Origin of the sequence: Haloarcula mannanilytica (assembly GCF_005406125.1) — an archaeon.
GTDB lineage: Archaea > Halobacteriota > Halobacteria > Halobacteriales > Haloarculaceae > Haloarcula > Haloarcula mannanilytica.
Map to the genome: position 1 here is coordinate 109,732 of NZ_BIXZ01000003.1, position 56,682 is coordinate 166,413.

The following is a 56,682-nucleotide window of genomic DNA, read 5'->3' on the forward strand; positions in this document are numbered from 1 at the left end:
GGGCGGTTCCGTGACGCGCTCGTGCCCGGCTTCGGGGAGCAGATAGCCCGCGAGTCCGTACATTGCGATGTCCAGCAGGCTAACGAGCAGTCCGACGACGCCGCCGACGACAGCGGCCACACCGACCCCGATGAGAAGCACCAGCAGCACTGCCTGCAGTCGGACCCCGCCGCTCTGGAGTGTCGGCACGAGCGCCACTGCGAACAGTCCCAGCAGGAACGCGACGCCCGCGACACTCCCGGCAGCGGTCCCGTGGAGCGCGAGCGTGCTGACTCCGGCCGAATCGAGCGACACCCGGCCGTGAACCCAGCGGACCGCGAGAACGAACAGCGCCCAGAGATAACAGAAGACGGCGACACCGACGAGCGTGTTCAGTCCGGCGAGCAGGTCGGCGAGGCCGCCGCTCGCGTGGGCGGCGAGGACGCCGAGTAGGACGAACAGGGCGGTGTCGAACGTCGCGAGCGTCCACGTCACGAGCGAGACCGGTCGCGTCTCGACCCGTTCCGCGTCGCGCGTTGGCTCGGTCATTGTCTCGCTTTCGGTCATCCGCTCATGCCGGTCTTCAGCCATGTGCGAGGACCTCCGCGAGGATGACGATACCCAGGAGGACGGCCGCCGTCGCGCCGTAGGCCCGCGAAAGCGTTCGCCGCAGAGCGGGGGACAGGTCGACGGACGTGCCTTCGCGGTCGCTGGCCTGCACGAGGAGGAGCGTGCGCACGACCGATCCGCCGACGAGGGCAACGACGATGAGAAGTTTCACGAGCAGGGTCTGTCCCCAGTCGGTTCCGGGACCCGGTGGCCCGAGCGCGCCGAGGTTGCCGACGCCGGTGAACACGAGCACACCGACGCCGCCCCAGAACAGCCACTCGAACTGTTTTGCGGGCGCGAGCGAGGCGATAGCGCCGCTCCGATAGCTGTACCAAAGAACGGTCGTGCCGCCGACGAGGACCGCCATCGCAAGCACGTGGAGGGTCCGAATCGGGAGGGCTGCCATAGCTGTCGGTTCACCGGCAGGCCGCAAAGAATACCGGGGTCAGTCCGACCGGTCGAGTGTCACGACGCCCTCGCCAGTCGCCACGTTGTACCGCGTTTCGGGGTCGACAGTCAGGCTGACGACGCCGCTTTCGAGGGTATCGGGCCGCTCGAACCTGGCAACCGTCGACCGGGCGGTGAAGTCGTCGGTGTAGACGCAGGGCTGCGTGTAACAGCCGAACGCGTGGACGCCCGCCGCTGTCTCCTCGATGCGTTTCAGGTGGGGGAGAACCGAACCGGACCCCCAGCCGGTCTGGACGACGAGGACGGCGTGGCTCCCGAAGTCGGTGTCGGCGGCGAGGCGGTAGGCGTCCCCACTGTCCTCGAACCGCTCGATGTCGTCGGCGCTCGTCAGTAGCGCCGCGTAGAGCTGGTCGTCGTTGTTGTCCGGGGCGAACTCCAGCCCCTCGTCGGCAAGCGTCCCCCGCGTCGACACTTGCTCGAACGACAGCGACGGCTCGGCCGACATGTTCGCACAGAGATACAGCGGGTCGCGGTCCCCCTCCCCGGAGTCGTCGATATTGCATTCGATATCCTCGATTTCGTACGGCGGCGAATCGACCCGCTCCAGGTCGTCGGGCAGCCCGCCCGGCGTATCTGTCGGCGTTTTGTCGTCAGTGGCCGTCTCCGTCTCCCCGTCGTTCGTCTCGATGTCGGGGTCGGTTCCGGGCGACGGGTGCGTGCGTGTTTCCGTGCCGCCGTCGCCGCTGCCGGTCCCGCCCGGTGCAAGACAGCCGCTCAGGGCTCCCATCGCCACGCCACCGACCAGTCCCAGGGTCGCTCGTCGCGTTCGTCTCATACGACCACCTTCCCGCGGTGTGGGTGTATCCCTTCTGTTCGTTCAAAACGACATTGTAGTTGTCGCGGGCGTCGCGGCCGACGGGTCCCGGCCAGCGGGATGTGTCCGCCGATAGACCCTTGCGGGGCGAGCGGCTACGAACGACCAGTATCGGTCCCAGCCCATCATGATCCCACCGCTTGTCCGCCGCTGTCCGGCGTGCCGACACGTGGCTTGGAGCCGTCGGTTCACCGCTATCGACGACGGCGAGAGCGGGTCACGCGTCGAATGTCCTGCCTGCGGACATCAGTTCTCGACGACCGACGCGCCCTGGCTGCAGTAAATCGGCCTGTCAAAGCCCGCGGCCGCCTACACTACGTCGCCACGGACCGTCGCCCCTTCCTGCTGTGCCCGGTACTGCTTGACCGCGTCGGCGGCGTCGCCGGCCTCCGTCTCGTCCATGCCGAGCATCGACAGCGACTGGGTCAGCGTCGGGAAGACGAACTCGTTGTCCCGGAGCTTCTGGAACGCGTCGGGCGACCGCTCGCCGTCGAGCCACAGGCAGGCCCCGCGCGGGTCCAGTATCTGCTCGTAGTCGTTTCGCATCTTGGCCCCTTTGAGCCGCTGGGTGACGTTGTCCTCGAAGGAGGCATTGCACACCTCCAGGTGGACCGGTTCGTCGTCCTTCAAGAGATGGGCGGCCAGGCATTTCTCTGGCGCGGCGTGCCCGTTAGCGTTCGCGCGGATGTACTCGGGGTACTCGTCGGCCCACGCTGCGCGGACGGTCTTGCCGACGCCGTCGACCCCGTGACTGCGCTGGAACTCCTCGGCCCGCTCCGGGGCGTCCTTGAACAGGATGTCCTTGGTGACGTACACGTCCAGCCGTTCGACCGGGTCCAGTCCGAGCGCGGCGTCGCCGTACACCCACACTTCGCGGACCGGGACCGGCATCGTCTCTTCCTCGACCGTCGCGACGATCTCCTCGACCCGCTCGACTGCCTCCGGACGGTCCATACTCATTGCCCGCTCTATCAGTCGAGCGGCCTAAACGCTGACTCTCCGCGCACGCGATGCAGTGAGTATCAACTCCGGACGTGGTCCGCCGCGACTTTGCTCCCTTTGACACAGGCGACGGTCCCCAGTCCGGGCCACGTGGTGTCGCCGGCGAGGTAGAACCCCTCGATACCCACGTCCTGTGGCACAGCGCCCTGGTTCGCGTTCGCCGGCGTCTGCTTGTACCCCCCGACTGCCCCGCGGGGTCGGTTCGTGAACTGTTCGTAGGTGACCGGCGTCGCCACCTCGGAGACGACCGGGTCAGTCCCGAGTTCGGGATAGACGGTCCGGCCGCCCGCAAGTAGTTGCTCGCGAGCGGCCCCTTTCTGTTCCTCGTAGGCTGCCCTGTCCAGGTCTTGCCACGGTTCGACTGCACAGTGAGTGGACAGCATGACCGCCCGGTGCCCTGCTGGTGCGCTCACGTCGTCACCCGGTGCGGAGACGGAAACGAACATATTGTTCCCGTTGCCCAGTGGCTCATCGTAGGCCTGCAGAATCTGGTGGTGGGTCCGCTCATGGCCCTCCACCTCGGTGTCGGGCACGCCGAGAAACAGCACGAGCGCGCTCCCCTCGTGGGCTCGCAGCATCGAACAGTAGTCGTCGAGCCTGTCGCCGACGACCGTCGACGCGAGGTCTCTGGTAACGGGGACCGGGACAGTGCTGACGACCTGCTCGGCGTGGACTGGTCCCGCCGCGGAATTCACCCGGAACTCGCCGTGGCTGCCGGTCACCCCGGTGACGGTGCGGCCCGTCTCGACCCGTCCACTGATATCGGTGTACTGGTCGACGAAGGAGTCCCAGAAGCCGTACATTCCACCGGTCGCTCGGCCCAGCCCCGTCCGGTGGATTGTCATGCCGAGGACGGCGTTCAACAGCGGTGCTTCGTTCAGCGAGGCGTGGACCGTATCCTCGACGAGCATCGAGACGACTGCACGCAGCGCGCGGTCGTCGTACACGTCGTGGGCGCGCATCGCGTCGGCCATCGTCCAGCGGAGATACCTGGCTAGCGGAAGGTCCCGGAGACCGACCGCGCGGGCGTTCCGAACGATATCGCCCACGCCCTGTATCGGCATTTTGATGTCTTTTCTAGTGAGTCGCCAGAGCCGCGTCGAGAGGTCGTCGATGAAGTCGTAGAACGCCAGATGCTGCTTGTCGTCGCCGAGTTTCGCCCGCCGCTCGGCATCCCAGTCGGTGTGGTCGCGGTACAGCGTCACCGTCCGGTCCGGCAGACAGACATCGTAGGCGTCCTGTATCGCTATCGCTGGCGGCTCGAAACCGACGGCCGACAGCAACTGGCCGCCGACACCGCCGGGCACGAAATCGACGAGCGTCGTCGCGCCGACATCGAACCGGAACCCCGCCCGCTCGTAGTAGCCGGCACAGCCGCCGACGTTGTGGTGCTGTTCGAGCACGACCGTCGAGTAGCCGTCCGCCTGCAGACGCGCGGCCGTGCTCATGCCCGCGACGCCACCGCCGATGACGGCCACGTCTGCGGACTCAGTCTCCATGACTGCCCGTCCACGGGACTGTTCCACCTTCGACTGACGCGAGAGGGCCGACGCACTTGATTGCGGTTGGTTGGACCAAAACCATTGATTCAGATACAGGAAGGCCGGGCTAAATGGTTCCCCCTCCAGAAGCCGAACGCTGATTTACCAGTGTTGTCTCTGGACCGACATGCCCGACCTCCAGATGCAGTTCCGGGACCTCGCCACGTGGGCCGAGGACTCCTCCCCGCTGTACGCCCATCTCTGCCGGGAAGCCGCCGACGACGACACCGTCCTCGACCTCGCGTCAGCGGCCCCCGAGGGTCGCCAGGCTCCGCACCTCCTGCTCGCCGCGGTCCACTACCTCCTCGACGGGGACCCTGACCACCGGTTGGCCCAGTACTACCCGAGCACCGTCGCGGACCCGCGAGAACCGGACGACGAGTGCTTCTCGGCCTTCCGCGAGTTCAGCCTCGACCACGCCGACGACATCCGGCCGCTCCTGCGGACCCGGCGCACGCAGACGAATGCGGTGCGGCGCAGCGCGGTCCTCTATCCGGCCATCGCGCAGGTGTCCCGCGCCGTTGACGGGCCGCTCGCGCTGGTGGAACTTGGCCCCAGCGCCGGCCTGAATCTCCTGTTCGACCGCTACCGCTACGATTACGACGGCCGCGTAGTCGGCGACAGCGGCTCGCCGGTCACCATCGAGAGCAGCGTCCAGGGCGGCGACCCGCCGCTGCCGGAGACACCGCCCGCGATTCGCTCTCGGGTCGGTATCGACCGCAATCCGCTGGACGTAACAGACGACGGCGACCGTGGCTGGCTCCGCGCGCTCATCTGGCCGGAACACGAGGAGCGTCGCGCCGTGCTGGACGGTGCGCTGTCAATCGCTCGGGACGACCCGCCGCGGTTGATCGAGGGCGATATGCTCGATGCCTTGCCGGCGGTGATCGATGGTATCCCGGACGACGTGCCGGTCTGCGTTTTCAATACGCTCGTGCTGTATCAGGTTCCCGAGCAACTGAGCGAAGCGTTATCAGCGTTCCTCGAAGACCAGATGACCGAGCGGCCGCTACACTGGCTCACTGGGCGGCGGGACCTCTCTGGCGGCGAGTCGGTCGGGCTGGACTGGAAACGCCGGACCGGTGAAGACATCGAGACCACACACCTCGTCGATTACGAGCCACACGGTGCGTGGCTGTCGTGGCGGCCCTGACTACGGCCGAACTATCGACGGTGCAACTCGATGCCGTCTCCGACAGTCACCATGACTTGCTGTCCCGGAGCCGAGACGAAACCCCTTCACCACTGCGGCCACGACTACTCGTCACGATGGAGTGCGACAAATGCGGCGAGAACGCGGTGTTACACGCGGCCTATTCCGGGCTGCACCTCTGTGAGTCCCATCTCTGCCGAGCGGTCACGAAACGGGTCCGTCGTCGCATCCGCGAGGACGGCCTCGTCTCTGACGACGCCACCGTCGAGGACCCAGAGACATGGGTCATCGGACTTTCGGGCGGGAAAGACAGCGTCGTCCTCACGCAGATTCTCTACGACACGTTCGCCGAAGATCCCCGCATCGAACTGGTTGCGCTTTCTATTCACGAGGGCATCGAGGGCTACCGCGACGCGAGCCTGGAGGCCTGCGAGGAACTGACCGACGACCTGGGCATCGAACACGTCACCGTCTCCTACGCCGACGAGTTCGGCGTCCAGATGGACGACGTGGTCGAGGACGACCCCGAGGGAATGGCCGCCTGCGCCTACTGCGGTGTGTTCCGACGCGACCTTCTCTCGAAGTACGCGGAGGAACTCGACGCCGACAAACTGCTGACCGGCCACAACCTCGACGACGAGGCCGAGACGGCGCTGATGAACTTCCTCGAAGGCGACATCTCACAGATCGCCAAGCACTTCGAAGCGTCGCTCGGCCCGTTCGATTCGGCTGCCGACGCGGCCACGGAGCGAACGCGAGACGCCCAGGACCACCACATCCCCCGGGCCAAGCCGCTCCGCGATATTCCAGAAAAAGAGGTCGCGCTGTATGCCCGCTTCAAGGACCTCCCGGCACACATCACCGAATGTCCCCACGCCGAGGAGGCCTACCGCGGCGAGATACAGGAACTCATGCTCGGTCTGGAAGAGAACCACCCCGGGACGCGCCACTCGATCATGGCCGGCTACGAGAAACTCGCAGCGCTGGCCGCCGACACCTACGGCGGCGAGAACGGCGACACGGACTACGGCGAGTGTGACAACTGTGGCGCGCCGACGGCGCGGGACCTCTGCCGGAAGTGCAATCTGCTGGACGCGCTGGAAGCGGTCTGACCGAACTCTCGCTTGTCAGACACTGCCGAGTAAAAGCGCCGCTCACGACTGAGAAACCGAAAGAAGAACCGCAGACGCCGCTACTTGTCCGTTCGGATAACGTCGAGTCCGTTGTTCTTCTCGCGTTGGTCCTGTCCGCCGTCGGTTTCGCTGTAGCCGGCGTTGCGACCGCTGCTGTTCTGGTTCCCGCCGTTCGGGGCGGGGCTGTCGAAGCTTTCGACGTTGTCCGAGGCGTCGAAGGACGTGTCGTCGCCGACTTCCTGAATCGCCTCGCGGGACTTGTTGGCCTGCTTCTGGGTCGTCGGACCGAGTACCTGAGCGGACTGGACACCGGTCATGATGGCCATGACCCGCACCTTGCCCTTGTACTCTTCCTGAATCCGTGCGCCCCAGATGACGTTGGCGTCGGCCTCGAGTCGCTCGGTGATGTTCTGTGCGATGCCCTCGGCCTCCTTCAGCGTGAGGTCCGGACCACCGGTGATGTGGACCAGGCCACCGCTCGCGCCGCGGTAGTCCACGTCGAGCAGTGGGTGGTTCATCGCGTCCTTGACGACCTCCTCGGTCTTGTTCTTGTCCTGGGTCTCACCCACGAGCATCACCGCGACGCCGCCCTGGTTCATGATGGATGTCATGTCGGCGTAGTCGAGGTTGATGAGGCTCGGCTGGGTGATGGTCTCGGAGATGCCCTTGACGGTCTCAGCGATGATCTGGTCCATCACGGAGAACGCCTTGCCGATTGGCAGGTTCGGGACGTAATCGAGCAGGCGGTTGTTGTCCAGCACGATGATGGAGTCCGCTTCGTTGCGGAGCTTCTCCAGGCCTTCCTCGGCCTTGACCGTGCGGGCCCGCTCGACGTTGAACGGCGTCGACACCATGCCGACGACGATTGCGCCCTGTTCCTTGGCGATCTTCGAGACGACGGGGGCCGCGCCGGTCCCGGTGCCGCCACCCATGCCGGCGGTGACGAACACGAGGTCAGCGTCGCCCAGTACTTCCTTGATGGTGCCCTGTGCCATCTCCGTGGCGCGCTCGCCCATGGATGGGTCGCCACCGGCCCCGAGGCCGTTGGTGAGGGACTTGCCGACCAGAATTTTCGTGTCGGCTTCGATCATCTTGAGGTGCTGTTTGTCCGTGTTGATGGCCACGGTGTCAGCGCCCTCGACGCCGATGTTGTACAGGCGGTTGACCGTGTTGTTGCCGGCGCCACCACAGCCGACGATGACGATGCGCGGGTCGCCGAACCCGTCGACATCCTCGTCGGACATTTTCTGTTGCTCCTGCTCGTCGCGTTCGAGGGCCTCGTTGACGATATCCTGCATCGTTACACCTTGGCCCAGGACCGCTTCTTTTCGGAGGTTTGCTCGGAGCCTTCCTCGGCGAGCATCTCCCGAACCGCCGAGCGAATCGCTTCGCTCCGATTGGGGTACTCGCCCGTCTCGACCATCTGTTCGACCTCTTCGATCTGCTGCTTCGGAATCCGTAGTGTCACACGCTCCATGTTTGGTAGTTTCCCCTTGGGTAAGACGGCCTGGACGGGGACCGTTTACCGCCCGCCCGAGTGTTTACACAGCGAAACCGCAGTACGAGAGCGCCATCCCCTCGCGTTCGACGCTGTGTAAGACGACCGTCTTACGCAGACTAAACCACTGACCCTGATGTATTAAAACTTACGGGCGGTGTCATACATCCGCCCGTTTACGCGGTTAGAGCGTGTCTGTTGTGCGTAAACGACACTTTAGGTTTGGTCAAGCACGTCAGCCGCGGGGGTTCGTCTCCCACAACTGGGGCAGAACCCCCAGTCCGACCGGAGCTCATCACCGCAGTCACAGAACACCCGACGGGAAGATTTTTCGCCGCAATTCGGACAGTAAACGTGGTCAGAACCCAAGTTCTCACCACATTGCGCGCACGTCTTACGTTCCTCTCCGTCGGCTCGGTCCCGCGTTTCCGGCTCTGTCTTACGCCCGGTCGTGTTAGGCGTCTGATCTTCTCTGTATGACTGTTCGCTCTCGGCATCCGCCGTTCTGTCAGCACTGCGCCGTCGTTCGGTTTCGGCGTTTTCTGTCCCCGCGCTTTCGCCGTCTAACGAGATGTTTACGTTGACATCCTGGGGTTGTGGGTGGGGACGGTAGTCCCGCAGCCTGTCGCCGATGATGCTGTCGACACGTTCTTCGATGAGTTCGTCGATTGTGTCGGCGTCGGTAACGGACTCCGACGACGCCGACGGTGACTCCGATGTTGACGATGATGCGTCTCCGAGATACTCCCGGAGCGCTTCGCGCATGACCTCGCTCTTTGAGGCGTCGAACGCCTCAAGTTGCTCGATGAGGTCGTCGTCAGCACGGAACGTTATTTTACTCATCGGGCTCGGTGAAGCTATTATACATGATGGTATTTTAATCTTCCCGCGTTGTCTGACGCCCGTCAGCTACCGACACGTCGGTAAACCACCTCTCCCATGGAGTACACTCACGAATTGCCACGGTTCGTCGAACGCAGCACGGGTCAGACGTGTCCGACACCGGGCCGGTGTGCTACTCCGCGTCGTGTGACCGACCGCCGTACCCTCTGCGAATAACAATCCTTAAGTCTGGACGGCGGGGTACTTCCGGGTGTCGACCGCCCTTAGCTCAGACTGGTAGAGCAGTCGACTGTAGATCGACTTGTCCCCCGTTCAAATCGGGGAGGGCGGACTCCTTCTGACGCCGACTGCGAACGAAGTGAGCCAGCGGCGTCTGTCGAGTAACCCACTGCCCGATTTGAGCCTGGAAGTCGCAGCGGCCGAGCAAGGCGAGGCCGACCGTCTTCCTCTGTTCAAATCGGGGAGGGTGGACTTGGTTTGCAGCCGGTCTGGTGTGGCTGTGAACTGGCTCGGTGCAGTTGCTGTGCTGTCGAATGCAAGTGTCGAGTGTGTTCTCCGGTCGGTGAACTACACCTCGAAACACAGTCAATGCAGCACTAGAACCGCTCGCTCATCGCCGCCAGTCCGGCGTCCACGTCGACGGCCGCGCCCTGCTCACCGAGCGCGTTGCCCAGCGCCGCGAGCAGGTAGCTGACGTTCTTGCGACGAGCGGAGTGGCCCATGCAGCCGATGCGCCAGATGTCGCCTTCGAGCGCGCCCAGCCCGCTAGCGATTTCGAGGTCGTACTCGTCTAGCAGGTGCTGGATGACAGCGCCGTCGTCGACGCCGTCGGGCACGCGGACGGTGTTCAGGCTCGGGAGCCAGAAGTCCTCGGGGGCGTTCATTTCCAGGCCCATTCCCTCGACGCCGGCTTTCAGCGCGCCAGCGACGCGCAGGTGGCGGTCCCAGCGCTCTTCGATGCCTTCCTCGGCGACGAGCCGCAGCGCCTCACGGAGCGCGTACACGTTCGTAATCGGAGCCGTGTGATGGTAGGCGCGCTCCTCGCCCCAGTACCCCTCCAGCAGTGAGATGTCCAAGTACCACGAGCGGGCCTCGGACTCACGGTTGAGGACCTTGTCCATCGCGTTGTCATTGAGCGTGAGCGGGCTCGCGCCCGGCGGACAGGAGAGGCACTTCTGGGGGCCGGAGTAGGCCACGTCGATGTCCCACTCGTCGACGCGGAGTTCGACGCCGCCAAGCGAGGTGACGGTGTCGGCGATGACCAGCGCGTCGTTCGCGTGGGCGATGTCCGTCAGTTCGGGCACCGACGGCTGGAGCACGCCGGTGCTAGTCTCGGCGTGGACGAACCCGAACACGTCCGGGCTGTGTTCGTCGAAGGCGGCTTCGACCGCTGCTGGGTCGAGCGGCTGGCCCCATGGCGCGTCGACGGTGACCACGTCGCCGCCCGCTCGCTCGGCCATACTCGCCATCCGGTCGCCGAAGTAGCCGTTCGTCGGGACCAGCATCGTATCGCCCGGTTCGACGACGTTCCCGATGGCTGCCTCCATCGCTGCGGAGCCGGTGCCAGAAACCGGAATCGTCCACTTGTTGTCCGTCTGGAACGTGTACCGGAGGAGGTCCTGTACCTCCTCCATGATTTCGATGAATGAGGGGTCGAGATGGCCGACCAGCGGCGTGCTCATCGCCTTGAGCACGCGCGGGTGTACGTCGCTCGGGCCGGGTCCCATCAGCGTTCGGTCCGGTGGTGTCAGCTCCCCAACAGCGGGTGGTTCATCCATATCAGGTCTTACCTGGAGACTGGGGTTTAAACTCCGCGGTCAGGGCGCTCCGTCGATTCGAGAGGCCAGCCATCTTCGCCGGGACGGCATCTCTTTTCACTCAAAAACATAAATAAAGTACCACTTCTACGTTGCTGGTCTCCGACCAACACCACCCCCACCCATAATCACAACCGCACGACTGCGACGGCATGAAGCGCGTGAACGATCTGCCCTGTTTTTATTATCGTACTGCTAAGGCGGCATGTGGTCGTCGATGGGATTGTTCGATAACGCTGTGTCCCCTGGGGAGGAACCGAGACGCCGGTACACCTGTCTGGTGTGTCGGGCGTCGTTCGACGTTCAGTACCACTCGTGTCCGGACTGTGGTGCGTACGACATCCGCCGGACGAAGTGGCTCACGTAGCCCCCGGCGTCCACGTTGGCACGTCCACCGGACTGCCTGCTATCGGGCTACACTGCCCTTTTTTGTTCAGGTTGTTGTCGCGTACCACAGCCACCAAGTGGCCGCCGGCAGTACGGTCGTCCGTGAACCGACGACAGCTAGGGACGACGGGGTATGACGTGACAGATGTTGGACTGGGAACCTGGAACATCGGCGGTGACTGGGGCGATGTCTCCGAGGAGGAGGGCCGCGAGACGGTCCGGACCGCGCTCGATGCGGGCGTCGACTTCATCGACACCGCCGACGTGTACGGCGACGGCTTCAGCGAGCAGCGCATCGCCGAAGTGCTCGACGAACGGGAGGTCCGCGACGAGGTGACTGTCGCGACGAAGGCCGGCCGCCGGCTCGACCCACATACCGCCGAGCGCTACAACTACGACAATCTCTCCGAACACGTCGACCGCTCCCGGGAGTACCTCGGGGTCGACACGCTCGAACTGCTGCAACTGCACTGCCCGCCGACCGACGCCTACTACCAGCCGGAGACGTTCGACGCCCTCGCGCGGCTGAAAGACGAGGGGAAGGTCGACCACTGCGGCGTCAGCGTCGAACGCGTCGAGGAAGCGCTGAAAGCCATCGAGTACCCGGAGGTCGAGACGGTCCAGATAATCTTCAACATGTTCCGCCAGCGACCCGCGGAGCGGTTCTTCGAGGAAGCAAAGCGCCGGGACATCGGCGTCATCGTCCGCGTCCCGCTGGCCTCCGGACTCCTGACCGGCAAGCTCTCCCGGGACATGGAGTTCCCCGAGAACGACCACCGGAACTTCAACATCGAGGGCGAGGCCTTCGACCGCGGCGAAACCTTCGCCGGCCTCCCGGTCGATGCAGGCTTCGACGCCGTCGAGGAACTCCGCGGGCACGTCCCCGAGCGGATGACGATGGCCCAGATGGCGCTGCGCTGGATTCTGGACCACGACGCGGTGTCGACTGTCATCCCCGGCTCTACCAACCCGGACCACGTTCAGGCGAACGCAGCAGTCAGCGAGATGGACTCGCTCTCGAACCAGGTCCACGGTGCGGTGCGTGACATCTACGAGGAGTACGTCTTCGACAGTGTCCACCATCGCTGGTAGTCGCCACGCCACGAACAGGTCTGTCTACAGACACTTTGTAACAGCGGTCGAGCACGACTGAAGCGGTGAACTCAGTCTCAGAATTTCGCTGGGAACACAGACGATGTACCTGGATTTAGATACGCAAACCGACTATTCGGTCGGCGGAAAACATATGAATACAGATAGTTTTCGGGTATTGTCGTATCAGAATATATAAACGAGTCAGACAGTTGGCGGATGCTGTGGCAGACACCGGAATCGCCTGTCGGTCGGCGAGGGACACCGGTCCCGTGCCTGCCATCGCAGGCGGGCGTTCTATTCCCGTGGCTCCTGATGCATGGACTGTGAATCTCGTTCAGCTATCAGGTATCGTCTGCACTACTGGCGTGTGGCTCCAACGATGAGTGGTGTCGCAACCGGGCGCGAGATCGTCCAGACGGTCCGGGAGGAGAACGTCCCGTTCATGGCGGCCAGTATCGCCTACTACGCGATTGCCTCTATCGTTCCGCTGCTTGCGCTCTCGCTCGCCGTGCTCTCCGCGTTCGGGGGGACCGCCACGCTACTGGACCTCCTTCGGACGGTGCTGGGCGAGAACGGGCAGGCGATTCTGACGGAACTGATCGAGAACACGCGCGGCCACGGAGCCACCGGAACCCTGAGTCTGTTGTTCGTGGTCTGGAGCGGTAGCAAGGTGTTCCGCGGCCTCACCATCGCCTTCACCGAGGTGTACGGCGAGGTCACTGATATCTCGTTGCCGGCCCAGTTCGCCCGCAGCGTAGCCGTGATGGGCGTACTCTTCGGCGCTGTCATCCTGCTGTCGGCCACTAGCGTCGCACTCACGTACGTTCAGTTGCAGATTCCGTATCCGACGCTGGTCGGCAACCTCACCGCGTTTGTCGCCCTCGTCGTCGCGTTCGGTCCGATCTACTACGTGCTGCCGCCGGTCGATATCTCACTCTCGCACGTCGTGCCGGGCACGCTGGTAGCTGCAGCGGGCTGGATCACCATTCAGGTCGGGTTCTTCTACTACTCGGGCGCTGCCGGTCGGTACGCGGCCTACGGCTACCTCGGGGCACTGCTCCTGTTCGTGACGGCGCTGTATCTGGCTGCGACTGTGTTGCTACTCGGTGTCGTCGTCAACGCGACGCTGGACTGGTAGGGTGGGCCGGCCCGTTCACCTCGGGTCTTGCACTGGCAGGCAGTAGCTTCCTGCTGGTCCCACCAGTCTATCCAGTCGCTATATGAGTAAGTCAACATCACTGCGGCCCCGGGTCGCCGGGCGTCTGCAGTCCAGCGCGGAAGCGGCGATCAAACGACCGGTCAAGGAGGCTGTCCGGGAGGCGCTTGCGGACACAGCCCAGAACGAGGCCGGCAATGCCGACCCCGCGACGGACGCGCTCGGGGCTGAGTCGCGGCGCATCGAAGTGGACACCTCAGATGTCGGCGACGCTGACGAGTCGGGGTCGTCCACTGGGGACCCCACACAGCCAGAGTCGGGTTCGCGGGTCCGGCGTCGGCTCAAATCTCGTCGAACGCTGGCGCTCGGGCTGGTCGCGCTCGGTGCCTACCTCACCCGTCGCCGCCGGTCCTCGACGAAAGACGACTAACGCCGCCGGCGATGCCACAGCATCGCTGTCAGTCGAACTCGTCGAAGTCGACGAACAGTACGTCCTCGACGAGGGCGTCGGTCGCGCGTCTGAGTCGCTCGGAGGCCGCCTGATGCGTGATGTCGAGGTCGTCGGCGAGTTCCTCCAAACTCACTTCTCGGGGCACCTTGAAGTAGCCCCGTTCGGAGGCCTCGGCGAGGATTTCGTACTGGGCGGATGTGAGCCCGTAGCGGCCCGCCGGATCTTCGTCGAGTTCCCGTATTGACGAGACCTCGAACGCGAGATTGTGGTCCTCACAGAAGTCATGCGTCCGGGAGAACAGCGACCGGCGCGGATACAGCACGCGCAGTTTCCAGGTGGTCCCTTGGCCCACTGCATCGAGAATCGTCGCCTCCGAGTTGGTGAGCATCTGGACGATGAGGTCGACGTGGTCGATCCACTCCATCCTGAACAGCCACTCGTCCTCAAAGTCGCCCAGCAGTTCGACGTTGTCGACGGTCGGGTCCGCTTCGAGCGTCTGCTCGATGTCCTCGCGCTGGCTCCCCCGAACCCACAGCATCGGCATGAGTGCGTCGTTACCGCTCGTGACGATCCGCTCGATTTCGAACTGCAACTCCGGTAACTGCTCCAGCGAGTGGTTGAGCGCGAGGTCGCTGGCGGGCACCGTTCCGGAGACGATGGTGGGCATGGATACCCGAACTGCGAGCGGCATGCTAGTATGTCTTTCCGTTGACTAATCCGGGTCCGGAGGCACGCGACTGTCTCGATCTCCCCGTCGGCTGCGTATGCAAGCACGTCTGTGATGCCCGTACCGGCAGTAGCGACGGCTGCAATGTCTACGATCCAACTGACCGACGACGATGTCGGCAAGACAGTCGTTACGAGTACTGGTGACGAGGTCGGTATCGTCAGCAGGTACAGATACGGCACCGCCTACGTCGACCCGGACCCCGGGCTGAAAACGACGCTCCTGACGAAACTCGGCTGGGAGGACACCGACGACGAGGACGGCTACCCGCTGCAGACTGACGCCGTCGACACCATTACCGAAGAGCAGATTCGGCTTAGCTCGGACCTGTAAGTGACGGAGGTCAGGAGTCGGGGTATCGCAGTGCAACTGTTTTCTCGTGTCCGCTACCGAACAGCGAGTCGGTGACGACCGCTCACCGCTCGGCCGTTATCTGTCCGTCGTCACTTGACCATCGACTCACAGGCCTCAGCGCACTCCGACAGGACCTCGGCACAGGTGCGACAGTGGTCGTGGTCGTGCTGTCGACATTCTTCGGCGCACTCCCGACAGACCGTCGCACAGAGTCCGGCCATCGCCTCTCGGTGTTCGGAGCCTCGGGCCAGGAGCTTGCAGTGGAGGGAGGCGATGTCCGTCACGTCGCGGCAGTGGCGAACACACTCGGTCATACCGTCCAGTCCCGCACACTCGTCGGCGCACCACTCGCATACTTCGACTGCGCGGCGACACAGTTCCAGACACTCGCGTTCACGCTCGCTCAGATGCGATGCGTCAGTGAGGGGTTGTGACATTGCAGTGTCTGCTACCGCCTGTTCGCCCACGAGACTGTAGCTTGCATGCGAAGGTTGGCCGTCAGCTATGGGCAGGGCAGTCTCACAGCCGGCCCCGGACAGTCGATGCATCTCAGCGGGATGGAAACGAGAACTGGGTACTGCGAACGGACCCGTCGAGGACCAGTGCCGGGTGGGCAAACCCGGCGTGGCACCGTCCCGTACAGGGGAGCAGGGGACGGTGGGTGTCGGGAGAGTACGAGCACGGAACGTGCTCGCATACGCCTCTCTGTGCTATCCGATGTTTGTTATACAGCCCTTTATCAGGAGATACTCGACGGTCTGTTCGACAGGAGGCGACTACCGAACGTCGGCCACACCGGCGCGGAGTCGTCGTCACTGACCGCTGCAACCGACGGTACGCCCGTCGCCAATCAGTCGTACTCCCCGTTTACAACGGACTAGCCAGCCGCTACTGGGTTGTCTCTGGACCGAAACGGGCCACGACGTTCTCCTCGCCCGGGCGGCGTCGACCTATGACGGGTGCGCCGCAGTGGGCTTACTCCTCTGTCACCAGTTTCGGACCCGGCTTCCAGGTGTTCCCTTCGAGGACAACGAGGTCGTACCGTTCGAGTACCTGGAGTGTATCGACGACCGCCTGGGCGTCGAAAGAGACGGCCATATCTTCGGGCAGCTGCTGGGCGATTGCGCTGCGTGTCCCACCGTCCATCCGGACGACGGTGTCGAGCAACTGTTCGAGGTCGTCAAGCAGCGAGACGAGGGAGGTCGAACCCTCGTCCTCTGTCGCCAGCTTCGACATTACTTCGTCGTAATTCCCCGAAATCTCCATCGATACGGTCACGGCCTCGTCTTCGATGTCTTCTTCGTCACCCATACCAGCGAATGTGTGCACACTTGTAGAAATATGTTTCCATATTCCGAATGACGAGTGTATCTGGCGGCCGTTTCTCTGCAAAATAGTAACTGATGGACGTTTGTGGCTGAGACTATCCCAAATCACATTCTAGAATTTTCTACCCATATTCTCGTAGTTGGGAAAACAAGTCATAATATGATATCATATTCGGGAATTTTATAGGCAAAATTCAGACTTAAGTTATTGGATATCCAAAATTTAACTATACAAGTAGATACATACGCCTACTATCCAACGGAACGGTTCAGAACCACAGACCGAACTCGCTCGTCTATCGGTACTATGGATTTCTGGAGGCCAACACCCTGACTGGCCACATAACAGCAGTACGGCCATTATCTCTCTCGGCGCTAAATTGCCCGAGATGACCGGCCTCGGCGGGCAAACGCTTACTTTCGCTCCGACCGCATATCTGCCATGATCGATTATCTTGGTCTCGAAGCGGACCTCGGCGAGGAAGAGCGGATGGTCCGTGACACCGCCCGGGAGTTCGTCGAGAATGAGGTCGCGCCGGACGTGGGACAGCACTGGATCGACGGAACGTTTCCGATGGACCTCATCACCGAGATGGGCGAACTCGGCTTCTACGCCCCGAACCTCGACGGGTACGGGCTGCCGGGCCTCAGCGAGACGGCCTACGGTCTCCTGATGCAGGAACTGGAGGCCGGCGACAGCGGCCTGCGCTCGATGGCCAGCGTCCAGGGCGCGCTCGTCATGTACCCGATCCACGCCTACGGCAGCGACGCTCAGAAAGCGGAGTGGCTGCCGGCGCTGGGCGGCGGGGAGCGGGTGGGCTGTTTCGGCCTGACGGAGCCCGAACACGGGTCTGATCCCGCGGCGATGGAGACGACGGCCGAGCGCGACGCTGACGGCTACGTTCTGAACGGCTCGAAGACCTGGATCACGAACGCGCCGATCAGCGACCTCGCGCTGGTGTGGGCGAAGGACACGTCCGCCGACGGCGACCCCGTCCGTGGATTCCTCGTGGAGACCGACCGCGACGGCGTCACGACGAACGAAATCGACGAGAAGCTCTCACTGCGCGCGTCGATTACGGGCGAAATCAGCTTGCAGAACGCCCGTGTCCCCGCTGAGAACGTCCTCCCGGGCGTCGAGGGCATGAAGGGGCCGCTGTCCTGTCTCACGCAGGCCCGCTACGGCATCGCCTGGGGGACCGTCGGCGCTGCGATGGACTGCTTCGAGACCGCGCTGGAGTACGCCACCGACCGCGAGCAGTTCGGAAAGCCCATCGCCGGCTTCCAGCTTCAACAGGAGAAACTCGCGGAGATGGCGACCCAGATCTCGCTCGGGCAGTTGCTCGCCCACCGGCTCGCGGAACTGAAAGAACGGGGCGACCTCCGCCCGGAGCAAGTTTCGATGGCAAAGCGCAACAACGCGCGGATGGCCCGCGAGCAGTCGCGAGTGGCCCGCGAGATGCTCGGCGGCAACGGCATCACGGCCGACTACTCCCCGATGCGGCACCTGACGAACCTCGAAACTGTTTACACCTACGAAGGCACCGACGACATCCACTCGCTCATCATCGGCCACGACCTGACCGGTATCCCGGCGTTCGAGTAGTCCCCTCCGTCGGCGTGTTCGGGAGTTTGTGCGGGCGATATCTCCGAACCGAGCCGAACTTCTATTACACAGCAGACTCACGGAAAACCATGACAAAACTTAGCACTGAGGATGTCGAACAGCTTAGAGCCCAGTTCGACCGCCAACTCGAAACCGGCCTACACCACGGCGCACAGTTGGCGGTGTACGTCGACGGCGATCTGGTCGTCGATTTCGCCGGTGGTGTGACAGGCCCCGACGGCGATGCGACGACGCCCGAGACGCGCCACCTCGTCTTCTCCTGTACGAAGCCGTTCGCCGGCGCGGGCCTGCACCAGCTGGTCGAGCAGGGCGAGCTTGACTACGACGATCCCGTCATCGAGCACTGGCCCGAATTTGCCGACGAGGGCAGCGAAAAGGCCGGAATCACGGTCCGGCAGGTGCTCTGCCACACCGCCGGCATTCCCTTCGGTGAGTTCGACGACCAGCCCGAGCAGTGGGGCGATTGGGACGCCGTCGTCGCGGCGATGGAAGATATCGAACCGACGTTCGAGCCCGGAACGACGCCGGCCTATCACACCATCAACTACGGCTGGCTCGTTGGCGAACTCATCCGCAGATGTAGCGGCCAGCCGGTGGAAGAGTACGTCGCCGAGAACGTGTTCGAACCGCTCGGCATGGACCGAACGGGGATCGGCTTGCGGGACGACGAACCCAACGACGTGGCGACCCTGGCCGGCTTCGAGGAGTTCGACCGCTGCCGCGACGTGGATGAGGGACTCGAAGACCCCGCCGCAGCGTACGCCGCCGCGTTCAATCAGGACGCCATCCAGCGGGCGGTGATTCCCGCCGCCAACGGCATCAGCACGGCCCGGGACATGGCCCGGTTCTACGCCTGTCTCGCCAACGGCGGGTCGTTGGACGGGACGCGGCTGCTGGAAGCCGAAACCGTCGACGAGGTGACCACGACTCACGCCGAAACCGACGACGACGGTACGCTGTCGCGGCCGGCCCGCTACGGCCTGGGCGTCTGGACCGGCGGGCTGGCCGCCGACATGTTCGGGGCCGCCAGCCGCGAGCGCATGTTCGGCCACGCGGGCCTCGGGAGCTGTTTCGGCTGGGGCGACCCCGAACTGAACGTCGGGTTTGCGCTTGTCACGAACGGCATCCGCGAGGAGTCGTTCGAACACCCGGCTCGCATCGGCCAGCTCTCAGACGCTGTCCGGCTGCTGTTACAAGAGTAAAGGCGGATTTCCTTTGCAGTAGTTCGATTGTCACCGACACCAGCGACCCCGGTTTTTGTATGGCTCGGCACCCAGCTTCCGGTATGAACTTCCCCGACCGAGGCGACGTGGACCACCTCATCGACCCACAGCCGCTCCCGGGATTCGCTCGCGTCCGGTACGAGCCGGAGACGGCGGCCGTCGACGACCCGGCGGCCGCGGCACGGGCCGAACTCGACCGGCTCGACTTCGATGGGCTGGAACCGGGCGCAACCGTCGCCGTCGCCCTCGGCAGCCGCGGCATCCACCGCATCGACGACATCGCCGGAGCCGTCGTCGAGGCGGTCCGCGAGCGGGGCTTCGAACCGATAATCGTCCCGGCGATGGGGAGCCACGGCGGCGCGACGCCTGCGGGCCAGCGCGAGGTTCTGGAGAGTCTTGGCATCACGGAGGCACGGCTCGACGCTGAGATTGACGCTCGGATGGACACCGACCGGGTCGACACCGTCACCGTCGGCAACACCCAACTCCCGGTCCACGTCTCGACGGCAGCGCAGGAGGCCGACGCCGTGGTCGTGGTCAATCGGGTGAAGCCCCACACTAACTACAGCGGACCCATTGAGAGCGGGCTGACGAAGATGACCGTCGTCGGGCTCGGCAAGCAAAACGGTGCAAAGGCGTTCCACTCGACGGCCATCGCGGAGGGCTACGTCGAGACGCTCGAAGCCGCGCTCCCGGTCGTTGAGACGGCGCTGCCGCTGGTGGGCGGCATCGCGCTGGTCGAGAACTTCCACGAGGAGACCGCCCACGTCGAAGCGGTTGCGGCGGGGTCGTTCACCGACCGCGAGCCAGCGCTGCTGGAGCGGGCCTACGACGAGATGGCGACCCTTCCGGTCGACGACATCGACCTGTTGGTCGTCGACGAACTCGGCAAGGACATCTCGGGTGCAGGGATGGACACCAACGTTATCGGTCGCTACCGTGTCCTCAACGCCCCGGACCCCGATGAGCCGGCGATCAAACTGCTGTACGCTCGCGGGCTCACTGCGGCGACGACGGGCAACGGCAACGGCATCGGGTTGGCAGACATCACCCGCCGGGCCGCCGTCGACCAGCTGGACTTGCAGAAGACGTACGCGAACGCGCTCACAAGCGGGTCGACGGCGAAGGCGAAGCTCCCGCTCGTCGCGCCGGACGACGAGTTCGCCATCCGGGCGGCGCTATCCGCGCTCGGCGGCTACGACCCCGACACCGTCCGCATCGTCTGGATACGGAACACACAGGACCTGTCTACGTTGCACGTCTCCGAACCGCTTGTCGACGACCTGCCGACTGCCACCACCGTCACCGACCGGGTGTCGCTCTCCTTCGACGACGGCACGGCGTCGTTGGCCCGCGACTGAGACGGAGCGGAGTCGCCGGCCAGGGTTCGCTCGCGCCCGTCACACCGACCGTGAGCCCGTCGTCGCGTCCGATAGCCGCTCGGCGACGACCTCGATGGGGTGGGGCGGGATGTCGTCGACGCCGTCGCGGTCACCCAACTGCGAGCGGCAGGACCCGCCCGGCGCGACGACGCGGTCGCCGTCGCTCTCATCGACCTTGTCGAACAACAGGCGGCCGATAGTTTTCGAGAGGTCGTAGTGCTCGTCGTGGTAGCCGAAGCTTCCGGCCATGCCACAGCACGTCGAGTCAAGCGGGTCGACCTCGTAGCCGACCCGTCGCATCACGCCGACGGCGTGGTGGTCCTTGTTGGTCCCCTTCTGGTTGCAGTGGCCGTGGTAGCTGACCGACCCGGCAGTCCCGAGCGACCGGTCCTCGACCGGCAGCGCGTCGTCGAGCCGGAACGTGTCCAGATACTCCAGCACGCCGTAGGCGCTGTCGGCTACCCGCGACACCTCGGGGCCGTCGAGCAAGTCGCGGTACTCGTCCTGGAACATCACCGCGTCGGAGGGCTCGACGAACACGACATCCCAGCCGTCCGCGACGCGGTCCGAGAGCCGGGTCGCGTTCGTTTCGGCCCGCTCGCGCGCCAGGTCCAGCATGCCGGAGGAATACGCCGCCCGCCCGGACGGCGCGGTGTCGTCCGGAATGGCGACGTGGACGCCAGCGGCTTCGAGCGTTTCGACGGCGGCCTTGCCGGCGGCCGGATACGAGTAGTTCGTGTACGTGTCGGGGAACAGCAGGACCTTTCGGTCCGCTTCGGCCCGCGAGACGGCCGAGCCGCCGCGGTCGTCGAACCAGTCCCGGAGCGTCTCCCGCCGGAAGGTCGGGAGTTCCCGCTCCGGCGCGATGCCGAACACCTTCTGCATGACGAGGCGCGCGCCCGGAAGCTCTGTCGCCCAGTTCGAAATCGGGGCCAGTGCCGACCCGATTTTCGAGGCGGTGTCGATGTTAGCGAACAGACGCTCCCGGCGGCTCGTGCCCTCCTTCTCGTGGTGCTGGTGTTTCAGTTCGGTCTTGAGCTTCGCCATGTCGACGCCGGTCGGGCAGTCGCTCTTGCAGCCCTTGCAGCCGACACAGAGGTCGAGCACTTCCTCCTGGAAGCGCTCGGAGTGAATTTCGTCTTCGTCCAGGTCGCCACTGATGGCCGACCGGAGGAGGTTCGCCCGGCCCCGGGTCGCCTGCACCTCTTCGTTCGAGGCGCGGTAGGTGGGACACATCACGTCCCCGTCGGTCTGGCGGCAGGTGCCACAGCCGTTACACAGTTCGACGAGGTGTGAGAAGCCGCCCTCGTCTTCGAAATCGAGGGTCGTCTGGGGCTCCAGGGACTGGTAGTCGGGGCCATAGCGGAGGTTCTCACGCATGTCCGCGCCGATGCCCCGGTCGGCGTCGGGACCGATGTCCTCCGGGCCGTCGCGGTAGACGACGTTACCCGGGTGGAGCCACCACTGCGGGTCGAAGGCCGTCTTGACCTCTTTGAACGCGTTCCAGAGGGCGTCGCCGTACATTTTGGGGTTGAACTCCGTCCGGGCCATTCCGTCGCCGTGTTCGCCCGAAAAGGACCCGTTGTGTTCCAGTACGAGGTCGGTCACGTCGTCGGCGATGGAGTGCATGTCCTCGATGCCGGACTCCTCCTTCAGGTTGAGAATCGGGCGGATGTGCAGCGTCCCGGAGCCGGCGTGGGCGAAGTACGCGGCGGAGGTGTCGTGGTCGGCCAGTATCTCCTCGAACTTCTCGACGTACTCGGCCAGTTCGGCGGGCGGGACCGTCGCGTCCTCGATGAACGGGTACGGCTTGGGGTCGCCGTCCATGGACATCAGGAGCGGAATCGCCGCCTTGCGGAGCTTCCAGAGGTCGTCCTGGTCCGCCTCGGTGTAGGCCTCGACCACGTCGAAGGCCGCGCCCTCGTCCACGAACCGCTCTGTAGTCCGCGCGATGGCCGCCTCGAAGTCGTCGTGGAGTTCCGAGTCGTATTCGAGCATCAACGCGGCCGCCGCCCGGTCGGGAATCGGGCCGACGTACTCGGCGTAGCCGTCGGAGCCGGCTGCCAGCCTGAACACCTCGTCGTCCATCAGCTCCACGGCGCTAACGTCGTAGTCGAGCGCGACTGGGACGGCTTGCATCGCGTCGGCGAGCGTGTCAAAGCAGTACAGCGCCAGCGCGGTCTCTTCCGGGACCGTCACCAGCGAGAGTTCGGCTTCGACGATGACGCCCAGGGTCCCCTCGCTGCCGACGAACAGTTTTGCGAGATTCATCACCTGCTCCCCGTCGTCGTTCTCGTAAACGACGCGGTCGAGGTTGTACCCCGACACCCGGCGCTTGAGGTCCGGATACCGCGCCTCGATCTCCTCGGCGTTCTCCTCGATGATTTCGCGGACCGTCTGATAGATCTCGGCTTCGCGGTCATCCTTGCTCACGATGTCGTCCCACTCCGGCGAGTCGATGACCACCTCGCGGGCGTGGATGAGCGAACCGTCCGACAGGACGGCCTTCACGGCGTCAGTGTAGGCGTCGGTGATGCCGTACCGAACCGAGTGTGCGCCGGTGGAGTTGTTCCCGATACCGCCGCCGACCGACGCCCGGTTCGACGACGCCGGGTCCGGGGCGAATTTGAGCCCATAATCGGCCAGCGCGTCGTCGAGGTCGTCCTGCACCACGCCGGGCTGGATGTGTGCCGATTTCTCGTCCGGCCGAACGTCGAGAATTCCGTCCATGTGCCGGGACATATCCAAGACGACACAGCCCGGCCCGACGGCCTGTCCAGCGAGTGACGACCCGGTTCCGCGGGGCATTATCGGGACGCCGTGGTCCGTCGCCACCTCGACGGCCGCCTGCACGTCGTCGACATCGGTCGGGTACACGACTCCTGCCGGTTCGGCGCGGTAGATACTCCCGTCTGTCGCGTACAGAATCCGGGCGTACTCGTCGAACTCGACCCCACCCGAGACCCGTGACCGAAGCTCCGTCGCGAGGTCCCGATACGCATCCACGTCCGGTCGGTCGAGGTCCAGTTCCGCTGCTGACCAGGTATCCTCGACGTTTTCGATGGCCATACAGGTATTCAGGAGTAATAATCATTAAAATCTGTGCATGCGGTCACAGTTTTCCGCTACGGCCCACCAGTTATTTGCCGCGGGGCGTCGGAAGCGGTGTATGGGCAGTGCAAGCGTACTCCACATGTGTCTGAACGTCGCTGACGCGGCGGAATCGATCGCGTTCTACGAACAATTTGGCTTCGAGAAGTCCTGGCAGTTCACCACGCCGGACGGCGAGACGACGAACTACTACGTGGCCGACGACGACGGCGTCGAACTGCAACTCTCGGAAACAGAGGGGGAGACGAACTTCGAGATGGGCAGTGGCTGGGACCACCTCGCGCTCGGCGTGGACGATGTCGACGCAACGGTCGAACGCATCGACCACCACGGCGTCGTCAAGGAGCCAGGACCCCAACCCGAGGCCGGCGCGTACACGGCCTTCGTCGCGGACCCCGACGGTCACCACGTCGAACTCATCGAACCGCTCGAAGACTGAAAAATTCGAAGCCTGCAGCGCTCAAAAACTGAACCGCGCCCACGGCGTTTCGAATGACGAAATGCTGACGACGGTCGTCAGTTCCCGACGGCCGTGGCGCGCTCGACGATGTCAGCGCCGTACATCTCCTCTAGTTCCTCATGCTGGTCCGGACGGTGCTCGTACACGTCCTGGAACAGCGTGATGGGCGTCTGGGCGGCCTGATAGGTTGCCTCGTCCCACATCCGGTCCTTGCTGATGTCCACCTCGACACCGTCGATGACCAGCGTGGCAGCCTGGGTCATCGCGATGGCACCCTTGCCGGCCTCCTTGGCGGCCTCGAACTCCTCCATGGAGTCGACGATGTCGTTCATGCTGGGGATGTACGCGGTGCGGTCGAGCAGTTCCTCGGTGAGTTCCTCCTCGTCGAGTTCCAGTCGCTCACCGCCCGCCTGCAGGACGTATCCGCCGTCGCCATCCGTTTCAAGTGAGAGGTCGTCGCCGTCGTACACCTGCTTGCCGTCCCGTGCTTCGAGTTCGACTTCCTGCCCGCCGACCTCGAGCAGCCAGCTGCCGGTCTTCGGCGGGAGCGGAGCCGTGTTCGCCTCCACGACCTGGCCCGGCGTCAGCGACCAGATGCCGGTCATCCCCTTCGCGCGGTTGTCCTTCATCCGCTCGCGGTAGCCCTCGACATCGCGGATGTCGTCGTAGGGACCGTCGACGGCGATGAGGCCCGCAGCGCTGGCCCCGCGGGAGGTGTTGTGCCGCAGTTCGGGCCACGGCGGGAGTTCGCCGGTGGGCGTCATCGCGCGCATGTCTTTCGTGTAGTCGACCTCACCGTCGACGAGCAGGAACATGCGTTCGAGGTTGTTCGAGGGCTTGCCCATCTCCTCGCGCAGGTCGCCCATCGCCAGTTCGGCCTCGCCGCTCTCGACGATGACCGACATCGAGAGGCTCCCTTCTTCGAGGCCGTGCTCGTGCTCGATGATGGTGAAGAACTCGTCGGCCTTCTTCCAGTCGTCGATGTCGCCCACCTCCGGGATGACGAAGCCGTCGATGTGGTCGACTGCGCCGTTGTCGGGGTCGGCGATCTCGAGCATCTGCTGGAACCCCTGGTAGCGGGTCGACGGCGACTCGCGGTGCCAGACGACCCGCGGGTGGATTTCGCCGGGGAACTCGGCACCCTGTTCGGCGACGACTTCGATGATGTTCTGGACGCCCTCCTCGCGCATGTTCGGCGCCGTCGCGTCCTCGTTGTCCGGGACCCAGACATCCGGGGCCTGCAGGCCGCGGAGTTGGCCCGCGCTCCGAAGCATCTTCGCGGAGTCGTCCTCCCCGTCGACGGCTGTCGGAGAGGTAAAGAACGTTCTGACGAACTCGCGGTCGTAGTGTCGCGTCACACTCATAACTCACCTCAGAAATCCCGACGGAACCGCTTAAATCTACCGTCCGTCAACATCCCAAACACCGGTCTGGACCGTCGTCCTACCGTTTCTCAGTGGGTTCGAAAATACGAAATTCTATCGATTTGTTACCTTTCACCGTTCGACTGCGCAGTCGATCCAGCGGTCGACGGTACGCAACCGATACGTCGATTCTTGCGACTGCCGGTCGCCACGCTGGGCAGCACTGACGATCCCGGTCGCAGGTTCCCGAGCCACCAAGCCCGTTTTCCGTTTCGTATTTTCGAACGCCTGCGTCGGTCTGTGATCATCGAACGGCAGTTCAGGGGTCCGTTCGCTCCCGGTAAGTACCACAGAGCGGTTGTCACAGCCGATACGGCAATTTTATTCGAGCGGCAGTGGAACTGGTATCCAATGACACGGGCGAAAACGAACTCGGTGCGGGCGACACAGACCTCGCTGACAGTGCTTTCGGAGATCAAAACGCTCGGCGGGAGCGCCACGCTGGCCGAACTGGCCGATTCGCTGGAGCCGACCAAGAGCACGATATACAAGCACCTCGTCACGCTGGAAGACGAGGGGCTAGTGGTAGAACAGGACGGCGAGTACCGCATCGGGCTCCGCTGGCTGGAGTTCGGCGGGATCGCACAGCGATACGACGGCATCTACGAAGTGGCAAAGCCCGAAGTCAGACGGATGGCCGTCGAGACCGGCGAACTGGCGAACTTGATGATCGAGGAGCAGGGCTACGGCATCTATATCCACACCACCAGCGGCGACCAGGCGGTCGCGCTCGATACGCGCCTCGGGAAGCGCATCCATCTCCACAAAACGGCTATCGGCAAGGCGCTGCTATCGAGTTTCGACGACAACCGGGTCGAGGAAATAATCGAGACTCGCGGGCTTCCCGCCGAGACGGAGAACACGATCACCGACCGCGAGGCACTGTTCGCGGAACTGGAGACGATTCGGGAGCGCGGCGTCGCCGACGACACGGAGGAACGGGTCGACGGCACCGGCTGTGTGGGCGTTCCCATCGACACCGGTGACCGCCGCGAGGCTGCCATCAGCATCACCGCACCGATCAACCGACTCCAGTCACCGGGCCGCAAAGCCCAGCTCATCGACACGGTCCAGCAGGCCGCTAACGTCATCGAAGTCAATCTGGTCCACGGGTGACAGAATAGATCGCTGTATTCGTGGATTCGATGACACTAACGACGGGCGACCGTTCGAATCTCAGTAGAATCTAATACCAGTACAGCTGTTATTTGCTGCCCGAACATCCGATACCATCCGATGATGTAGCCGCTCAATCACCGCTATTTCATCAATACTACGCCAGTTTTATAGACATATATGCCTACTTTGTAAATATAAAACAGAAATAAAACTTTAAAAAGAATATGTGAGATCATAATCTACAAAAATGGCCTTAGAGAACTCAAAGTGAATCTATACCGCCTATATATGTCTGAATCTTCTCACGTTCGCAGGTACAACTTCCAGCACCACCTTTGTGAGGGTCGGACGTTACGGAAGTGCGAGGAGAAAGCCCCGCCCTTCAGGGCGGGGATGAATCCGACAGTCGATGACACAAACCACCGACGATAGCACGGTCTGATATTCCAACAATTACTTAAGCAAGTACATATAATTACATTTGTAATGGTCACGGTGACTGTCACCGCGAAGTTCCACAACCCATCCCTCTCACGGCGAAAAGAGTGGCAACGCGCCACTCGCCTCTACCGTGACACCAAACAGTTCTGTATCGACGGATGGGAGAACGGCGACTTCGACAAGTCTGTGACCACCGCCAGCATCGACAACGACCTCTACTCGGCCATTCAGAACCAAGCCATTCGAGAGGCGAAATCCGACCACAGTAAAGATGGAGCGGTTCGCTACCGAGAGAGTCAACCGTTCGCCGTTAACAACCAGAACTGGGAACTCGACACGACCGAGAACGGCACAGTCGTCGTCGGCTTCCCGTGCGTCTCCCAATGGTGGTACACTCCGATAGAGGTGTACGACGACATTGCCGACCCCGTAGAACGACTGGTCGAAGGAGACGCCGACAAGACCCGCCTACAGGTCTACCGTCGTGGCGACGACTGGTACTGTACGTTCAACATTGAGTACGCCGCCGACACGTCGGGTGAGACGCCCATCGGCGTCGATATTGGCGAACGGCACATCCTCGCGGTGACAGCCTATGGCGAAGACGAGTCGATGCTGGTGTCGGGTGATGAGGCGAAGTATGTTCGGCGCAAATATCGTTCCCTACGCGATTCGCTTTCGGAAGCGGGTGCGCTTCGCGCACGCAACCGTGTGGGTGACAAAGAACAGCGTCGAATCAAGGACTTGAACCACAACCTCTCCCGTCGCCTCATCACGTTCGCGGAACAGTTCGAGAAGCCCGTCATTCGGATGGAAGACCTCGAAGGTATCCGCGAGAACAGTTCGTGGTCGGGCGTTCACTCGTGGCATTTCCACCAACTCCAACAATTCATCACGTATAAGGCCGAACGCGCTGGTATTCGCGTCGAGAAAGTTGATGCGTACCATACCAGTCAAAAGTGTTCGGTCTGTGGTTCGATGGGAACCCGTGATCGTGACCACTTTTCGTGTTCGGAGTGCGGTCGGGGACGCCACGCTGACCTGAACGCTTCGGAGAATATTGCACAACGGGAGGGTGAACCATGCACGGGCTAACGCTTCGGGCGAGTCGAACCGTGCTACCTCGCTGGTTGAATAGCCAGCCGTCGTTGACGCCCGCTGTATGCGGGGAGGAAGGTCCCATTGACAGGGCTGTACGCGCTGGAAAGCACACCGTTGGTCACAACTCGGTGGCGACCTTCGACGTTCCACGCGAAAGCGTACTTGAGAACCGAGGAAACGCGCAACCTGAATATCCCCTTCGGGGAATCCTCGCCCTTTAGCGCGGGGAGGATGTCAACGATAGCGCAGGGTCACGGCGAGTATGACGAAATACGTCACAAGCCCCCAGCACACCGCAGCGACGACACTCGGACCGAAGACCGCCGCGAGCCCGGCCGCGCCCACGAGAAGGGCGACTGCCGAACCCGTCCGCACGCCGCGGCGCTCCCACAGCGACCCGACGGGCGTGTCGAGGACGAACAGCGCTTCGACACCCACTGCGACGGCCACCCCGATAGCGGCGACCGGGACAGACCAGAGGGCATTGATTGCACCGCTCCAGCCCAGATACCCGATGAGGGCCACGCCACAGAGTAGTGCAACCCCGGCATCGCGTCGGTACTCGGACACAGCGACGGTACAGGCCCCAGTCGGAAAGCGATACTGACAGGGGTCCCGGATACCCAAAGTACAAAGACACTGTCATTCGCAGTGAACCTATGCACCATCCTGGACCGCCGCGGTTCGTGGCGACGGGTGACGAGGTCGAACTCGCACCCCGGGACCCGGATCCGTCGGCGACGTACACCTGGCGACTCACGCGGGCACCGGTACGCTCAACGGCGTCACTTGGGGACGACCCGGTCGAACACCTCGTCCCCGACGCGCCGGGCAGATACGTCGTCCGTCTCAGCGCGCCGGACGGCGAGTACGACCTCACCATCCGCGCGTTCCCGGGCGACCTCCAACCGAGCGGGGGATATACGTCCGGCGTCTCTGGCGGCCAAAGCGGCGGCGTCTCCGGCGGACAAAGCGGTCCCGGCCGGAGCGGCAGCGGCGAGTACACCCAGACGGGGGACGGTCCCGGCGGCGACGGCGGCGGCCGGCCGCGCCTGTCGCTGCGGCCGGAAATCGAGGGCAACGAGGCCGTCGTCCGCGCGGATTGCAACCCTCATCCCGAGGGAAGCGAGACGGCCGCCGACCTCGCCGTCGAGTTCCTGCTCGACGACCGCGACAACATCGACGAGGACGCGGTGACCCGGGAAGGGGCGGAACTCCGGATACCGCTGGACGCGCTGCCAGAACGCGCCCGAATCCACGGTGTCGCGGTCGGCGAATACGGCTACAGTGTGCCCGATGCTGTCGAGTTCACGCGCACCGCGGATGGCGTCGAGACGGTTGCGAGTGGCGCAGATGTCGCCGCCCGGCGACCGTACGTCGCGCCGGCCTGGGCTGAGGACTCGGTCATCTACGAGATATACGTCCGCACCTTCGCCGGTGATAGCGATGAATCGCCCTTCGATGCAATCGTCGACCGGCTGGACTACCTCGACTCGCTCGGGGTTGATGTCATCTGGCTCACGCCGGTGCTACAGAACGACCACGCGCCCCACGGGTACAACATCACGGACTTCTTCGAGATCGCGTCGGATCTGGGCACCCGCGAGGACTACGAGCGGTTCGTCGAGGCGGCCCACGACCGCGGGTTCAAAGTCCTGTTCGACCTCGTGTGCAATCATTCGGCGCGGACCCACCCGTACTTCGAGTCCGCTGTCGACGATCCGGATAGCGAGTACCGCGACTGGTACGCCTGGCGCACCGACACCGAACCGGAGACGTACTTCGACTGGGAGCACATCGCCAACTTCGACTTCGACCACCTGCCGGTCCGCCGGCACCTGCTCGATGCGGTCGCCCAGTGGGCCGAACTGGTCGACGGGTTCCGGTGTGACATGGCCTGGGCCGTCCCGAACGGCTTCTGGCGCGAGATACACGATTACTGCAAGGACCGCGACAGCGAGTTCCTACTGTTGGACGAGACTATCCCGTACATCCCCGATTTCCAGGCCGGGCTGTTCGACATGCACTTCGACTCGACGACCTACGCCGCGCTCCGGCAGGTCGGGGGCGGTGCCGACGCCGATGCGGTCCTCAACGCTATCGAGGGCCGGGCGGAGATCGGCTTCCCGGACCACGCCTCGTTCATGCTGTACGCGGAGAACCACGACGAGACGCGCTACATCGTCGACTACGGGCGCGAGGCCGCCGAGGCCGCCGCGGGAGCGCTGTTCACGCTTCCGGGCGCGCCGCTACTCTATGCCGGTCAGGAGTTCGGCCAGCGCGGGCGGCGGGACGACCTCGCGTGGGACCACGCCGACGAGACGCTCCAGGCGTTCGTCAGTGACCTCGCTTCGGTCAGACACGACCAGCCGGCGCTGTCGGCCGACGCGGACCTCGTCCGAATCCCATACGAGGTCCGGGACGGTTCGTCCGACCGCGTTGTCGCGTACGCACGAGCAACCGAGGCGGACGCGGCCGTCGTGGCGCTCAACTTCGGCGACGAGCCGGCGACGGTTGCGCTTCCGGCCGAGACCGGCGAAACCGACCTCGTTTCCGGGGAGTCTCGCGGGGCCGCTGGCGACGGGAACACGACTGTCACGGTCGACAGCGTCGGCGTGTTCCCGGCCGCCGATAGCGACCTGACTCAGTAGCCGTCGGTGGGGCTGTTTCGGATCCGAGACTCGGCGCTCCTGTGGTCTCCGGCCACTTCTCCAAAATATCACTAATTTGTACGAACCACAGGAGTTTATAGAGATTGGTCTGCTTTGATACGTATGCGGCTTTCGACAGCGCTCAACGAGTACAAGCGGACTCGCCACGAGCGCTTTCCAGAGGAACGACGGACTGTTTCAGGCTCTTTCTCCGGGCACGGTGACCGCCTCGTACACGTCGGCGAAGACGGCACACTGAAGGACTACTCCGATTCGCTCTCCGGGCTCTCCGGTATCGACCGCTCCCGACTCGGCGTGATGTCTGGGGACGAGACGCGGTGGTTCAGCGACCTGGAGACCATCAGACAGCACTACTACCGCGAGACGCGACTCGTCGAGACCGAATACGATGCAGGGTCGTTCACGGTCCACCAATACGACCTGACGCTGGGGCGGGCACACGTCACACACGTCGCGATGCGTGGGGCTGTGCCACAGGACGCCAAGCTCGTGGCGTTCGTCACGCTGGCCCCCGAAGGCAGTGACAGCGGCGTCGGCTCGCTCATCCACGAAGACGCCGGACCCGACGGCTCGCGTGTTCTGGAGGTGTACCACCGCCGGGAGCACGATTACCTCGCCTCCTCGACCGGCCTCGACGCCGTCGCCGGGCAGCGGCCCGAACGCCTCGCGGAGATTCTCGACGACAGCCCGGTCGCGTTCCCGCGGTCGGAACCGGTCGAACGGCGCGACCAGACGCGGCTCACCGGCGATTTCCTCGTGACCGCCCCGCTCGACCGGTCCGGGCGCAGCAAGGACACGACGCTCGTCAGCCAGCTCTCGAACCACAACGAGGTCGACCGTGAGACGGCGCTCATCGACCTCGCCGACTGCGTGACGGCGCATACGACTGCCGACGACCTCCGGCAGGCCGGTCGGGAACGAACGCGTATCGACGTGGACGAATCGGTGCCGCGCTCGGAGTCGATACGGATGGACCTGCGGGTGCTTGACTTGCTGTCCTCACCGACCGGCGGTCGGATCGCCGCCCCGGAGTTTGACCCCTTCTACTCGAACTCCGGCGGCTACGGCTACGTCTGGTTCCGCGACGACGCCTCGGTCTCCCGGCACCTGCTCGAAGCCGGTGACCGGCTCGACATCGACACCGCGGAGATGCTGACAGAGAGCGCGCAGTTCCTCTGTGACAGCCAGCTTCCCGACGGCCGGTGGCCCCACCGCGTGTGGGCCGACAGCGGAGCCATCGCGCCGGGCTGGGCCAACGCCAGAGTCGAGCACAACGCCGAGTCGCCGGAGTATCAGGCCGACCAGACTGCGACGGTCACGGCCTTCCTCGCGACGATGCTGCGGACACACCGCAGCGCGTTAGACACCGAACTGACGGCGACGGTCCGAGAGACTATCGAGTCGGCCGTCGACACGCTCATCGAAGACATCGCGGCCAACGACCTGCCAGAACCGTGCCAGAACGTCTGGGAGGACTCCATCGGCCAGTTCACGCACACTACTGCGACGTTCATCGAGGCCTTCGCCGCGGTGGCTCGTGCCCCGATGGGCGAGGCGGTCCGCGAGCGGAGCCTAGCAGCGGCCGACCAGCTGCTTGACGGTCTCGATACGCTCTGGGATGAGGACCTCGGCGTGTACGTGATGGGGCTGACAAACGGGACGCCCGACCACCGCATCGACGCCGCGGCGCTCCACCTCGCCGACGCACTGCAGGAGTACGACAGCGTTGAAACGACCGAACTGCCCGACCAACAGCTCACTCGCCTGGCCGACCACGTGAGCACGACACTCGATACGCTCTTTCGGAACCCGACCGAGAGCCAGGTCGCAGGCCTCGCCCGCTACGAGGGCGACCGCTGGCGGACCGGCCATCAGGACAGCGAGAAGATCTGGACCGTCACGACGGGGATGGGAGCCCTCGCCGCTGCCCGCGTCGGCGACATGCTGAACGACCGCGACGGGAGCGGCGACGCCTACCTCGACCGAGCAAGCGACCTGTACGAACTGCTCGCCGACGACGGCCCGCTGGCGACCGATGCCGGCTACCTCGCCGAACAGGCCTTCGACGATGGCGACCTCGACAGCGCGACGCCGCTTGGCTGGTCGCACGCGCTGCGGCTTCACGCGACCGCGCGCCTGGGAGAGTTGAACGCGCTCCCAACGACCTCGGCCAGCACCGAGGGGCCGAGCGAGCGCCCGACCTGGACGACCGGAGAGAAGTACGGCGTCGGCACCGTCGCCGACCACGACGAGCCGGACCCTTCACGCGTCTGGTTTACGCTCACCGAGGGCGCGCTGACGGAGGCCCGCTACCCGCAGGTCGACCTGATGAACCTGCGGACGCTCGATTTCCTGGTCCGGTGTACGGACGAGACGGACTACGCCGTCCGGACCCACCGGGAGAACCGCCGGACCGACGACACCGTCAGGCGTCGCGTCGAGCCGGTCGACGACGAGGCGTTGCTCTATCGGCACGTCTTCACCGAAACCGGGGACGGCCGGGGCCACGAGTGGACGCTGACCGTCGACTACGCGACCGACCCCGAACACGACGCCATCGTCGCCGATGTGTCCTTCAGCGCCGACGACGGCAAGTCCTACGACGTGTTCTCGGTCGCCGACATCGCGCTCACCAGTACGGTCACCGAGGACCGCGCCATCAGATACGGCCAGCCCGGGAGCTACCACCTCGTCGGCCGGAACCCCCACGCCTACACCGACCAGACGGACAACGACCTGCTCGTCGACGAGAACGGCGACGCCTACTCCATCGCCGTGGCGATGGCCGCGGCCGGGCGCTTCGACTGGGCCACTGTCGGCGCGGCCGGCAGCGACCGCCTCGACGGGCTGTACTCCGACGGCGACCTCCCGGACCCACTCGAAGACATCGACGGGACGAACCTCGTCCTCATCGGCCGGCTGGACTCGGGAACCAGAGTCAGCGACACGGTCGCGCTCGGCTTCGCGCGGCAAGCTGACACCGCTGCCGCGCTGGGCGAAGCCGACGGGGCGCTCGACCGCGGCTACGAGACGGTCAGCGCCGAGTACGCCGATAGCTGGGCTGAGTTCCTTTCGGACAAGCAACTCCCGGAGTCGGTCGCCGACGACGCGGACCTGGCGAACCAGTACCGGACCGCGCTGATGACGCTGCTGGCGGTCGAGGACAAGACCTACCACGGCGCATCCATCGCCTCGCCGTCCGTGCCGTGGGGCGAAGCCGTCCACGCCGAGGAACCCAAAGGCTACGGCTACAACTTCGTCTGGTCCCGTGACCTCTATCAGGTGTTCAGCGTCTTCGACGCCATCGGGTCGCTTGACATCGCGGCCGACCAGCTGGAGTACATCTACGAGTACCAGCAGGACGACGCCGGCTTCATCCCGCAGAACACCTACGTCAACGGGACGACCCGCTGGGGCGGCGAGCAGATGGACAACATCTCGTTCCCGCAGGTGATGGCCTATCGCCTCGCCGAGAACGGCGTCGACTTCGACGATGTCGACTACAGCTACGAGAACGTCCGGCGGTCCGCCGAGTACGTCGTCCGCCACGGCCCCGAGACCGCCCAGGAGCGCTGGGAGGAGGAAGCCGGCTTCTCGCCGTCCTCGATTGCGACCGAGATCGCCGGCCTCGCCTGTGCGGCCAAGATCGCGCTCGACACCGGCCACGAGGCTGACGCGCTGATCTGGCTCGCGCTTGCGGACCACTGGGCGAACAACGTCGCGGCTTGGACTGCGACCGAGACCGGGACCGAGCGCCACACTCACACGCCCTACTACACCCGGGTAACGCTCGATGGCAACCCAGAGGCTGGGCATCTCCGGACGCTCGCCAACGACGGCCCGACGCTCGACGAGCGCAACATCATCGACGGCGGCTTCCTCGAACTCGTCCGACTGGGCATCAAGCCCGCCGACGACGAGATCATCCGGAACTCGCTCGTCGAGGTCGACGACACGATCAGCGTCGACACGGAGTACGCACCCGGGTTCTACCGGTACAACGGCGACGGCTACGGCGAACGCGGCCGGGGCGACCAGGGCGCGCCGTGGTCGGTCGAGCACAAGGGGAAGGGTCGCCTCTGGCCGCTGCTCACCGGCGAGCGCGGCGAGTACGAACTCCACCGCGACGACCCGGACATCGCGCCCGAGAACTGCCTCCGGATGATGGAGGACGTGGCGAACTCGGGGCGGATGATCGCCGAGCAGATCTGGGACCGCGGGCACGCGACCGATTACGACTGGGAGTTCGCCGAAGGGACCGGCTCGGCGACGCCGCTGGCGTGGTCGATGGCCCAGTACGTGCGGCTGGCCCACGGCATCAGCGCCGGCGAACCGGTCGAGACGCCGGCGTTCGTCGACGAGCGCTATCGCGAACGCAAGGCCCACACGCCGGACCGCAGTCCGGCGCTGCGCGTGGACACGCAGTTCCGCGGGAACGAACTCGTCGTCTCCGGCGAGACGACCGGCGTCCGCGTCGTCGTCAAGACGCCCGCCGATATCACATCCATCACCGTTGACGACCGGGAGTTCGAGGTCACGGTCGATGTCGACCCCGGTGAAAATCAGGTAATCGTTGCCGCTGCAGACGACGAGGACCTGGTCTCCGCCGGGACGACCGTCTGGCAGCTCAACCTGTAGCATCTCTTATATTTGAGTACCACTTTATAATTCGGGTCTGTCTGGTGAGATATGGACGCAATAGTGCTAGCCGGCGGCTACGCGACACGACTGTGGCCGATCACGCGCCGACGGCCGAAGATGCTGCTGCCGGTCGGCGAGACGACTGTCATCGACGGGGTTCTCCAGTCGCTTGAGGAGGATGACCGAGTCGGGACGACCTATCTGAGTACCAATGAGGCCTTCGCCGCGGACTTCGAGGCCCACATCGACGAGATGGGCTACGAGTCGGTCCAGCTCTCAGTCGAGAGCACGGCGGACGAAGACGAGAAGTTCGGGGTCGTCGGCGCGCTCGCGCAACTCATCGACCGCGAGGGTATCGACGATGACCTGTTCATCATCGGGGGCGACAACCTCATCGGCTTCGACCCCTCGGCGTTCCTCGACTTCTTCGAGGAGCGTGACGGGGCGGCACTCGCTGCCTACGACGTGGGCTCCCGGGAGAAAGCCAAGTCCTACGGCCTCGTCGAACTCGACGGCGAGCGCGTCGTGGACTTCCAGGAAAAGCCCGACAACCCCAAGAGTACGCTCGTTTCCATCGCCTGCTACGCCTTCCCGGCCGACTCGCTTCGCTTCGAGGAGTACCTCTCGGGCGACAACAACCCCGACGAACCGGGCTGGTACATCGACTGGCTGCAACAGCAGGAACCAGTGTACGCGTACACCTTCGACGATATCTGGTTCGATATCGGGACGCCGGCGTCGTACTTCGAAGCGGTCGAGTGGAAGCTCGACGGCGGATCGCTCATTCACCCGGACGCGACCGTCGAGAACGCCGAAATCGGTGAGACCGTCCACGTGATGGCCGGTGCGGAAGTAACCGACAGCAGCCTCGACCGGACCATCGTCTTCCCGGACGCCGAGGTCAACGACTGCGACCTCGACGAAACGATTCTCGGCGAGGACGTGGCCGTCGATGGGTTCGACATGGCCGGGTCGCTCATCATCAACCGCTGATGATCCGTCCACGTCGACCCGCTGCTCGGGCATGGGATTTGCCGCGACCTGTGGCCGGCCACCGGACCGCTTGCGAAGGACTAAGTGACACAGCGCCGTCTACTCGCCATGAGCAAGTCATCTGATAACATGGGCCAATCAGAGTCCGACCCGGTCACCTTCGAGATGACAATCGAGGACGGCCGGACCAGGATCGATGTCTCGGGCGACCGCGATACGGCCGTCATCGTCCGCTCGAAATCGGGTGAGAAAATATACCTGCCGCCGGAGGACTTCGACCGGCCGCCGGAGGACAGGCAGACGCCCTACGACAGCCCCTACCAGTCGGCCGACGGGACCGCCGACAGCCCGTACCGGACCCGGACCGACACCACGTCGGTGACGGGGCTGGAACCGACCGCCGACGGCTACCTCATCGTTCACCCGGAGCCGGTCACGGACGTTCGCTTTCTCCGGTAGGCGCGGCCGCCGGTCAGGCCTCGTCTAAGACCTCGTGGTAGAACTCGACGTGTTCGTCGGCGACTTCCTCCCAGGTGCGGACCTCGTACTCGATTGGCGTCGACAGCGACAGTGCGTGTTCGATGCCCTCCGCAATCGAGTCCGAGTCGGGTTCGACTTCGATGACGCAGTTCTCGTCGAGCAGCTCCGCGGCCCCGCTCTCACAGGCGACGACGCGCGTGCCGACCGACAGCGCTTCGACGATTGTGATGCCAAAGGGCTCCGCAAGCGACGGCGAGACGAACAGGTCCGCGCTGTTGTAGTAGTCCCCGAGCTCCGACTGGGGGAGATACCCTGGGAAGTAGACTCGGTCCTCAATTCCCAGCAACTCCGCGAACCGTTCGAGCTGTTCGGTGAGGTGGCCCGAGCCACCAAGCACCAGGCTGACGTTGTCCCGGTCGAGCTTCGAGAGCGCGTACAGGAGATACGAGAGCCCCTTCTGGTCGGTGTGTCGGCCGACGAAAAACAGCATCTTCCCGTCGATACCGAGTTCGGCCTTGATGTCCCGGCCCGTCGGCTCCACCGACGAGAACCCGTTGTAGATGACCGTCGAGTCGGCGTCGTACTGCTCGCGGATCCGTCGCTGCGTGAAATTGCTCACTGCGACGATGTGGTCAGAGCGGTTGGCGACCCGCTGTTCGGTTTCGACCTCCCGCTGTGGTGGGTTCACGTTCCGGTCCGCCGACAGCGAGTGAAACGTCGAGATCCACTCGACATCGTGGGACGACTTGGCCCGCGAACCGGGGTTGTAGCCGAACCAGTCGTTCGTGTGGATGATGTCGGCGCTGGCCGCCTCGTCGGCGAACTCTCCGGCCAGGCGGCCGATGCGCGTGATGATGTCGCCACTGCCCGTCGGGACGCCGTGGATGCCGTCGCGGTCCGGCGGCGCGTACTCCGCGGGTAACACCAGCTCAAACTCGATGTCGTCTCTCGGTTCGAGCTGCTCGAACAGCTCCCCGATAGCGGTATCAAGCCCGCCGGTGATGTTGGGTGGGAACCCCCAGCCAAGCATCAGCACGTTTGGTGGCATCTCTGGTACTGGCTCACTCATCAGAGCATCAAATGGATACAATATATAGGTTTGCGTGCGCCCTCGCAGTAGTCTGCGGGCACGTTCGTCGACGGTGAATCCACCTCATTACGGTTGTTCACAGACCGGCCGTTCAGGGAAAGACCCTTCCCATTGAAATGCCTGTCAGGGCAACAGGTGCGTATGCAATTCGAACGGCAGAGTGGCGTGTTTCTCCACCAGACGTCGCTCCCGGGGCCACACGGCATCGGTGACCTCGGTGCCGGCGCGCGGGCGTTTGTCGACTTCCTTGACCGGGCTGACCAGTCACTGTGGCAGTTCTGTCCGCTCGGTCCCACGGCGAGTGTCCACGGCAACTCTCCGTACCAGTCGTCGTCCGCCTTCGCCGGGAACCCCTTGCTCATTGACCTCCGCGACCTCGTTGAGCGGGGCTATCTCACCGAAGACGATATCGACCCGCCCGAGGACCTCTCGGACCAGCACGTCAAGTACGACCGCGTGACCGAGTTCAAGACGGGTCGGCTCCGGGACGCGTTCGCGACCTTCGACGACAGCGCGGACGAGGCCGACCAGCAGTCGTTCGCCGAGTTCTGCGAGCGCGAATCGGGGTGGCTGGACGACTACGCGCTGTTTACGGCGCTGAAATCCGAGTTCGACGGCGCGGGCTGGATGGACTGGCCCGACGACATCAGAACGCGCGAGCCAGCAGCCATGGAGCGATACCGGGACGAACTGGCCGCGGACATCCGCTATCACAAGTTCGTCCAGTGGTGCTTCGACACCCAGTGGCAGGAACTGGCCGAGTACGCGTCCGAGCGGGGGATCGGCCTCGTCGGCGACCTCCCCATCTACGTCGGCCTCGACTCGGCTGATGTCTGGGCGTATCCCGAAGTGTTCCGTCTCGACGACGAGCACAACCCCGCGGAGGTGGCCGGCGTCCCGCCAAATCCCGGCGACGACGGCCAGCGCTGGGGGAATCCGGTCTATGACTGGGAGACCCTGCGAGAGACCGACTACGGCTGGTGGCTCGACCGCTTCGAGCGGCTGTTTGACCTCGTCGACATCGCCCGTCTCGATCACTTCAAGGCCTTCGACGAGTTCTGGTCGATCCCGGCCGAGGCGGACGATCCGGCCGCCGGACAGTGGCGCGCCGGCCCCGGCGCGGACTTCTTCGAGACGGTCGAAGACCGGCTCGGCGACCTGCCGTTTTTTGTCGAGGACCTGGGCTTTCTCGACGAGGGAATCGTCACGCTGCGGGACCGGTTCGGGTTCCCCGGCATGCGCGTCCCGCAGTACGCCGACTGGTGTGAAGAGGGCCACATGTACCAGCCGATGCACTATCCGGAGCCGTCGGTGGGCTACACCTCAACGCACGACACGGACACCATCGTGGGATACTATCGCGACCTCTCGGATCGGCAGCGCGATTGCCTCCACTACAACCTCGGCACTGACGGGAACGAGATCAACTGGGACCTCATCGAAGCCGTCTGGAACTCCAACGCGGTCGTCGCGATGACGACCATGCAGGACCTGCTCGGCCTCGACAGCGACGCCCGGTTCAACGTCCCCGGGACGGCGACCGGGAACTGGCAGTGGCGGGTGACCGAGGACGGCCTCGACCCCGACGTTGCCGAGCGACTCCGACAGGTCACCGACAGAACAATCCGCTAACCCCGCTCAGAACTCCAGAATGCCGTCTTCCGTAACGACCGTATCGAGCAGGCGGGTCGGCGTCGCGTCGTAGCCCGGGTTGCCGATGTCGAACCCCTCCGGCGGTTCGAGCATCACGTCAGAGCCCGGCCGGAACGTGTTCGTGAAGGTGAAGCCGCTGCCGATGAACTTCGACGAGGTCCCGACGACGGTCACGGGAACGTCCATCTCGTTGGCCGTCGCGGCCAGTGGCAACGTCCCGATGCGGTTGTACACCTCGTCTTCGATGAGGCAGTTCATGCCGACGAAGACGCGGTCGGCCTCCGCGAGGTAGTGGCCCGCCGCGCCGTCGACGATGAGCGTCACGTCGGCCCCGTCCCGGTCGGCCAGCTGGCGGGCGGTTCGACGGCCCAGGAAATGTGGCCGGGACTCTCTGGCGTAAAGCTGGAACTCCTTGCCGTCGTCAAGCGCCGCCATCAGCGTCGCCATCACTGTCGATGAGTTCTCGTGTGTCACCAGCACGTCGCCGTCCTCGATGAGCGTCGCCGCCTGCTCCGCGGCGCGGTCCTTGCTAGTCTCGATCTCCGTGACGACCTCGTCAATTGCGGCGAGCAGTTGCTCCTTGGCTTCCGAGACGGACTCCGGCTCAGCGTCTTTCAGGTCCGTGACGATACGTTGCTGTGTCGTGTACAGCGGCGCATGCGAGCGGTTCGCCCGCTGGAGTGCGCTGCTGTTGCGTTCGACCACGCGGAGGAAGTCCTCGACCGTGTGGCACTCGCGGTCTGTCAGTTCGCGGAGCGCCTTGGCGGCCTTCACGGCGGCAATCGAGGAGCTCTGTGTCTCCATCTCCTCGATCTGCCGAACCGTCTCGTTTATCATGCAGATACCTGTGGCCGCCTCCCTTATAACGGTACAGCCGATATCCGCTCCACTCGTCTGGACTCACTCGGCTCCGACCACGTCTTGGTCAGTCGGCCCCTGGCCGTCGAACTCGGCGACGAGCGAATCTAGCTGTTCCGGGTCGTCGACAGAGGCGAGTGTCTGGTCCGCGGTCCGACAGTCGCCGTCGACGCCGAGGGTGTCACAGACGAGGTCGGTCGTCGCCTCGGCCATCTGCCGGTAGGTGGTTAGCTTGCCGCCGACGATGCTCGCCATGTTGTCGATGCCGTCGTCGGCGTGGTCCAGCAGGAAGAACCCACGTGAGATGCCACGGCCGCCGCGCTCGTCCTCGTCTGGTGCGTACAGCGGCCGGACGCCCCACCAGGTCCGGACCTCCGACGCGTCCGCGACCGGGGGCAGCATCGCTGCACATTCCGCGATGCTCTCCTCGACTTCCCACTGTTCTGTCTCGTAGTCGTCGGGGTCGCGGACGGGCACGCTCGTTGTTCCGAGGACGGCCTCGCTTTCGTGTGGTACGACTATGTCGCCGTCGTCGGGGTCCCGACAGCGGTTGAGTACCGGCCCGAGGTCGTCGTACTCGACAGAGACCATCACGCCCCGCGTCGGTCGCATCTCCACGTCGAGGCCGGCCATCGAAGCGAACTCGCCCGCCCATGCCCCCGTCGCGTTGACGACGTAGTCAGCCTTGATGGTGTCGTCGACCGCGCCGCCGACTTGGACACCGGTCACCGCTCCATCGTCGACAATCACGTCCTCGACGGGCGCGTGTGGGTGTATCGTCGCCCCGTGGTCGCGGGCGTCGGCGGCGTTCGCGGCGACGAGCCGCGACGGGTAGATGACGGCATCGGGAACCTCGAACGCGCGCTCGGTATCTGCGGCGAGTTCGGGAACTCGCTGGCGTGCTTCCTCAGCGTCCAGCGTCTCGACGGGGATACCCACGTCTTCGCAGGCCGCCCGTTTGGCCTCGAAATACTCGGGGTCGTCCGCAGAAAGCTGGACGAACAGCCCGCCGGTATCGCGGATGCAGGCGCCGGCGATCTCCTTGAGTATCCGGTTCTCGGCGATGCACTCCTCGGCACCGACTCGGTCAGCCTCGGCGTAGCGGGCCCCGCTGTGGAGCAGTCCGTGCGAGCGACCGGAGGTACCGCTTGTCAGCCCGCCGCGTTCAACCAGTGTCACGTCGACACCGCGGAGCGCGAGATCACGGGCGACGCCGGCCCCGGTCGCGCCACCACCGACGACGAGGACATCCGTTTCAATAGTCATACCAACTGTTAGGCGAAATGACGTAATATTCTACCGGTGCTAGGGGTGTTGACGACGCCATTCCCGTGCTGTCGAAAGGCGACTGCGTGTCGACGGTTCGAGACAGACGAACGGGGACACGGCCACCGAGTGTAACCCGATTTCTGTTCGCTCGGCCGCGTCCCCAAGTAGCTACACTTATATTCGTGACCGCATTGGACACTGTATAGGCGGCCACAGCGGTGGGGTTGCCTCCCGTACCCATCCCGAACACGGAAGATAAGCCCACCAGCGTTCCGGGGAGTACTGGAGTGCGCGAGCCTCTGGGAAATCCGGTTCGCCGCCACACCATTCATCTCGTATATAATCCATCGAGCGACGCGGATGTGCTGTCCTGCGTGGCATCCGTCTCGACCATGACGGACTCGTTCGTCTCTGTCCACGCTTCGTTTGAACGCGACAGTCAGACCGGGACTGGTCTTGAGACGACCGATGGGTGGACAGGACGGACTTCTACAGGCGGAGTCGGCCGAGGCGGTTTACAGGTTCGCGTACGCTTCCTCGACCATCTCGCCGGTCCGCTCGACGACATCGGCCATCGCCTCGTTGTCGGGGGCAAGTCCGGTCAGCCGCGCGATACGCATGATGCTGACGTGATACACCGTCTGGACGCCCGGCGATTCCTCCCAGATGACGACGTTACAGGGAAACAGCGCGCCGATGCGGTGCTCCGAGTGGTCCAGCACCTCGTCCGCGATAGCCGGATTGCACGCCCCCAGGACGTAGTACGGGTCCCGCTCCGCATCGACTTTCTCGTTGAGCAGGGTCGACGGCGAGAACTCCGACGGGAAGCCAAACCCTGCCTCGGCGAAAGCCTCGCGGACGTGTTCGATGGCGTCCTCGTGGGACATTTCTAGAGTCGCGCGCTTCTCGCCGATGTCCTCGGGGTCGACTTCGCTTGGATCGATAGGCAACGTCATACTCACACAGAGGGGTGACCGACAGAAGTCCGTTTCGTGCATGGACTCTCGGCGGTCGGTTTCCGCTGTCAGTTTGGGGACCATGGAAAAACGAGGGGTTCGCGGGACCCGGTTCGTATCGGTTTCGAACCCGGTCAGTCCGACCCAGACCCGTTCGCTGTGTCACCCTCTAGTACCTGTTGTAACTGCTCGATCAGCGTGCGGCCCGAGAGGTCGTTCCCATACACGCGGACGGAGTCGAAACCGGCGTAGCCGTGGTCGCCGGACTCGTCTCGCTCCCAGTAGAGCCACGCCGTCTCTTCCCCGCCGTCAAGACCCGTCTCGTCGACCGGGAACGTGAGCACCAGCGACTCTTGGCCGCCCTCGCTATCGTCTTCGGGCTGTCTGACCTCGCCGTCGTCGACGGGTCGCGCGCCCCCGCCATCTTCTAGTGCAAGGCGTGATCCGAAACGATAGCGAACATCCCGCTCTGTCGGGTCGAACGTCTCACTCTCACCGTCACCGTCGACGAACTCGGACTGCTGGACAGCGACCGTGACGGTGTCGTGGTCGCCAAGATCGATGAAGTTCTCCGCGTTCTCGGGCTGAATATCGATCGATAGCTCGGTTGGGAAATGGGCCGCCGCGATACCGCTCAGGCTCGGGACCGCCGCCACGGTCGCCGCTGCACCGAGTGTCCCCTTGAGGAACCGTCGCCGTGTGCTGGGTGTCGATTCTGGACCGTCGTCGCTCGTCATCGACTGCGTCGGTTTCATCCGGGTAGACTGCTGGGTCGGTACGGGTTTGATAATTCTGGTGCATAATTCGAAAACACACACATGTCGGCGTAACGACCCTGAGATATCGTTTTGACCGCTCAGTGGTCGCGTCTCTGTGGGCCTATCAGGCGATTTTGTCTGTCGGTGCTCTGTGTCGGAGCCGACGAGGGCACGGCCTCTGCTTCCACTCCAACCGTCGGTAGCGGTGCATTATATTCCAATATATTTCACAAAACTAAGTCTACAACTTTAAGTAGAATGGGCGGTCTAAACCGGTCTATGACCGCACAGGCCGACACGGAGATCGCCCCGGTGGTTCCCGCGCCGACGCCGCCGGACGACGCCGATGCCTGGTACGCGCCGGACGTTCGGGAGCAAGACGAGGTGTATCCGGGCGTTGTCGTGACCGTCCGCCGGGAACGGAGCGGGTTCCGGTACAGTGTCCGGGATCCGGTGCTATCGACGGTCGAGGCTGACGCACTGTCGACCATCGAGTCGCACTTCGCCGGTGCGAACATCGAGCGCCCGCGGACCCGTGAGGGAGCCGTCGAGCGAATGAACGGGGGTTTCGACGCGAAGCATCGACGGGTAATCGACCGGCTGATCGACGCGTCACCGGCGAGCCGACGGCGTATCGAGTACCATGCGCTCTCGTCGCTGGCGTGTTTCGCAGAGCTGACACCATATGCGCTTGATTCTCGCATCGACGTGGCCGACGTGACCGATGATGGTGTGGTCGTCCACACCGACGACTACGCTCCGGCCGAAACGGATCTCGGCCCGGACCCCGAATATCTCAACCGCTTCGCGAGCGAGCGTGTCGAACGCCACACGGTTCGGTTTCAGGGCTTCGAGGTCCCGGTCGTCGTCTACCGCGAGCACTTGCTCGGTGCGGACCCGTTCACGACGAAATACGCTGTCCGCGAGCCGGACCTGCTCCCCGGCGACGAACAGCTCATCGAGGTGTGTAAGAAGCGCGTCTGGGAAACCGGGGTTAACGGCGTGGTCGACGACCGGGTGACCTTTGTCCGAGAGCGTGCGCGCTCGCTACTGGCCCGACAGCTGACTGTCCGCAACACGACCGAGTGGGTCGACGCCGCCCGCTATCGGGTCCGGTCGGCACTGGCCGAACTCGATCTGGCCGTGCCGCCGGTCGATCATCGCTTCGCTGACGACCGCCTTGACGACCTGCTGTACTACGTCCTCCGAGACCTCGTCGGCTATGGGAAGCTCACCGTCCCGATTCGGGACCACACGCTGGAGGATATCGAAGCGAACCGGGTCGACGAGCGGGTGAAGGTCCTGCCACGCGCTGACCTCGGCCACGACGGTCGTGTGCCAACCAATCTCGCTTTTGATTCGGAAGCGGCGTTCGTCAACGTCGTCACGCAACTGGCGGCCGACGACGGCGTCGAACTCAACGCATCGAACCCGAGCGCGAAGGTCAACATCGACCCCGACGGCGACGGACTGCACGACGCCGACGACACTATCCGCTGTGCCGTTGCCCTGCCGACTATCAGCGAGGGCGGGCCACACATCTCTATCCGGAAGCAGTCGGCCGACGCGATGACCCCGGTCGATCTGGTGCAGCGGGACTCGCTCCCGACGGAACTGGTCGCGCTGCTGTGGCTCCTCTATGAATCTCACGGCGTCGTTCTCTTCTCCGGACCGACTGGGGCAGGCAAGACGACGCTGATGAACGCCCATATGCCGTTTATCCCGTACCGCGACCGTCCCATCAGCATCGACGAAGGGTCACGCGAGGTCCGGATACCCCACGAGACCGGCGTCTCGCTCACCACCAGAGAGCACGAACGGGACCACCGCCGGGTGACGATGGCGGACCTGATGACACAGTGCAACTATCTCAATCCCGATGTCGAGGTCATCGCAGAGATCAACACCGCGGCGTCCTTCGAAACCTTTGCTGAGACGCTGAACACCGGCCATGGTGTCATCGGTACCACCCACGCTGACGACATCGATTCGCTGGTCAACCGCGTCATCGAGAAGGGCTTGCCGACCTACCTGCTCAAAGAGATCGACCTCGTTGTGTTCCCGCGTCACGTCGGCGGAGACCGGTACGTCGGCGACGTGGTCGAGTTCGTTGAGGACCCATCCGTCGTCGAGAGTGGGAGCGACCGGAGCGGGACGATACACAAGGACGGGACGACTATCCACTGGAACAGCGTCTGCCGGCGGCGACCCGACGGGAGCTTCGATCTCGCCTACGACCACCCGCAGTTCGGGGACGAGCAACGGCGGGTCGATACCGGCATTCTCGACCGGCTTTCGGATCTCCGGGACGAGCCGGTGTCGGCCGTCGAAGACGCGTTCCACCGCCGCCACCGCTACGTGCAGTATCTCGTCCAGGAGGGATTGACCGACTTCGACGACCTGTTCGGCGTTCTGGCCGACTTAGAGACCAACGAGGCAGCGACCGTCGAGCGACTGCGGCGACAGGCCGGGGCGCCCGACGACCCGCAACTGGAGGTCAGTACGGGTGACGACTGAGGGCGGCGGCACCCTCGGCTTGCTCGACCGGGGCCTGTATGCCCTGTTTGCCCACCACGCCGAGGACGACCGGCACGCGAGCACCCGGGACCGCTACCGGGCCGCCTATCCGAGCACGGGCTTTGGCGTCTACGTCGCCAGAGTGTACGGGCTGTCGTGGCTAGCGCTTTTCGTCGGTATCGTCGGGACTGCGACGACGGCCCTGCTTGTCCCGTCCGGGACCTTCGACTCGTTCGTCGCGGTGCTCCAGCAGAGCCTCCCCGTGATCAATCGGTTGGCGCTCCCAGCGGTTCCCCGGAGTCTCACGGCTGCTGTCCTCGGAACCGTTGCCGGCCTCACGCTCAAACGGGCCGTGTTCCTCGCCGGAAACCGGTATCTCTCGTGGGTTGCGAGCGCACGGAGTGCGGACATCGCAGCCACGCTCCCCGGTGCGGTCCGCTACCTCAGAGTCCTCGCGTCGGGAACGCACGACCGCCGCGAGATGTTACGCGCCGTCGCCGAACAGGATGCCTACGGCGAGACAGCTGTCGCCTTCCGGCGGGCGCTCAATCAGGGAATCCTAACCGGCAGCCTCGACACGGGTATCGAACGGGTAGCGAGCGAGACGCCATCGCGGGACCTGCTCGCCCCGTTCCTGCTGAAGTTCCGCGAACACGCGAATCAGAGCGCCGAGGCACTGGAGGGGTATCTAGAGATGGAGGGGCGGCTACTCTCACATGAGCAGAGCCGCCAGCACGAGCGCGCGACCGGCTACCTCGAACTGCTCGCCGAACTGTTCGTCGTGTTGCTTGTCCTGCCCGCGCTCGTGGTACTCATCGTCACCGTGATGGGAATCCTCGCGCCAGGACTCTCCGAACCAGTTACGACGCCGCTCGGAGAGACGACCGTCCGCGCCATCGTCGTCTACGGCAGTGCGGCGTTCGTGATGGCCGCCGGCTTGCTGGCAGCGTTCGTCGTCGCTACGCTCAGGCCGCGGAACACGGCCGCTCCGAGTTACAGCCTGCCGGACGGCCCCGTCGCGATACTCACTTCACTCCCCTCAAATCCTGCGAGTGCGCTTGTCGCCTGCGTGCCGTTGGGTGCCGTCGTTGCGGTCGGCCTTTGGTCGCTTGGCTATCGCCCGGTCAACGTCGCGCTCCTCTCGTACGCCACGGTGGGTATTCCGGTCGGCGCAGTGACGGTCCGGCGGGCCAGAACGGACGACGCGAAAGACCGGGAGATACAGGATTTCGTCCACGCTGTTGCCGGGCACGTCGCGCTGGGCCGCCCGTTCCCGGAGGCGGTCCGACGCGTCGCCGACGACGTAGAACTCGGCGCGCTCGCCAGCGATGTCCAGTCGCTCGCGTTCACGCTCTCACTGGGCGATAGTCCCGGTGATTCGGCGGCCGATAGACGGGCCGCCGCGCTGGACCAGTTCGTCGACCGTGTCGGCACGCCGATGGCCGAACAGACTATCGGGCTGGTCGTCGGCGCGCTGGATACGGGAAGCGATGCGGAGGACGTGTTCGAAACATTACAGACTGAGATAGGTCAACTTTACCACCTTCGGAAATCAATCCGCTCAGCACTGCTGGTCTACGTTGCAGTCGGCTGGACGACGGCACTTCTGGTCATCGGAATTACCGTCGCCGTCAACGTCTACGTCCTCGATAGTTTCGCGCAACTGTCGGCCGTCTCGGGCGGCGCGAACATCGCTTTCGACCCGACCGCGATCAAGCCGGCCCGGGAGCGACACCGGTTCTACGTCGTGACACAGGCGACGATGCTGGCCTGTGGCTGGTTCGCCGGCACGGCGAGTCGAGGGGTGTACGAGGCGCTGTTGCACTCCTCGGGGCTGGTACTCATCGCCTACGTCGTTTTCGCGGGGGCTGGTCTGATTTGATTGGCGACACCGACGCCCAGTCCCACGTAGTCGGCGTGGTGTTGCTGTTGGGACTGACCGTCGTCGCCCTCGGCGGACTGACGGCCGTCGTCGGAAGCGTCGTTGACGGCCACACGGCGACCGCCGACGAAACTCGCGTTGCCAACACCTTCGAGACAGCGTTCCGGCCGGTCGAACAGACGGGCCAGCGGACCGCTCGCGTGCGGTTCACGGATGGGCGGCTGACTACCGTGGAACGTGAACTTCGGGTTCTCAATGATTCCGGTGTTCAGCGAGCGGTCCCCATCGACGCGATGGTGTACGAGTCCGGCGACAACCGCGTTCGCTTCCTCGGCGGGAGCGTCGTCCGCGGGACACAGGGGAACGCGTGGCTCGAGACAGACCTGCCCGTGACGGCGACGCGAGACGATACCGCAGTCATCGTCGGCGCACCGCTTGTCAACGCCAGCGGCGGGACGGTCTCCGGAACCGGGGGTGTGACAGCTGGCATCCGACAAAACATCAGCCACGAGCGCGAGCGACTCCCGACCGACAACTACAGCGTTGCCATCGAGACGGAGACGCCCCGTCCGTTCGCCGAGTACTTCCAGCGGGTCGGTGCAACGACGCAAGTCAGAGATATCGACGGCGACGGCGTCCAGAGCGTCGTGGCGTCGTTCCCCGGCCAACGAACGCTGTATCTGGTCCGCCACGATATGCGGACGGAGGTGAGCCATGGATAACCGCGCGCTCAGTACGGTCGTCGAGAAACTGCTGAGCATGGGGCTGGTACTGCTGTACATCGGACTGGTGACGACGACGCTGTACGGTGGTACTGTCCCGGCATATCAATCTGCAGTCGGCGCTGAACTCGGTGACCGAACGCTCGCCGAAGCGACGGCCCGCGTCGAACAGGCCATCCCGCCGGATGGCCGGACTGTCTCGACGACCGTCCGGGTCTCCCTTCCAGCTACTATCGACGGCACAGGGTACAGCATCCGGGCCGACGGCGACGCCCTCGTGCTTGACCATCCCGATCCTGAAATCGGCGGGTGGTCACAGTTGGTACTGCCTGACAGAGTTAATGCCCTCGAAGGTGAATGGCAGAGCGGCAGTCCAACGGTGGTCACCGTTTCCGGAACGCGGGGGCGGGTAACAGTGACACTGGAGGTGGAGCGATGACCGGGATGAGTCGCTGCCCCGCTCACACCGAGCGCGCCCAGACATCGCTGCCGGCACTGGGAATCGCGCTCGTGTTGCTGACAGTCGTCACGGGATTGGGCGTTTCGATGGCCGACGCTGCGATTGCTGGCGCGGAACGGACCCCTGACGAGCGGCGGGTCGCAGCCGCTATCGCTGACCGACTTGTCTCGGCTGACGGCCCGCTGGCTGCCCGGAGCAACGTACTCAACCGTTCCCGGGTGGACGATTTCGACCAGTCGGCCCTCGAACGGAGCGCGCCGCCGGCCACCGAGTACGCAGTATCGGTCGAGGTGGCCGATACGGAAATTGCGAGCAGTGGAGCGGTTCACAGCGGGACTCAGATCACGCGACTCGTTGTGGTCGAAGCCCGTGAATCACGGACGCTGACGCCCGACCTGACGACGACGGACACAGTGACGCTCCCTCGCCGGAGCGCACAGGCCACAGTAACAATCGACCCGCCGGCCGGCACTACGATCTGGACAGTCCGTGCCAATGACCGGGTCGTCCTGCACAACCGGAGCGGGCTGGATGGCAGCTACGAGGTTCCGCTGATTCCCTATGAGACGACTGAGCTCCGCTTCCAGCGAGCCGGCTCGATCCAACCCGGAAACGTAACCGTTAGCTACGACGCCCCGCGGTCAACGAAGGAATCGCTGGTGGTGACTGTCGATGCGTAGAGGTCAGCTCCCGCTGTCACTCGTCGAGGTTGCGCTCGGGACGGTGCTGATTCTCGGCGTCGCGCTCGGGTTCGCACTGGGGACGCCAGCGCCGGACAGACAGGGACCACAGCTCGATGCGTACGCTTCCGATACGGCGGCGGTTCTCGCGAACGATCCGCCGCGACACGATGGGGCGACACGGCTCCAGGAAATCGTTGCGAGCCCGGCGGCGTTCGACCGTGAACGGGACGCACTCGCGGATCGAGTCACTCGTATCCTACCCGAGAACATCCTCTTCCGTGTCGAGACGCCACACGGTGCCGTCGGAACCCCGACACCCAACGGCGTCAGTACCGGGACCACAACTGTACCGACGGGACACGGCAGCGTCCGAATTATCGTGTGGTACGCATGACCCGGCGCGGGCAGCTGGTCCTCGTCGCGGCCACAGTCGTCGCTGTCGCACTCGTCCCCATCGTCCTCGCCTCGCTGCAACTGGGCTATCACGACGATGTTCGTGCGTCGGCTGACTACGACGACGACCCCTCGGCTGACGCCCTCCGAGTCCTGGAACGTGCTGTCGCAACGGAGAGCGCACAGATTCCGAGCCAGTACGCCTGGGCCGCGAGAGATGCGGCGGTGACGGCCGTTCGTACAGGATTGCGGCCGCGGCTCGACCGACTCGAAACGTCCCGCATCGAAGACGGCGTCCATTACAATATAACCTACAACGGTACCGCGACACAGCAGTGGAGAGACAGTAACTGCCCATCCGGCCCGGACCGCCAGTTTGGGGACTGTGTCGTCGACCGTGGCGTCGTCGTTCAGGACCGTGTGGGCCGCACGCACGTTCTCGCTGTCGGTGTCGATCTAACGACGACGACCGAACGCGGCGAAGCCACTGTCACTGTGGTTCTGGAACCCAGCGGTCGATCATCGCGGTGAGCGTCCGAATCAAAAACGACGCTTGCACCGGAACTCAGCGAACCACTGACGATGTCACTCCGACGCTGTCGGCGTTCCAGTTCGGACCCGCGACCGGATCTGTTCGAATGTTGCTTGCGGGAAAAGGCCGGTGACGCTTTCAACCGAGAGGGAGTCTATGAGGCCGGCTGGTGGGCCAGTGACCAGCAGCGCACCCGCTAGGGAAACTGAATCGTCGACGGTGAGACCGAGGTCCGATGTCGCGCGCTCGGTAAATGCGTTGATTGCGTCTTCGGCAAGGTTCTTCTGGGCGGTGCGGTATTCCGACTGGGCCTCGCCTTGCGTGAGATTCCCCGCTTCGAATTCGGATTGGATCTCTTGCTGGCGTTGCTGTAGCTGCGCTTGGTCCGGTTCGATGGCAACCGTGACCGTCGCGGCATCGGCGTCCGCGGTTTGCTGGTTTTGTGGTCCTGTTCCCGCGTTTGACCCGTCGCCGTCTCCGCCAAGGAGAGCGTTACAGCCGGCGAGAGACACTGTCGCGCTCGTGCCGGCGAGTTGCATGAAACGGCGGCGGGTGGATTCGAATTCCATTATCGGCTAGGGCAGGTCCCGCGGGGTAACCCTTCTGGTCGCCATATCGGAACCCCCTGCGCTGGTCACCGAGCCCCGTCACGAACGGTGTGGTTCCGAAAGCCGAAAGACAGTGGTATCTGTGGCCCAATGAGGCACCAATAGCGCGTATGCCGGAACTGGAGTCGGACGACACGCTCATCCCACAGCAGGACACGATTCCGGCGCTTGACGACGACGAATCCGGGACGGTCGTCTGGCATCGCGAGCACCTGCGGGTGCGCGACCAGGCCGCGGTAGCGAGGGCCGCAGCGTCGGAGTCCCTGCTCCCGCTGTTCGTGTTCGACCCGGCGTTCTACGGCGCGGACGGGCTGGCCTGTGACAGTCGCATCCGGTTTCTGCACGACTGTCTGGCCGACCTCTCGGACCAGTACCACACCGCGACGGGTCGCGGGCTCACCTACGCCCACGGGGATCCGGTGGACGTGCTGGAGCGGTTCCGCGAGGCCGGCTGGGACATCGTGACGATGGCCGTTCCGACGGGACGCTACGGTCGGGAGCGGGACCGGCGCGTGCGGGAACAGTGTGGTGTGACTTTCGTTGACGGCGACGGACTGGTGCGGGACCGAACGGAAACCCGCGACGGGTGGCAAGACGACGTGTCGGCGTGGTTCGCCGCCGACCCGTGCGACTGGGACCCTGGGTCGGTCACCTCCCGGACCTTCGACAGCGGTATCGACATCGACGCAATCGAGGACCACTACGACCTCACGCCGTCGAAATCCGACGTGCCACGGGGCGGGACCGGTCCCGCACGTGAGCGACTGTCTGCGTTCGTCGAGCGCATCGGCGACTACCCGGGTAACATCTCCGCACCGACGGACGCGCGGGGCGGGACCAGCAGGCTCTCGCCGTATCTCGCCTTCGGCTGTCTCTCCGTGCGGCAGGTCGTCCAGTACATCGACGAGTACGCGCCCGACGGCCGCGGGAAGGAGATGTTCGTCTCGCGGCTGTACTGGAACAAGCACTACGAGCAGAAACTTGACGATTGGCCGGGCTGGCTCGATACGGCAGTGAACCCGGTGTTCGAGGGGTTCAACGCAGACCAGTACGATCCCGACCTGGTGGAAGCCTGGAAGCACGGGCAGACCGGGTTTCCGCTGGTCGATGCGTCGATGCGCTGTCTCAAGGGGACGGGCTGGCTCAACTTCCGGATGCGGGCGATGTGTGCGTCGGTGTATTACCACCTCCTCCAGCAGCCCTGGCGGATCGGTGCGGACTGGTTTTACCACCATCTCATCGACGCCTCAGCGGCAATCAACTACACGCAGTGGCAGTCCCAGTGCGGACTGGTCGGCAAGCCGACGCTCCGGCTGTACAACCCCCGAAAGCAGGTCCGCGACCAGGACCCCGACGGCGAGTTCATCTGTCGGTGGGTGCCGGAACTCGAACCGCTCCCCGACGAGTACCTCGACCGGCCCGAGCAGACACCGGTCCATGTCCAGGCATCCTGTGGCGTCGACATCGGCGAGGACTACCCGCACCCGGTCGTCGACTACGACACAGCCCGACAGACGTTCCGCCGTCGCTACGAAGGGATTCGCACCGAGGCGGCCGACGCCCTACGGGACCCGGATATCGCGCGCCGCGCGTCCTTCTCTGGCGGCCGCGAGGCCGCCGCTCGCATTGCCGCGGAACACGGAACGGAGGCGTCAGACGGCACGGAAGACGGCGGGACCCAGACCAGTCTCGGCTCGTTCGGCGAGTAGGGCCTGACTGCTCGCCCAACGGTGCCAAACAGCAAAGAGGCTAAGACGGTCGCCCACCCAGATATGTGCAATGACGGAGGGTCCGGACGACACCGCATTCGAGGATTGTCAGTTCCTCACCGGCTCACCCCAGCGGTTCGCGGTGCTGGCCCAGCTGCAGGAGCGTCCGGCACGGCCCACCGACCTGTGTGACACGGTGGACGCGACGCGGACCACGATCCAGCGGATACTCGCGGGCTTCTCCGACCGGCAGTGGGTCGTCAAACGGGACGGTGAGTACCAGCTTACGGTGACCGGAGAGCGGGTGTTCGACCGGTACACGGCGCTTCTCAGGGAAGTCGAGCGGGCTCGCGCGGTCGGGCCGCTGGCCGCCCATCTCGGTCCCCTCGCAACGGATCTCCCGACGGACCTGTTAGACCCCGACTGTCTCACAACAAGTTCCGAGCAGAATCCACTGACGGCCATCAATCGATTCACCGACTGGTTACGGGAGGTCGACGGCGACGTTCGGGCCATCTCGCCAATCGTGACATCGGTGTTCAACGATGCCGCCCTGGAGTTGCTCGAATCGGGGACGCACATCGATTTCATCATCGACCACGACGTGCTCGAACGGTCCGAGTCCGATTTCACTGACGCACTGGAACGAAGCGTCGAACACGAGAACATCGACACGTACGTCCACGATACCCCGCTCGACATCGGTCTCGCGATGGACCGCTCGAGGGTCTGTCTGGCAGCCTACGACGACCGGAACAACGTCCGTGCGATAGCCGAATCCGACGCCACAGCGGTCTATAGCTGGGCCGACGCGACGTTTGACCGGTATAAAGAGCGTTCGGAACCGCTTGCCACAGTTCTATCGGTACAGGAAACCCAGCAGTAACCCGCTGGTGAGCGTATGAAGGGCCGAAGGGAGCACTGGTCAGCGCTCCAGCACTCACTGGAGGGCGGGATTGCGTATCCCCGAGACAGGATACTGCGTGTGAGTGCCTATACTTATTTGCTGTAACTGTTCTCGGCACCACCACATGTTACAGGGGTTGTAACACCCACACATCATCAGTTCTGTCGGCCGTCGATTCGGTTCCAGTCACAGACGGTTTTCCTATATCTCAGCGAGAATGAAACAATTGCCGACAGTATAAGTGTGTGGCAATCGTTAACAGAAGTATGTCTCCGCCTGGGCGAGAGATCCAGTACACTGAATCGGACGTTATCGAGGTGTTCAAACACCGGAACGATTACGCGGAGCCACTCACAGCGTCAGAGGTTGCGGACAGGCTCGGCTGTTCGCGCCGGACCGCGCTAAACAAGCTCCACGATCTCGAATCGGAAACCGACATCACGAGCAAGAAAGTCGGCGGGCGGTCGCGGGTGTGGTGGATCCCGGTGCGAGCCGAGTGAGTCGTCACGGCGGTTTTTCAGAGTGGAATCGAGGCTGTGTCACACTGCAGCGGTTCGACAGGTCCGGCGCGGGTTTCAGGAGGTCCACACGCTGACCGCACGTAGTGGCACAGGTCGATAGCGCCAGTGCGTGGCGTCATCCGGAGACGGCGGGCCTCCGCTGACAGTGGTGTTCTGCGGGTCGACCTCAGAACTCCCACTGCTGAGCGCGCTCGCGGGCCTCCGAGCGCGCCTGGTCTTTGATCGCCTCGATTTTCTCCGTGTCGTCGAGGAACGCCTCGACGGCGCTTCGTTCTGTGGCTCCGTCCTCGGTCGTCGCCACGTCGTCGCTACCCGTCGGTGACAGCCGCTCATCGGGGGCCGCCCGTCGTGTGCTATCAGCCAGTGCTGGGTCCCCACCCAGGCGCTCGGCGGGCATTCCGGGCGGGACCCGAAGGTCGGCTGCGTCGTGCGCCGATTCGAGGTCGGCGGGATCGAGGGCGTACAGCGAGACGTGATACGGGCCGGGGATAGCGAGGTCCGCGAGCGCTGGCGGGCCGCCACGGTCAGTGCCGGTGTGGTAGGCCAGCACCGGCACGCCGTCGGTGAACGTGATGACGCCACGGCCCTCACCGTCGAGCAGGAGCGTCTCCTGTGACTCGAAGACGGCGTAGCCGGTCAGTTCGCGGTCGAGCACGTCAGCCAACGTGTCCCGCGGGTCCGTGACGACGCGGGACTTGTCGAGTCGGCCGCGGGGCAGCTTCATCGTGACTCGGGGATGACGGCGCTCTGGAACCGGTCGGCGGCGTCGGCGGCGGTCCCGTCCTGGACTGTGAGCGCCTCGGCGGCCGCCCGGTAGGCGGTCGCCGCCTCGCATTCGGGGGCGTGGGCCAGTAGCGGCCGACCGGCGCGGCGTGCCTCGCGGGCGCGCTCGCTTTCGGGGACCGACGCCAGCGTCGGCCCGTCGAAGTACCGCTCGGTCTTGGCCGAGACCTCCTCGATAGACTCGGACTCGCGGACCTTGTTGAACAGGAGGCCGGCCACGTCCGTGTCGTAGGTCGTCGCGTACTCCTGGACCTTCAGGCCGTCCGAGATGGCTGGAATCGTCGGCTGGAGGACGACGACGATGCGGTCGGCCAGCACGATCGGAAGCACGGCGGTCCGGCTGTCAAGTGCCGGCGGCGAATCGAGGAGGATGACCTCCGTGTCTTCTGCGAGCGTCGCGACCACGTCCCGGAGCCGACTCGGGTCGGCGTCCCTGAACCCGTCTAGGCTCGTTCCGCAGGGGACGACTGTCAGCCCGAACCGGTCGTAGGTGGCCGCTTCGACTGGCGCGTCGTCGGCCAGCACGTCGTGTAGCGTCGTCTCGGCGTCGGAGAGGCCCGCGTGAAAGAGGAGGTTCGCCATCCCCGTGTCGGCGTCGACCACCGTCACGTCGTAGCGGTCGGCAAGCGCCATTCCGAGGGCGACGGCGCTTGTCGTCTTGCCGGTCCCCCCCTTCCCGCTGGCGACCGCGAACACTTCGACCATTGGGAAATATTGCGAGCTAGCTGTATATAAATTTCCGGAAGTGAGAGGAGTATCAAACGATCACTGCTCGGGGAGCCCGAGCGGTCCGAGGTCGACATGGGTTGCGATGAGTTCCGTCGCTCGTTCGTACGGGTCGCCGTTATCTTGCTCGCTCGCCGCTGGCGGATCGATACCGGCGGCTGCGAAAGTGTTTCGCACGAAGGCATCTCGGGCGGTGTCGTTGACGAAGAGATCGTGGAGGTAGGTCCCCAGCACGTCGTCGGTCGCCGCTCCGTCGCTGTCGAACGGCCGGGCCGCCTCGCCGGTCAGCGTCGAGTCGCCCATGTGAATCTCATAGCCCTCGACGGTCCCGCTCGCACCGGAGAGCGGCCCCACGCCATGGAGGTCCCGCTCAACGTGTTCGACCGTCTTTGACTCGCTGAACTCTGTCGTCACCGGCAACAGTCCCAGGCCCTCGACGCGGTCCGCATCGCCGGTGCCCTCAATGTCGGCGTTCGTGATTGCCTCGCCGAGCATCTGGTAGCCGCCACAGAGGCCGACGATGGGGCCATCGAACGACTGGAGGCGGTCGCCAAAGCCTGCCTTAGTGAGCGCGAGCAGGTCGTCGACGGTATTTTTGCTCCCCGGCAGGACCACCGCGTCGGCGT

52 protein-coding genes, 1 tRNA gene and 1 rRNA gene (3 of these 54 running past the window's edge) are annotated in these 56,682 nt (G+C 64.4%); 30 read left to right on the forward strand and 24 right to left on the reverse strand.

The window, feature by feature from the left end; all coding sequences use genetic code 11:
- A protein-coding gene (locus Harman_RS11200) for a class I SAM-dependent methyltransferase (protein WP_137684047.1) crosses the window boundary here: on the forward strand, positions 1-14 show its 3' end. 733 nt of this gene lie to the left of the window's left edge; only the last 14 of its 747 coding nucleotides appear in the window; its start codon lies off the left edge, out of view; its stop codon occupies positions 12-14.
- On the opposite strand, the gene Harman_RS11205 is transcribed toward Harman_RS11200, so the two are convergent.
- From Harman_RS11205 to Harman_RS11225, 5 genes are all read right to left on the reverse strand, one after another.
- Positions 1-570, reverse strand: partial view of a hypothetical protein gene (locus Harman_RS11205; protein ID WP_137683888.1) — the 5' portion only. It extends 9 nt beyond the left edge of the window; the window shows 570 of its 579 coding nt (coding positions 1-570); its start codon is at positions 568-570; its stop codon lies off the left edge, out of view. The two genes, Harman_RS11200 and Harman_RS11205, sit on opposite strands and share 23 nt — an antisense overlap.
- The gene (locus Harman_RS11210) at positions 563-994 is read right to left on the reverse strand and encodes a CopD family protein (RefSeq protein WP_137683889.1); all 432 of its coding nucleotides are present in this window, start codon (positions 992-994) and stop codon (positions 563-565) included. The genes Harman_RS11205 and Harman_RS11210 overlap by 8 nt, the downstream gene beginning before the upstream one ends.
- Before the next feature lie 39 nt (positions 995-1,033).
- Positions 1,034-1,831, reverse strand: coding sequence for a hypothetical protein (locus Harman_RS11215; protein WP_137683890.1), 798 nt, complete (start codon positions 1,829-1,831; stop codon positions 1,034-1,036).
- A gap of 348 nt (positions 1,832-2,179) precedes the next feature.
- Positions 2,180-2,830, reverse strand: a complete 651-nt coding sequence (locus tag Harman_RS11220) for a DUF7095 family protein (protein ID WP_200830881.1) — start codon at positions 2,828-2,830, stop codon at positions 2,180-2,182.
- 62 nt (positions 2,831-2,892) lie between these two features.
- Positions 2,893-4,371 carry a phytoene desaturase family protein gene (locus Harman_RS11225; RefSeq protein WP_137683891.1) on the reverse strand — a complete coding sequence of 493 codons (1,479 nt, stop codon included), beginning with the start codon at positions 4,369-4,371 and terminating at the stop codon, positions 2,893-2,895.
- Positions 4,372-4,540: 169 nt separating this feature from the next.
- Here Harman_RS11225 and Harman_RS11230 point away from each other — a divergent pair, with 169 nt between their 5' ends.
- Positions 4,541-5,566 (forward strand): DUF2332 domain-containing protein, encoded by a 1,026-nt coding sequence (locus Harman_RS11230; protein ID WP_137683892.1) that lies wholly within the window; start codon positions 4,541-4,543, stop codon positions 5,564-5,566.
- A 116-nt stretch (positions 5,567-5,682) separates the two neighbouring features.
- Positions 5,683-6,678 carry a tRNA 2-thiolation protein NcsA gene (gene ncsA, locus Harman_RS11235; protein ID WP_137684049.1) on the forward strand — a complete coding sequence of 332 codons (996 nt, stop codon included), beginning with the start codon at positions 5,683-5,685 and terminating at the stop codon, positions 6,676-6,678.
- A gap of 80 nt (positions 6,679-6,758) precedes the next feature.
- Here ncsA and ftsZ read toward each other — a convergent pair whose 3' ends face one another.
- The 3 genes from ftsZ to Harman_RS11250 all read right to left on the reverse strand — a co-directional run bounded on the left by ftsZ (position 6,759) and on the right by Harman_RS11250 (position 9,040).
- Positions 6,759-7,997, reverse strand: coding sequence for a cell division protein FtsZ (gene ftsZ / locus Harman_RS11240; RefSeq protein WP_137683893.1), 1,239 nt, complete (start codon positions 7,995-7,997; stop codon positions 6,759-6,761).
- 2 nt (positions 7,998-7,999) lie between these two features.
- Complete coding sequence (locus Harman_RS11245; RefSeq protein WP_137683894.1) at positions 8,000-8,176, reverse strand: ribbon-helix-helix domain-containing protein; 177 nt, start codon at positions 8,174-8,176, stop codon at positions 8,000-8,002.
- 237 nt (positions 8,177-8,413) lie between these two features.
- Positions 8,414-9,040 carry a double zinc ribbon domain-containing protein gene (locus tag Harman_RS11250; RefSeq protein ID WP_137683895.1) on the reverse strand — a complete coding sequence of 209 codons (627 nt, stop codon included), beginning with the start codon at positions 9,038-9,040 and terminating at the stop codon, positions 8,414-8,416.
- A 257-nt stretch (positions 9,041-9,297) separates the two neighbouring features.
- On the opposite strand from Harman_RS11250, the gene Harman_RS11255 reads away from it, so the two are divergent.
- Positions 9,298-9,371, forward strand: a tRNA-Tyr gene (locus Harman_RS11255).
- A 265-nt stretch (positions 9,372-9,636) separates the two neighbouring features.
- Here the strand turns inward: Harman_RS11255 and Harman_RS11260 are convergent.
- On the reverse strand, positions 9,637-10,818 hold the full coding sequence (locus tag Harman_RS11260; protein ID WP_137683896.1) for a pyridoxal-phosphate-dependent aminotransferase family protein: 1,182 nt from the start codon (positions 10,816-10,818) through the stop codon (positions 9,637-9,639).
- Between the two features lie 528 nt (positions 10,819-11,346).
- Between Harman_RS11260 and Harman_RS11270 the strand changes: the two genes are divergently transcribed.
- From Harman_RS11270 to Harman_RS11280, 3 genes are all read left to right on the forward strand, one after another.
- A complete protein-coding gene (locus Harman_RS11270; protein WP_137683898.1) occupies positions 11,347-12,336 on the forward strand; it encodes an aldo/keto reductase in 990 nt (329 codons plus the stop codon).
- A 382-nt stretch (positions 12,337-12,718) separates the two neighbouring features.
- Positions 12,719-13,477 carry a YihY/virulence factor BrkB family protein gene (locus Harman_RS11275; RefSeq protein WP_137683899.1) on the forward strand — a complete coding sequence of 253 codons (759 nt, stop codon included), beginning with the start codon at positions 12,719-12,721 and terminating at the stop codon, positions 13,475-13,477.
- A gap of 82 nt (positions 13,478-13,559) precedes the next feature.
- Complete coding sequence (locus tag Harman_RS11280; RefSeq protein ID WP_137683900.1) at positions 13,560-13,925, forward strand: hypothetical protein; 366 nt, start codon at positions 13,560-13,562, stop codon at positions 13,923-13,925.
- Between the two features lie 28 nt (positions 13,926-13,953).
- Here Harman_RS11280 and Harman_RS11285 read toward each other — a convergent pair whose 3' ends face one another.
- On the reverse strand, positions 13,954-14,613 hold the full coding sequence (locus Harman_RS11285; RefSeq protein ID WP_137683901.1) for a helix-turn-helix domain-containing protein: 660 nt from the start codon (positions 14,611-14,613) through the stop codon (positions 13,954-13,956).
- Between the two features lie 144 nt (positions 14,614-14,757).
- Here Harman_RS11285 and Harman_RS11290 point away from each other — a divergent pair, with 144 nt between their 5' ends.
- Entirely contained in the window at positions 14,758-15,006 is a 249-nt protein-coding gene (locus tag Harman_RS11290) for a PRC-barrel domain containing protein (RefSeq protein WP_394347819.1), read from the forward strand.
- A gap of 110 nt (positions 15,007-15,116) precedes the next feature.
- Here Harman_RS11290 and Harman_RS11295 read toward each other — a convergent pair whose 3' ends face one another.
- Together Harman_RS11295 and Harman_RS11300 are read right to left on the reverse strand one after the other, a co-directional pair.
- Positions 15,117-15,464, reverse strand: a complete 348-nt coding sequence (locus tag Harman_RS11295) for a four-helix bundle copper-binding protein (protein WP_137683903.1) — start codon at positions 15,462-15,464, stop codon at positions 15,117-15,119.
- 538 nt (positions 15,465-16,002) lie between these two features.
- Positions 16,003-16,338 carry a hypothetical protein gene (locus Harman_RS11300; RefSeq protein ID WP_137683904.1) on the reverse strand — a complete coding sequence of 112 codons (336 nt, stop codon included), beginning with the start codon at positions 16,336-16,338 and terminating at the stop codon, positions 16,003-16,005.
- Positions 16,339-16,797: 459 nt separating this feature from the next.
- Between Harman_RS11300 and Harman_RS11305 the strand changes: the two genes are divergently transcribed.
- The 3 genes from Harman_RS11305 (at position 16,798) to Harman_RS11315 (ending at position 20,566) form a co-directional block, all read left to right on the forward strand.
- A complete protein-coding gene (locus tag Harman_RS11305; protein WP_137683905.1) occupies positions 16,798-17,961 on the forward strand; it encodes an acyl-CoA dehydrogenase family protein in 1,164 nt (387 codons plus the stop codon).
- Between the two features lie 89 nt (positions 17,962-18,050).
- A complete protein-coding gene (locus Harman_RS11310; protein ID WP_137683906.1) occupies positions 18,051-19,184 on the forward strand; it encodes a serine hydrolase domain-containing protein in 1,134 nt (377 codons plus the stop codon).
- 83 nt (positions 19,185-19,267) lie between these two features.
- On the forward strand, positions 19,268-20,566 hold the full coding sequence (locus Harman_RS11315; protein ID WP_137683907.1) for a DUF362 domain-containing protein: 1,299 nt from the start codon (positions 19,268-19,270) through the stop codon (positions 20,564-20,566).
- 39 nt (positions 20,567-20,605) lie between these two features.
- Here the strand turns inward: Harman_RS11315 and Harman_RS11320 are convergent, their stop codons facing one another.
- Positions 20,606-23,656, reverse strand: coding sequence for an FAD-binding and (Fe-S)-binding domain-containing protein (locus tag Harman_RS11320; RefSeq protein WP_137683908.1), 3,051 nt, complete (start codon positions 23,654-23,656; stop codon positions 20,606-20,608).
- A gap of 100 nt (positions 23,657-23,756) precedes the next feature.
- On the opposite strand from Harman_RS11320, the gene Harman_RS11325 reads away from it, so the two are divergent.
- Positions 23,757-24,137: a VOC family protein gene (locus Harman_RS11325; RefSeq protein ID WP_137683909.1), complete on the forward strand. Its 381-nt coding sequence runs from the start codon at positions 23,757-23,759 to the stop codon at positions 24,135-24,137.
- A gap of 77 nt (positions 24,138-24,214) precedes the next feature.
- Here the strand turns inward: Harman_RS11325 and aceB are convergent, their stop codons facing one another.
- Positions 24,215-25,522: a malate synthase AceB gene (gene aceB / locus Harman_RS11330; protein ID WP_137683910.1), complete on the reverse strand. Its 1,308-nt coding sequence runs from the start codon at positions 25,520-25,522 to the stop codon at positions 24,215-24,217.
- Between the two features lie 411 nt (positions 25,523-25,933).
- On the opposite strand from aceB, the gene Harman_RS11335 reads away from it, so the two are divergent.
- Positions 25,934-26,698 (forward strand): IclR family transcriptional regulator, encoded by a 765-nt coding sequence (locus Harman_RS11335; RefSeq protein WP_137683911.1) that lies wholly within the window; start codon positions 25,934-25,936, stop codon positions 26,696-26,698.
- 489 nt (positions 26,699-27,187) lie between these two features.
- Positions 27,188-28,237 (forward strand): RNA-guided endonuclease TnpB family protein, encoded by a 1,050-nt coding sequence (locus Harman_RS11340; protein WP_137683912.1) that lies wholly within the window; start codon positions 27,188-27,190, stop codon positions 28,235-28,237.
- 240 nt (positions 28,238-28,477) lie between these two features.
- Here Harman_RS11340 and Harman_RS11350 read toward each other — a convergent pair whose 3' ends face one another.
- Positions 28,478-28,813 (reverse strand): hypothetical protein, encoded by a 336-nt coding sequence (locus Harman_RS11350; protein WP_137683913.1) that lies wholly within the window; start codon positions 28,811-28,813, stop codon positions 28,478-28,480.
- Positions 28,814-28,902: 89 nt separating this feature from the next.
- Here Harman_RS11350 and malA point away from each other — a divergent pair, with 89 nt between their 5' ends.
- The 4 genes from malA (at position 28,903) to Harman_RS11370 (ending at position 37,008) form a co-directional block, all read left to right on the forward strand.
- Positions 28,903-30,894, forward strand: coding sequence for an alpha-amylase MalA (gene malA / locus Harman_RS11355; RefSeq protein ID WP_137683914.1), 1,992 nt, complete (start codon positions 28,903-28,905; stop codon positions 30,892-30,894).
- A 123-nt stretch (positions 30,895-31,017) separates the two neighbouring features.
- Entirely contained in the window at positions 31,018-35,553 is a 4,536-nt protein-coding gene (locus Harman_RS11360; protein ID WP_137683915.1) for a glycoside hydrolase family 15 protein, read from the forward strand.
- Positions 35,554-35,604: 51 nt separating this feature from the next.
- The gene (locus tag Harman_RS11365; RefSeq protein WP_137683916.1) at positions 35,605-36,549 is read left to right on the forward strand and encodes a sugar phosphate nucleotidyltransferase; all 945 of its coding nucleotides are present in this window, start codon (positions 35,605-35,607) and stop codon (positions 36,547-36,549) included.
- Between the two features lie 129 nt (positions 36,550-36,678).
- Positions 36,679-37,008 carry a DUF7510 family protein gene (locus tag Harman_RS11370; protein ID WP_137684050.1) on the forward strand — a complete coding sequence of 110 codons (330 nt, stop codon included), beginning with the start codon at positions 36,679-36,681 and terminating at the stop codon, positions 37,006-37,008.
- 13 nt (positions 37,009-37,021) lie between these two features.
- On the opposite strand, the gene Harman_RS11375 is transcribed toward Harman_RS11370, so the two are convergent.
- Positions 37,022-38,077 carry a glycosyltransferase family 4 protein gene (locus Harman_RS11375; RefSeq protein ID WP_137684051.1) on the reverse strand — a complete coding sequence of 352 codons (1,056 nt, stop codon included), beginning with the start codon at positions 38,075-38,077 and terminating at the stop codon, positions 37,022-37,024.
- Positions 38,078-38,260: 183 nt separating this feature from the next.
- Here Harman_RS11375 and malQ point away from each other — a divergent pair, with 183 nt between their 5' ends.
- A complete protein-coding gene (malQ, locus tag Harman_RS11380) occupies positions 38,261-39,751 on the forward strand; it encodes a 4-alpha-glucanotransferase (RefSeq protein ID WP_137683917.1) in 1,491 nt (496 codons plus the stop codon).
- 6 nt (positions 39,752-39,757) lie between these two features.
- Here the strand turns inward: malQ and Harman_RS11385 are convergent, their stop codons facing one another.
- Together Harman_RS11385 and Harman_RS11390 are read right to left on the reverse strand one after the other, a co-directional pair.
- Positions 39,758-40,609 carry a translation initiation factor eIF-2B gene (locus Harman_RS11385; protein WP_137683918.1) on the reverse strand — a complete coding sequence of 284 codons (852 nt, stop codon included), beginning with the start codon at positions 40,607-40,609 and terminating at the stop codon, positions 39,758-39,760.
- Positions 40,610-40,672: 63 nt separating this feature from the next.
- The gene (locus tag Harman_RS11390; RefSeq protein ID WP_137683919.1) at positions 40,673-41,896 is read right to left on the reverse strand and encodes an FAD-dependent oxidoreductase; all 1,224 of its coding nucleotides are present in this window, start codon (positions 41,894-41,896) and stop codon (positions 40,673-40,675) included.
- 205 nt (positions 41,897-42,101) lie between these two features.
- On the opposite strand from Harman_RS11390, the gene rrf reads away from it, so the two are divergent.
- Positions 42,102-42,224, forward strand: a 5S ribosomal RNA gene (gene rrf / locus Harman_RS11395).
- A gap of 190 nt (positions 42,225-42,414) precedes the next feature.
- Here rrf and Harman_RS11400 read toward each other — a convergent pair.
- A complete protein-coding gene (locus Harman_RS11400) occupies positions 42,415-42,855 on the reverse strand; it encodes a DUF302 domain-containing protein (protein WP_137683920.1) in 441 nt (146 codons plus the stop codon).
- A gap of 134 nt (positions 42,856-42,989) precedes the next feature.
- Positions 42,990-43,610 (reverse strand): twin-arginine translocation signal domain-containing protein, encoded by a 621-nt coding sequence (locus Harman_RS11405; RefSeq protein WP_137683921.1) that lies wholly within the window; start codon positions 43,608-43,610, stop codon positions 42,990-42,992.
- Between the two features lie 282 nt (positions 43,611-43,892).
- Here Harman_RS11405 and Harman_RS11410 point away from each other — a divergent pair, with 282 nt between their 5' ends.
- From Harman_RS11410 to Harman_RS11440, 7 genes are read left to right on the forward strand one after another with little or no spacing between them, the layout of a single operon-like run.
- Entirely contained in the window at positions 43,893-46,130 is a 2,238-nt protein-coding gene (locus tag Harman_RS11410) for a type II/IV secretion system ATPase subunit (protein ID WP_137683922.1), read from the forward strand.
- Entirely contained in the window at positions 46,120-48,012 is a 1,893-nt protein-coding gene (locus tag Harman_RS11415; RefSeq protein ID WP_137683923.1) for a type II secretion system F family protein, read from the forward strand. The genes Harman_RS11410 and Harman_RS11415 overlap by 11 nt, the downstream gene beginning before the upstream one ends.
- Positions 48,009-48,734, forward strand: a complete 726-nt coding sequence (locus Harman_RS11420) for a DUF7289 family protein (RefSeq protein ID WP_137683924.1) — start codon at positions 48,009-48,011, stop codon at positions 48,732-48,734. Before Harman_RS11415 ends, Harman_RS11420 begins: the two co-directional genes overlap by 4 nt.
- On the forward strand, positions 48,727-49,173 hold the full coding sequence (locus Harman_RS11425) for a DUF7266 family protein (RefSeq protein WP_137683925.1): 447 nt from the start codon (positions 48,727-48,729) through the stop codon (positions 49,171-49,173). Before Harman_RS11420 ends, Harman_RS11425 begins: the two co-directional genes overlap by 8 nt.
- A complete protein-coding gene (locus tag Harman_RS11430; protein WP_137683926.1) occupies positions 49,170-49,874 on the forward strand; it encodes a DUF7263 family protein in 705 nt (234 codons plus the stop codon). The genes Harman_RS11425 and Harman_RS11430 overlap by 4 nt, the downstream gene beginning before the upstream one ends.
- Complete coding sequence (locus Harman_RS11435) at positions 49,867-50,271, forward strand: DUF7262 family protein (protein WP_137683927.1); 405 nt, start codon at positions 49,867-49,869, stop codon at positions 50,269-50,271. Before Harman_RS11430 ends, Harman_RS11435 begins: the two co-directional genes overlap by 8 nt.
- Positions 50,268-50,801, forward strand: coding sequence for a DUF7261 family protein (locus Harman_RS11440; protein WP_137683928.1), 534 nt, complete (start codon positions 50,268-50,270; stop codon positions 50,799-50,801). The genes Harman_RS11435 and Harman_RS11440 overlap by 4 nt, the downstream gene beginning before the upstream one ends.
- 54 nt (positions 50,802-50,855) lie before the next feature.
- Here the strand turns inward: Harman_RS11440 and Harman_RS11445 are convergent, their stop codons facing one another.
- Positions 50,856-51,371 (reverse strand): hypothetical protein, encoded by a 516-nt coding sequence (locus Harman_RS11445; RefSeq protein ID WP_137683929.1) that lies wholly within the window; start codon positions 51,369-51,371, stop codon positions 50,856-50,858.
- 149 nt (positions 51,372-51,520) lie between these two features.
- Here Harman_RS11445 and Harman_RS11450 point away from each other — a divergent pair, with 149 nt between their 5' ends.
- From Harman_RS11450 to Harman_RS11460, 3 genes are all read left to right on the forward strand, one after another.
- Positions 51,521-53,119, forward strand: a complete 1,599-nt coding sequence (locus Harman_RS11450; protein WP_137683930.1) for an FAD-binding domain-containing protein — start codon at positions 51,521-51,523, stop codon at positions 53,117-53,119.
- Between the two features lie 70 nt (positions 53,120-53,189).
- Positions 53,190-54,005, forward strand: a complete 816-nt coding sequence (locus tag Harman_RS11455; RefSeq protein WP_137683931.1) for a helix-turn-helix transcriptional regulator — start codon at positions 53,190-53,192, stop codon at positions 54,003-54,005.
- Positions 54,006-54,292: 287 nt separating this feature from the next.
- Complete coding sequence (locus tag Harman_RS11460) at positions 54,293-54,526, forward strand: HTH domain-containing protein (protein ID WP_137683932.1); 234 nt, start codon at positions 54,293-54,295, stop codon at positions 54,524-54,526.
- 187 nt (positions 54,527-54,713) lie between these two features.
- Here the strand turns inward: Harman_RS11460 and Harman_RS11465 are convergent, their stop codons facing one another.
- The 3 genes in view from Harman_RS11465 to Harman_RS11475 are tightly spaced (at most 60 nt apart) and all read right to left on the reverse strand, a layout consistent with a single transcriptional unit that may run on beyond the window.
- On the reverse strand, positions 54,714-55,271 hold the full coding sequence (locus tag Harman_RS11465; RefSeq protein WP_137683933.1) for a hypothetical protein: 558 nt from the start codon (positions 55,269-55,271) through the stop codon (positions 54,714-54,716).
- Positions 55,268-56,035, reverse strand: a complete 768-nt coding sequence (locus Harman_RS11470; protein ID WP_137683934.1) for a nucleotide-binding protein — start codon at positions 56,033-56,035, stop codon at positions 55,268-55,270. Before Harman_RS11470 ends, Harman_RS11465 begins: the two co-directional genes overlap by 4 nt.
- 60 nt (positions 56,036-56,095) lie before the next feature.
- Positions 56,096-56,682: the 3' end of a cobyric acid synthase gene (locus Harman_RS11475; RefSeq protein WP_137683935.1), read on the reverse strand. The gene runs 892 nt beyond the window's last position; only the last 587 of its 1,479 coding nucleotides appear in the window; its start codon lies beyond the right edge, outside the window; its stop codon occupies positions 56,096-56,098.

What these genes read in the sequence shown, in the direction of transcription:
- Harman_RS11210 (WP_137683889.1), bottom strand. Translation starts at nt 994, where the DNA reads ATGGCAGCCCTCCCGATTCGGACCCTCCACGTGCTTGCGATGGCGGTC.
- Harman_RS11215 (WP_137683890.1), bottom strand. Translation starts at nt 1,831, where the DNA reads ATGAGACGAACGCGACGAGCGACCCTGGGACTGGTCGGTGGCGTGGCG.
- Harman_RS11220 (WP_200830881.1), bottom strand. Translation starts at nt 2,830, where the DNA reads ATGAGTATGGACCGTCCGGAGGCAGTCGAGCGGGTCGAGGAGATCGTC.
- Harman_RS11225 (WP_137683891.1), bottom strand. Translation starts at nt 4,371, where the DNA reads ATGGAGACTGAGTCCGCAGACGTGGCCGTCATCGGCGGTGGCGTCGCG.
- Harman_RS11230 (WP_137683892.1), top strand. Translation starts at nt 4,541, where the DNA reads ATGCCCGACCTCCAGATGCAGTTCCGGGACCTCGCCACGTGGGCCGAG.
- ncsA (WP_137684049.1), top strand. Translation starts at nt 5,683, where the DNA reads ATGGAGTGCGACAAATGCGGCGAGAACGCGGTGTTACACGCGGCCTAT.
- ftsZ (WP_137683893.1), bottom strand. Translation starts at nt 7,997, where the DNA reads ATGCAGGATATCGTCAACGAGGCCCTCGAACGCGACGAGCAGGAGCAA.
- Harman_RS11245 (WP_137683894.1), bottom strand. Translation starts at nt 8,176, where the DNA reads ATGGAGCGTGTGACACTACGGATTCCGAAGCAGCAGATCGAAGAGGTC.
- Harman_RS11250 (WP_137683895.1), bottom strand. Translation starts at nt 9,040, where the DNA reads ATGAGTAAAATAACGTTCCGTGCTGACGACGACCTCATCGAGCAACTT.
- Harman_RS11260 (WP_137683896.1), bottom strand. Translation starts at nt 10,818, where the DNA reads ATGGATGAACCACCCGCTGTTGGGGAGCTGACACCACCGGACCGAACG.
- Harman_RS11275 (WP_137683899.1), top strand. Translation starts at nt 12,719, where the DNA reads ATGAGTGGTGTCGCAACCGGGCGCGAGATCGTCCAGACGGTCCGGGAG.
- Harman_RS11280 (WP_137683900.1), top strand. Translation starts at nt 13,560, where the DNA reads ATGAGTAAGTCAACATCACTGCGGCCCCGGGTCGCCGGGCGTCTGCAG.
- Harman_RS11285 (WP_137683901.1), bottom strand. Translation starts at nt 14,613, where the DNA reads ATGCCCACCATCGTCTCCGGAACGGTGCCCGCCAGCGACCTCGCGCTC.
- Harman_RS11290 (WP_394347819.1), top strand. Translation starts at nt 14,758, where the DNA reads ATGTCTACGATCCAACTGACCGACGACGATGTCGGCAAGACAGTCGTT.
- Harman_RS11295 (WP_137683903.1), bottom strand. Translation starts at nt 15,464, where the DNA reads ATGTCACAACCCCTCACTGACGCATCGCATCTGAGCGAGCGTGAACGC.
- Harman_RS11300 (WP_137683904.1), bottom strand. Translation starts at nt 16,338, where the DNA reads ATGGGTGACGAAGAAGACATCGAAGACGAGGCCGTGACCGTATCGATG.
- Harman_RS11305 (WP_137683905.1), top strand. Translation starts at nt 16,798, where the DNA reads ATGATCGATTATCTTGGTCTCGAAGCGGACCTCGGCGAGGAAGAGCGG.
- Harman_RS11310 (WP_137683906.1), top strand. Translation starts at nt 18,051, where the DNA reads ATGACAAAACTTAGCACTGAGGATGTCGAACAGCTTAGAGCCCAGTTC.
- Harman_RS11315 (WP_137683907.1), top strand. Translation starts at nt 19,268, where the DNA reads ATGAACTTCCCCGACCGAGGCGACGTGGACCACCTCATCGACCCACAG.
- Harman_RS11320 (WP_137683908.1), bottom strand. Translation starts at nt 23,656, where the DNA reads ATGGCCATCGAAAACGTCGAGGATACCTGGTCAGCAGCGGAACTGGAC.
- Harman_RS11325 (WP_137683909.1), top strand. Translation starts at nt 23,757, where the DNA reads ATGGGCAGTGCAAGCGTACTCCACATGTGTCTGAACGTCGCTGACGCG.
- aceB (WP_137683910.1), bottom strand. Translation starts at nt 25,522, where the DNA reads ATGAGTGTGACGCGACACTACGACCGCGAGTTCGTCAGAACGTTCTTT.
- Harman_RS11335 (WP_137683911.1), top strand. Translation starts at nt 25,934, where the DNA reads ATGACACGGGCGAAAACGAACTCGGTGCGGGCGACACAGACCTCGCTG.
- Harman_RS11340 (WP_137683912.1), top strand. Translation starts at nt 27,188, where the DNA reads ATGGTCACGGTGACTGTCACCGCGAAGTTCCACAACCCATCCCTCTCA.
- malA (WP_137683914.1), top strand. Translation starts at nt 28,903, where the DNA reads ATGCACCATCCTGGACCGCCGCGGTTCGTGGCGACGGGTGACGAGGTC.
- Harman_RS11360 (WP_137683915.1), top strand. Translation starts at nt 31,018, where the DNA reads ATGCGGCTTTCGACAGCGCTCAACGAGTACAAGCGGACTCGCCACGAG.
- Harman_RS11365 (WP_137683916.1), top strand. Translation starts at nt 35,605, where the DNA reads ATGGACGCAATAGTGCTAGCCGGCGGCTACGCGACACGACTGTGGCCG.
- Harman_RS11370 (WP_137684050.1), top strand. Translation starts at nt 36,679, where the DNA reads ATGGGCCAATCAGAGTCCGACCCGGTCACCTTCGAGATGACAATCGAG.
- Harman_RS11375 (WP_137684051.1), bottom strand. Translation starts at nt 38,077, where the DNA reads ATGCCACCAAACGTGCTGATGCTTGGCTGGGGGTTCCCACCCAACATC.
- malQ (WP_137683917.1), top strand. Translation starts at nt 38,261, where the DNA reads ATGCAATTCGAACGGCAGAGTGGCGTGTTTCTCCACCAGACGTCGCTC.
- Harman_RS11385 (WP_137683918.1), bottom strand. Translation starts at nt 40,609, where the DNA reads ATGATAAACGAGACGGTTCGGCAGATCGAGGAGATGGAGACACAGAGC.
- Harman_RS11390 (WP_137683919.1), bottom strand. Translation starts at nt 41,896, where the DNA reads ATGACTATTGAAACGGATGTCCTCGTCGTCGGTGGTGGCGCGACCGGG.
- Harman_RS11400 (WP_137683920.1), bottom strand. Translation starts at nt 42,855, where the DNA reads ATGACGTTGCCTATCGATCCAAGCGAAGTCGACCCCGAGGACATCGGC.
- Harman_RS11405 (WP_137683921.1), bottom strand. Translation starts at nt 43,610, where the DNA reads ATGAAACCGACGCAGTCGATGACGAGCGACGACGGTCCAGAATCGACA.
- Harman_RS11410 (WP_137683922.1), top strand. Translation starts at nt 43,893, where the DNA reads ATGACCGCACAGGCCGACACGGAGATCGCCCCGGTGGTTCCCGCGCCG.
- Harman_RS11425 (WP_137683925.1), top strand. Translation starts at nt 48,727, where the DNA reads ATGGATAACCGCGCGCTCAGTACGGTCGTCGAGAAACTGCTGAGCATG.
- Harman_RS11430 (WP_137683926.1), top strand. Translation starts at nt 49,170, where the DNA reads ATGACCGGGATGAGTCGCTGCCCCGCTCACACCGAGCGCGCCCAGACA.
- Harman_RS11435 (WP_137683927.1), top strand. Translation starts at nt 49,867, where the DNA reads ATGCGTAGAGGTCAGCTCCCGCTGTCACTCGTCGAGGTTGCGCTCGGG.
- Harman_RS11440 (WP_137683928.1), top strand. Translation starts at nt 50,268, where the DNA reads ATGACCCGGCGCGGGCAGCTGGTCCTCGTCGCGGCCACAGTCGTCGCT.
- Harman_RS11445 (WP_137683929.1), bottom strand. Translation starts at nt 51,371, where the DNA reads ATGGAATTCGAATCCACCCGCCGCCGTTTCATGCAACTCGCCGGCACG.
- Harman_RS11450 (WP_137683930.1), top strand. Translation starts at nt 51,521, where the DNA reads ATGCCGGAACTGGAGTCGGACGACACGCTCATCCCACAGCAGGACACG.
- Harman_RS11455 (WP_137683931.1), top strand. Translation starts at nt 53,190, where the DNA reads ATGACGGAGGGTCCGGACGACACCGCATTCGAGGATTGTCAGTTCCTC.
- Harman_RS11460 (WP_137683932.1), top strand. Translation starts at nt 54,293, where the DNA reads ATGTCTCCGCCTGGGCGAGAGATCCAGTACACTGAATCGGACGTTATC.
- Harman_RS11465 (WP_137683933.1), bottom strand. Translation starts at nt 55,271, where the DNA reads ATGAAGCTGCCCCGCGGCCGACTCGACAAGTCCCGCGTCGTCACGGAC.
- Harman_RS11470 (WP_137683934.1), bottom strand. Translation starts at nt 56,035, where the DNA reads ATGGTCGAAGTGTTCGCGGTCGCCAGCGGGAAGGGGGGGACCGGCAAG.